The 57671-nt window shown below is 70.0% G+C and carries 47 protein-coding genes, 1 tRNA gene, 1 pseudogene and 1 riboswitch (1 of these 50 running past the window's edge); of the genes and pseudogenes, 28 read left to right on the forward strand and 21 right to left on the reverse strand.

The window, feature by feature from the left end; all coding sequences use genetic code 11:
* Positions 1-138 precede the first annotated feature (138 nt).
* From ACWIHT_RS05120 to ACWIHT_RS05130, 3 genes are all read right to left on the reverse strand, one after another.
* Entirely contained in the window at positions 139-1848 is a 1710-nt protein-coding gene (locus ACWIHT_RS05120; RefSeq protein ID WP_456164598.1) for a PHP domain-containing protein, read from the reverse strand.
* 221 nt (positions 1849-2069) lie between these two features.
* Positions 2070-3686 carry a sodium/solute symporter gene (locus ACWIHT_RS05125; RefSeq protein WP_456164600.1) on the reverse strand — a complete coding sequence of 539 codons (1617 nt, stop codon included), beginning with the start codon at positions 3684-3686 and terminating at the stop codon, positions 2070-2072.
* Positions 3683-4150, reverse strand: coding sequence for a DUF485 domain-containing protein (locus ACWIHT_RS05130; RefSeq protein WP_456165948.1), 468 nt, complete (start codon positions 4148-4150; stop codon positions 3683-3685). The genes ACWIHT_RS05125 and ACWIHT_RS05130 overlap by 4 nt, the downstream gene beginning before the upstream one ends.
* A gap of 358 nt (positions 4151-4508) precedes the next feature.
* Between ACWIHT_RS05130 and ACWIHT_RS05135 the strand changes: the two genes are divergently transcribed.
* Complete coding sequence (locus ACWIHT_RS05135; protein ID WP_456164602.1) at positions 4509-4937, forward strand: DUF3592 domain-containing protein; 429 nt, start codon at positions 4509-4511, stop codon at positions 4935-4937.
* On the opposite strand, the gene ACWIHT_RS05140 is transcribed toward ACWIHT_RS05135, so the two are convergent.
* Positions 4924-6441, reverse strand: coding sequence for an MFS transporter (locus ACWIHT_RS05140; RefSeq protein ID WP_456164604.1), 1518 nt, complete (start codon positions 6439-6441; stop codon positions 4924-4926). The genes ACWIHT_RS05135 and ACWIHT_RS05140 overlap by 14 nt on opposite strands.
* Before the next feature lie 380 nt (positions 6442-6821).
* On the opposite strand from ACWIHT_RS05140, the gene ACWIHT_RS05145 reads away from it, so the two are divergent.
* From ACWIHT_RS05145 to mfd, 3 genes are all read left to right on the forward strand, one after another.
* Positions 6822-7610: an ABC transporter ATP-binding protein gene (locus ACWIHT_RS05145; RefSeq protein WP_200716925.1), complete on the forward strand. Its 789-nt coding sequence runs from the start codon at positions 6822-6824 to the stop codon at positions 7608-7610.
* Complete coding sequence (locus ACWIHT_RS05150) at positions 7607-10180, forward strand: ABC transporter permease (protein WP_456164606.1); 2574 nt, start codon at positions 7607-7609, stop codon at positions 10178-10180. Before ACWIHT_RS05145 ends, ACWIHT_RS05150 begins: the two co-directional genes overlap by 4 nt.
* Positions 10181-10450: 270 nt before the next feature.
* Positions 10451-13981 (forward strand): transcription-repair coupling factor, encoded by a 3531-nt coding sequence (gene mfd / locus ACWIHT_RS05155; protein WP_456164608.1) that lies wholly within the window; start codon positions 10451-10453, stop codon positions 13979-13981.
* Between the two features lie 211 nt (positions 13982-14192).
* Here mfd and ACWIHT_RS05160 read toward each other — a convergent pair whose 3' ends face one another.
* On the reverse strand, positions 14193-14777 hold the full coding sequence (locus ACWIHT_RS05160; protein ID WP_456164610.1) for a TetR/AcrR family transcriptional regulator: 585 nt from the start codon (positions 14775-14777) through the stop codon (positions 14193-14195).
* Positions 14778-14883: 106 nt separating this feature from the next.
* Here ACWIHT_RS05160 and ACWIHT_RS05165 point away from each other — a divergent pair, with 106 nt between their 5' ends.
* A complete protein-coding gene (locus ACWIHT_RS05165; RefSeq protein WP_456164612.1) occupies positions 14884-15792 on the forward strand; it encodes an SCO6745 family protein in 909 nt (302 codons plus the stop codon).
* 194 nt (positions 15793-15986) lie between these two features.
* The gene (locus ACWIHT_RS05170) at positions 15987-16742 is read left to right on the forward strand and encodes an HNH endonuclease family protein (protein WP_456164614.1); all 756 of its coding nucleotides are present in this window, start codon (positions 15987-15989) and stop codon (positions 16740-16742) included.
* A 67-nt stretch (positions 16743-16809) separates the two neighbouring features.
* On the opposite strand, the gene ACWIHT_RS05175 is transcribed toward ACWIHT_RS05170, so the two are convergent.
* Complete coding sequence (locus tag ACWIHT_RS05175) at positions 16810-17559, reverse strand: hypothetical protein (protein ID WP_456164616.1); 750 nt, start codon at positions 17557-17559, stop codon at positions 16810-16812.
* Between the two features lie 541 nt (positions 17560-18100).
* On the reverse strand, positions 18101-18544 hold the full coding sequence (locus tag ACWIHT_RS05180; protein WP_456164618.1) for a hypothetical protein: 444 nt from the start codon (positions 18542-18544) through the stop codon (positions 18101-18103).
* Between the two features lie 189 nt (positions 18545-18733).
* Here ACWIHT_RS05180 and ACWIHT_RS05185 point away from each other — a divergent pair, with 189 nt between their 5' ends.
* Both ACWIHT_RS05185 and ACWIHT_RS05190 read left to right on the forward strand, forming a co-directional pair.
* Positions 18734-19699, forward strand: a complete 966-nt coding sequence (locus ACWIHT_RS05185) for a hypothetical protein (RefSeq protein WP_456164620.1) — start codon at positions 18734-18736, stop codon at positions 19697-19699.
* On the forward strand, positions 19696-21459 hold the full coding sequence (locus ACWIHT_RS05190; RefSeq protein WP_456164622.1) for an insulinase family protein: 1764 nt from the start codon (positions 19696-19698) through the stop codon (positions 21457-21459). The genes ACWIHT_RS05185 and ACWIHT_RS05190 overlap by 4 nt, the downstream gene beginning before the upstream one ends.
* Before the next feature lies 1 nt (position 21460).
* Here the strand turns inward: ACWIHT_RS05190 and ACWIHT_RS05195 are convergent, their stop codons facing one another.
* Positions 21461-21817, reverse strand: coding sequence for a hypothetical protein (locus ACWIHT_RS05195; RefSeq protein ID WP_456164624.1), 357 nt, complete (start codon positions 21815-21817; stop codon positions 21461-21463).
* A 411-nt stretch (positions 21818-22228) separates the two neighbouring features.
* Between ACWIHT_RS05195 and ACWIHT_RS05200 the strand changes: the two genes are divergently transcribed.
* The 14 genes and pseudogenes from ACWIHT_RS05200 (at position 22229) to ACWIHT_RS05265 (ending at position 38633) form a co-directional block, all read left to right on the forward strand.
* Complete coding sequence (locus ACWIHT_RS05200; protein ID WP_456164626.1) at positions 22229-23053, forward strand: glycoside hydrolase domain-containing protein; 825 nt, start codon at positions 22229-22231, stop codon at positions 23051-23053.
* 11 nt (positions 23054-23064) lie between these two features.
* Entirely contained in the window at positions 23065-23643 is a 579-nt protein-coding gene (locus ACWIHT_RS05205; protein ID WP_456164628.1) for a hypothetical protein, read from the forward strand.
* Between the two features lie 145 nt (positions 23644-23788).
* On the forward strand, positions 23789-24436 hold the full coding sequence (locus ACWIHT_RS05210) for a SurA N-terminal domain-containing protein (protein ID WP_456164630.1): 648 nt from the start codon (positions 23789-23791) through the stop codon (positions 24434-24436).
* Between the two features lie 106 nt (positions 24437-24542).
* Complete coding sequence (locus ACWIHT_RS05215) at positions 24543-25532, forward strand: nucleoside triphosphate pyrophosphohydrolase (protein ID WP_456164632.1); 990 nt, start codon at positions 24543-24545, stop codon at positions 25530-25532.
* A gap of 94 nt (positions 25533-25626) precedes the next feature.
* A complete protein-coding gene (locus ACWIHT_RS05220; protein ID WP_456164634.1) occupies positions 25627-27918 on the forward strand; it encodes a tetratricopeptide repeat protein in 2292 nt (763 codons plus the stop codon).
* Complete coding sequence (locus ACWIHT_RS05225; RefSeq protein ID WP_456164636.1) at positions 27915-29207, forward strand: cytochrome P450 family protein; 1293 nt, start codon at positions 27915-27917, stop codon at positions 29205-29207. The genes ACWIHT_RS05220 and ACWIHT_RS05225 overlap by 4 nt, the downstream gene beginning before the upstream one ends.
* Positions 29208-29396: 189 nt before the next feature.
* Positions 29397-30392 (forward strand): transglycosylase family protein, encoded by a 996-nt coding sequence (locus ACWIHT_RS05230; protein ID WP_456164638.1) that lies wholly within the window; start codon positions 29397-29399, stop codon positions 30390-30392.
* Positions 30393-30585: 193 nt separating this feature from the next.
* Positions 30586-30758, forward strand: a riboswitch (cyclic di-AMP (ydaO/yuaA leader).
* Positions 30759-30767: 9 nt separating this feature from the next.
* Complete coding sequence (locus ACWIHT_RS05235) at positions 30768-31469, forward strand: transglycosylase family protein (protein ID WP_456164640.1); 702 nt, start codon at positions 30768-30770, stop codon at positions 31467-31469.
* A gap of 293 nt (positions 31470-31762) precedes the next feature.
* A complete protein-coding gene (eno, locus tag ACWIHT_RS05240) occupies positions 31763-33049 on the forward strand; it encodes a phosphopyruvate hydratase (protein ID WP_456165950.1) in 1287 nt (428 codons plus the stop codon).
* A gap of 99 nt (positions 33050-33148) precedes the next feature.
* Positions 33149-33625, forward strand: a complete 477-nt coding sequence (locus ACWIHT_RS05245) for an FtsB family cell division protein (RefSeq protein ID WP_456164642.1) — start codon at positions 33149-33151, stop codon at positions 33623-33625.
* A 35-nt stretch (positions 33626-33660) separates the two neighbouring features.
* Positions 33661-34065, forward strand: a pseudogene (locus tag ACWIHT_RS05250) (DUF501 domain-containing protein); the annotation flags it as partial.
* 213 nt (positions 34066-34278) lie between these two features.
* Positions 34279-35262 carry a Ppx/GppA phosphatase family protein gene (locus ACWIHT_RS05255; RefSeq protein WP_456165952.1) on the forward strand — a complete coding sequence of 328 codons (984 nt, stop codon included), beginning with the start codon at positions 34279-34281 and terminating at the stop codon, positions 35260-35262.
* Positions 35263-35733: 471 nt separating this feature from the next.
* The gene (locus ACWIHT_RS05260; RefSeq protein ID WP_456164644.1) at positions 35734-37119 is read left to right on the forward strand and encodes an NAD(P)/FAD-dependent oxidoreductase; all 1386 of its coding nucleotides are present in this window, start codon (positions 35734-35736) and stop codon (positions 37117-37119) included.
* A 221-nt stretch (positions 37120-37340) separates the two neighbouring features.
* A complete protein-coding gene (locus ACWIHT_RS05265) occupies positions 37341-38633 on the forward strand; it encodes a class I SAM-dependent methyltransferase (protein WP_456164646.1) in 1293 nt (430 codons plus the stop codon).
* Between the two features lie 55 nt (positions 38634-38688).
* On the opposite strand, the gene ACWIHT_RS05270 is transcribed toward ACWIHT_RS05265, so the two are convergent.
* Together ACWIHT_RS05270 and ACWIHT_RS05275 are read right to left on the reverse strand one after the other, a co-directional pair.
* Complete coding sequence (locus ACWIHT_RS05270; protein ID WP_456164648.1) at positions 38689-41217, reverse strand: ABC transporter permease; 2529 nt, start codon at positions 41215-41217, stop codon at positions 38689-38691.
* Between the two features lie 147 nt (positions 41218-41364).
* Positions 41365-42135 (reverse strand): ABC transporter ATP-binding protein, encoded by a 771-nt coding sequence (locus ACWIHT_RS05275; RefSeq protein WP_019066687.1) that lies wholly within the window; start codon positions 42133-42135, stop codon positions 41365-41367.
* 439 nt (positions 42136-42574) lie between these two features.
* Here ACWIHT_RS05275 and ACWIHT_RS05280 point away from each other — a divergent pair.
* The 4 genes from ACWIHT_RS05280 to ACWIHT_RS05295 all read left to right on the forward strand — a co-directional run bounded on the left by ACWIHT_RS05280 (position 42575) and on the right by ACWIHT_RS05295 (position 45519).
* Positions 42575-42658, forward strand: a tRNA-Leu gene (locus ACWIHT_RS05280).
* Between the two features lie 144 nt (positions 42659-42802).
* Positions 42803-43093, forward strand: coding sequence for a class I SAM-dependent methyltransferase (locus tag ACWIHT_RS05285; RefSeq protein WP_456165954.1), 291 nt, complete (start codon positions 42803-42805; stop codon positions 43091-43093).
* A 164-nt stretch (positions 43094-43257) separates the two neighbouring features.
* Positions 43258-44460 carry a 4-hydroxybenzoate 3-monooxygenase gene (locus tag ACWIHT_RS05290; RefSeq protein WP_456164651.1) on the forward strand — a complete coding sequence of 401 codons (1203 nt, stop codon included), beginning with the start codon at positions 43258-43260 and terminating at the stop codon, positions 44458-44460.
* 171 nt (positions 44461-44631) lie between these two features.
* Complete coding sequence (locus tag ACWIHT_RS05295; RefSeq protein WP_427920535.1) at positions 44632-45519, forward strand: Bax inhibitor-1/YccA family protein; 888 nt, start codon at positions 44632-44634, stop codon at positions 45517-45519.
* 88 nt (positions 45520-45607) lie between these two features.
* Here the strand turns inward: ACWIHT_RS05295 and ACWIHT_RS05300 are convergent, their stop codons facing one another.
* The gene (locus ACWIHT_RS05300) at positions 45608-45838 is read right to left on the reverse strand and encodes a DUF4287 domain-containing protein (RefSeq protein ID WP_026151524.1); all 231 of its coding nucleotides are present in this window, start codon (positions 45836-45838) and stop codon (positions 45608-45610) included.
* 102 nt (positions 45839-45940) lie between these two features.
* On the opposite strand from ACWIHT_RS05300, the gene ACWIHT_RS05305 reads away from it, so the two are divergent.
* Positions 45941-46252 (forward strand): hypothetical protein, encoded by a 312-nt coding sequence (locus ACWIHT_RS05305; RefSeq protein ID WP_456164654.1) that lies wholly within the window; start codon positions 45941-45943, stop codon positions 46250-46252.
* Positions 46253-46416: 164 nt separating this feature from the next.
* Here the strand turns inward: ACWIHT_RS05305 and ACWIHT_RS05310 are convergent, their stop codons facing one another.
* From ACWIHT_RS05310 to ACWIHT_RS05320, 3 genes are all read right to left on the reverse strand, one after another.
* Positions 46417-47205, reverse strand: coding sequence for a hypothetical protein (locus tag ACWIHT_RS05310; RefSeq protein WP_456164656.1), 789 nt, complete (start codon positions 47203-47205; stop codon positions 46417-46419).
* A 298-nt stretch (positions 47206-47503) separates the two neighbouring features.
* Entirely contained in the window at positions 47504-48724 is a 1221-nt protein-coding gene (locus ACWIHT_RS05315; protein ID WP_456164658.1) for an acetyl-CoA C-acetyltransferase, read from the reverse strand.
* Positions 48725-48868: 144 nt separating this feature from the next.
* On the reverse strand, positions 48869-49921 hold the full coding sequence (locus ACWIHT_RS05320; protein WP_456164660.1) for an SGNH/GDSL hydrolase family protein: 1053 nt from the start codon (positions 49919-49921) through the stop codon (positions 48869-48871).
* A gap of 148 nt (positions 49922-50069) precedes the next feature.
* Between ACWIHT_RS05320 and ACWIHT_RS05325 the strand changes: the two genes are divergently transcribed.
* Complete coding sequence (locus ACWIHT_RS05325; protein WP_456164662.1) at positions 50070-51461, forward strand: cystathionine beta-synthase; 1392 nt, start codon at positions 50070-50072, stop codon at positions 51459-51461.
* A 364-nt stretch (positions 51462-51825) separates the two neighbouring features.
* Here ACWIHT_RS05325 and ACWIHT_RS05330 read toward each other — a convergent pair whose 3' ends face one another.
* From ACWIHT_RS05330 to ACWIHT_RS05360, 7 genes are all read right to left on the reverse strand, one after another.
* Positions 51826-52254: a hypothetical protein gene (locus ACWIHT_RS05330; RefSeq protein WP_456165956.1), complete on the reverse strand. Its 429-nt coding sequence runs from the start codon at positions 52252-52254 to the stop codon at positions 51826-51828.
* 19 nt (positions 52255-52273) lie between these two features.
* On the reverse strand, positions 52274-53863 hold the full coding sequence (locus tag ACWIHT_RS05335) for a SulP family inorganic anion transporter (protein WP_456164664.1): 1590 nt from the start codon (positions 53861-53863) through the stop codon (positions 52274-52276).
* A 34-nt stretch (positions 53864-53897) separates the two neighbouring features.
* Positions 53898-54566, reverse strand: coding sequence for a carbonic anhydrase (locus tag ACWIHT_RS05340; protein WP_456164666.1), 669 nt, complete (start codon positions 54564-54566; stop codon positions 53898-53900).
* Positions 54567-54702: 136 nt separating this feature from the next.
* The gene (locus tag ACWIHT_RS05345; protein WP_456164668.1) at positions 54703-55638 is read right to left on the reverse strand and encodes an ABC transporter substrate-binding protein; all 936 of its coding nucleotides are present in this window, start codon (positions 55636-55638) and stop codon (positions 54703-54705) included.
* Between the two features lie 19 nt (positions 55639-55657).
* A complete protein-coding gene (locus ACWIHT_RS05350) occupies positions 55658-56320 on the reverse strand; it encodes an ABC transporter permease (protein ID WP_456165958.1) in 663 nt (220 codons plus the stop codon).
* On the reverse strand, positions 56320-56961 hold the full coding sequence (locus tag ACWIHT_RS05355; protein WP_456164670.1) for an ABC transporter permease: 642 nt from the start codon (positions 56959-56961) through the stop codon (positions 56320-56322). The genes ACWIHT_RS05350 and ACWIHT_RS05355 overlap by 1 nt, the downstream gene beginning before the upstream one ends.
* A protein-coding gene (locus tag ACWIHT_RS05360; protein WP_456164672.1) for an ABC transporter ATP-binding protein crosses the window boundary here: on the reverse strand, positions 56958-57671 show its 3' portion. Its footprint extends 321 nt past the window's final position; only the last 714 of its 1035 coding nucleotides appear in the window; the start codon falls outside the window, past its right edge; it ends in the stop codon at positions 56958-56960. Before ACWIHT_RS05360 ends, ACWIHT_RS05355 begins: the two co-directional genes overlap by 4 nt.

The raw sequence follows: 57671 nt of genomic DNA on the forward strand, positions 1-57671 counted from the left end.
GGCGGGCCCCGGGGCCCGGGGGGGGCGGGGGGGGGGCGGGGCGGGGGCGGGGCCGGGGGGGGGGGGCGGCGGGGGGGGGGGGGGGGGGGCCCCCCCCCCGGGGGGGGGGGCCCCCCCCGGACGGGTCGTAGGACGTGCTCATGCGGGCAGGACCCACATCGGGTTGGAGTAGAACCAGAGGTCCTTCCACGGGTCGGCGTCACCGAGGACGTCCATCGCGGGGCCTACGGGGTCTACGGCCGCGCCGCCCGCGCCCACGGCGGAGCGGTTGCCGTCGGTGCCGCGGAGGCGGACGTAGACCGGCTTGTCGAGGCGGCCGAGGGAGTACGTGAGGCGGACGGTGCCGGTGGACTTGTCCACCTCGAAGGACTTGACGACCTTCGTCGCCGGGGTGGCGAACACGTCCTTGTCCTTGACCGGTCCTGTCACATCGCCCTGGATGACGTCGACGCGGGCCAACGAGGGCTGGAACTGGGCCCAGTTGGGGCCGTTGGACAGGCTGATGCGGACGACCAGGTCGACCTGGGCGCCGCGGCGGACGTGCAGCGCGCTGCCGAGGGTGACCTCGCGGCCACCGGAGACCAGGCGGGCGTCGAGGCCGCTGATCAGACCGCCGTGGTCGACCCAGACGCGGCCCGCGCGGATGCCGTCCATAACCGCCTTGTACGAGAAGGAGGCCGCGCCGACGTGCGTGCGGGAGTACTGGCCGGGCCAGAAGTCGGTGTCCGTGAGGCTGATGCCGGTGCCGTAGACGGGGTCCTCGTAGCGGCCGTTGGCGTTGAAGTCGCCGCCCGGGCCGCGCACGGCGGTGTCCGCGTAGACGTTGTGGGAGTCGGAGTTGGCGGTGATCCACCAGGGCTTGCCCTCGGCGAGGAGGCTGTCCCACAGGCCGCCGACCGTGGCCGTCATCCAGTCGAAGCCGCCCCAGGTGCGGTAGCTCTCCAGCGGGTAACCGGCGAAGGAGTCGGCGCTGGGGCTGTTGTCGTAGATGCCGCGTCCGCTGCCCGGACCGTTCGGCTTGGGGATGCCGCCCGCCTGGTGGCCGGGGGCGCCCTCCATGCCGACCGCGATCGTGGGCTGCGCGTCGCGCCAGCCGCGGATCTCGTGCGGGGAGTCGATGCCCTTGCGCGCCGGGTGGTTTGCGAGGAACAGCGCGTCCTTGACCTTGCGGCGGCGGACCTGGTCGGCGAGGAAGTTGACGCCCGCGATGGCGAGGGCCTCGTTGGCGGGCGAGTTGCCGCTCGCGTTCTTCACGCTGCCGTCGAAGGAGTTCTCGAACTCCTTGAGTACGGCTACCTCGTTGGCGCCGGGGTGGACGAAGACCGTGCCGTGCTCGGCGCCCGGGATGTTCCACTCCAGGCCCTGGAAGACGAGGGTGTCGTCGGTCTTGTCACGGGCGTCGACGATGTCCGGATTGACCTTCTCCACACCGATCTTGGCGTGCGCGACACTGCCGTGGTCGGTGATGACCATCCAGTCCAGGCCGTGCGCGTTCGCCTGGCGTACGTGGTCGATGACGCGGTACTTGGCGTCGCTGCTGTACTGGGTGTGGATGTGATGGTCACCGGCCAGCCACAGGTAACCGCCGTCGCCCTTCGACGACTTGGCCGGGCTCTGCTGCACCGACGCGGCTGCCTCCCCCGCGCCGGCGAGCACGCTGCCCGCCGCGAGTCCCGCGCCCAGCAGGCCGGTTCGGCGCAGCATGCCTCTTCGCGACAGCTGACTGGGCGTCAACTCGGCGTCCGGGATGGATGTGTCGAGGGCGGGCGGCAGCGAGCCGGCGTCCCCGTCTCCGTGGTGGTGATGGTGGTGGTGACCGTGGTCGCCGTGACTGTGGCCGTGGCTCATGTTCAACTCCCGCTGAAATGCAGGGACCTTCACGCTCGGACGTGCAGAGTCTGGAAAGGAGCGGTGAACAGCGGGAGTCGAGGTGGTGGTGCGGCAAAGAACGAGTCATGCACGGCTATAACACCGGTCATGCGAGGCTTTTTCGTCGGTCATGCTTCGCCCGCGCGTGCTGGTTGTCCTCCGCTCTTGCGTGCTGGTCGTCCGTCGCCCCTGCTCGCTGGTCATCCATCGCCCCTGCGTACCGCGCCCGCCAGGATCCAGCCCTCCATCGCCTCGTACCGCCTGCGCTGTTCCTCCTCCTTGCGTCGCCCGGAGGCGAGCGTGCCGAGCCAGCCGCAGGCGAAGCCGAGCGGGATCGTGACGAGCCCGGTGGTGGTGAACGGGAACCAGTTGAAGTCGGCGCCGGGGAAGGCCGCGGTCGGCGAGCCGGAGACCAGATTGGTGCCCGGCATCAGCAGCAGTACGCCGAGCGTGCCCCCAATGAGCGTACTGAGCAGGCCGGTTCGCGTGTATCGGCGCCAGAAGAGGCTGTAGACGAGAGCGGGCGCTATGGCCGAGGCGCCCAGACAGAAGGACAGGGTCACCAGGGGTTGCAGGCCCCGGTGCTGGACCAGCGTCGCCAGCACGATCGCCGGAACACCCACCGCCAGCGCCGAGTAGCGGGCCAGCGTCATCTCGCGGCGGACCGGCATCTCCTCGACGCGGGCCGCGAAGACGTCGTGGGCGAGGGAGTTGGCGCAGGCGAGGATCATCCCGGCGACCGAGGCGAGCAGGGTCAGGAACACGGCCGTGGTGACGGCGGTGAACAGCAGGGTCTCCGCCGTCGACACGTCCGCCCCGAACACCGCCCGCGAGCCCAGCAGATACGCCGTGTTGCCCTGCGGATCGGCCCGCGCGACCGCCGCCCGCCCGAGCAGCGCCGTGGCACCGAACCCGACGACCGTCACGATCACCACGAACAGCGCCACGCTCGACACCGCCCACGACATCGACCGCCGCACCTGCCGGGCGCTCGACGCGGTGTACATGCGCATCGTGATGTGCGGGAGGCAGGCGCCGCCGAGGACTACGGTCAGCTGCGAACTGATCATGTCCAGCCGGGGACTCGGTCCTCCGGCGAACTCAAGTCCCGAGTGCAGAAAGGCCGTTCCGGCCCCGCTCCGCCGCGCCGCCGTGTCGAAGAAGGCGCCCAGGTCCCAGTGGAAGCGGTTCAGTATCAGTACGGCGATCACGGCCCCCGAACCGAGCAGCATCACGATCTTCAGGACCTGGATGAGGGCGGTGCCCTTCATGCCGCCGATCGCCGCGTAGCTGATCATCAGCACGCCAAGACCGATGATGCAGCCGGTCTGGAGCGAGTCGCCGGAGAACCCGAGGATGAACGCCAACAGCTGGCCCGCGCCCGCGAGTTGGACCAGCATCAGCGGCAGCAACGCCGTGATGGTGACGATGCACGCGACGATCCGCACGGCCCGCCCCGGCATCCGGCGGGCGAACGCGTCGCCCATCGTGAACCGGCCCGCGTTGCGCAGCGGTTCGGCCAGCAGGAACATCAGCAGCATCAACGACAGCGCCGTGCTCAGCGCGAGCACCACCCCGTCGTAGCCGTACAGGGCGATCACCCCGCCCGTGCCCAGCACACTCGCCGCGGAGATGTAATCACCCGCTATGGCAAGGCCGTTGCGCAACGGTGAGAGCGACCCGTACCCCGTGTAGAACTCGTCGAGGTCGTCGCGGTCGGGCCCCGTCATCACGCAGAGCAGGAGTGTGAGGGTGGCGACGGTGGTGAAGGCGACGAGCGACATGGTCTGCGGCGCGGAGTCGTGGAAGCCGGTCATCGTGCCGCCTCCCGTCTGGCGTCCAGTTCGGCCTGCTTGCGGATGCGGTCCGCGAGGGGGTCCACGCGTCGCGCGGCCGTGTGTTCGTAGAGCGCTATCGCCAGCCAGGTGACGGGCAGTTGGACCAGCGCGAGCAGCAGCCCGGTGGGCACACCGGCGACGACGGTGCTCGACATCAGCGAGGGCGCGAACGCGGACAGGGCCAGGAACAGACAGAAGTATCCGAGCGCGGTGAGCGACGCCACGCGCCGCTGCCGCCGGTACGCGCCGCGCAGGACACGCAGATCACGGTGGTTGCCGAGGGCGGGCCGGCGGGGCGGACGACGGCGTTCGGGTGGGGGCGGGGGTGGCTGCCAGGGGTAGGTGAGGCGGGGTGGGGTCGGGGTGTGCGGGGTGTGCGGGGTGCGCCGGTCGTACGGGGCGTACGGGTCATGCCGGTCGTACGGGGCGTACGGGGGCGGGATGTGCGAACCGTGCGGCGGGTCGGGGTCGTACGGGTACGGGGTGTGCGAACCATGCGCGGGGTCAGGGTTGTACGGGTACGGGCCGTGCAAGTCGTGTGGGTCGTAAGGGTTGTACGGGTCGTACGGGGCGGATGAATCATGCGGAGGGTACGGGTCGTAGGACATCCCGTGCTCCTTGCGTGGCTCGGGTCCGTGGCGGCGGACCGCAGGGAGTTGGGCGGAGCGGGTCACGCATGTTACTCGCCGGTTGGGTGGTGTGGGTGCTTTTCGCCGAACTGGGCGGTTGGTATGCGCTTGCCTGGTCAACGGCTGCTGACCTCCGGTGTTACCCGAGTTGACGGTGTGTAGGCTCCGGCGCATGTGGTGGGAGTGGGGGCTCTGCGGTGTCGTCGTGCTTGTCCTGGTGGCGATCGGCGTCGAGGAGGGGCAGGCCGCGTGGCGGAAGTTCCGGCTGAGCAGGCGGGGGGAGTGGATCGAGGCTGACGTGGTCCGGGTGCGGGAGGACGACGACGGGGAGGGCGGGGCGCGCTTCTATCCGGTCGTGGCCTTCACCCCGCCCGACGGCGACAGGGTCGTCGCCGAGTCACCTCACTACAAGACGTATCCGCCGGGGCTGGGGGCCCTTCCCGACGACAAGGTCAGGGTGCTCTACGACCCCCTCAAGCCCGAGCGGATCGAACTCCACGGGTACCGGGGCGACAGCCTGGCCAAGACATGCGTCACCGTGATCCTGCTGTTCGGCTGCGCTGTGTTCCTTCTCGTCGCGCAGGTCTTCAATGCTCCTTGAGCACCGGAAACCGTCGCGGCGCGAGAAACAGCAGCACCAGGAAGGCCACCCCTGCGGCGCATCCCGCGCCGATGTACACCGCGTGCACCGCGTCCGCGATCGCCCGCCGGGTGGCCCCCGGCACCGCGCCCCCGTCCAACCCCCGTGTCACCGAGTCCAGATCGCTCGCGCCACCCAGCCGCGACGCCAACACCCCGTTGGCGACCGCCCCGAAGACGGACGCGCCGATCGTCTGGCCGGTCTGGCGGCAGAAGAGGACGGACGCGGTCGTCACGCCCCGTTCCTCCCACCCGACAGTGGACTGCACGCCTACGATCAGCGGGAGTTGGAAGAGGCCGAGGGCCGCGCCGAGGAGCAGCATCAGGAGCATCGGCTGCCAGGCCGCGCCCGGATACGGCAGGAACGGGAACGCGAACAGGATCAGCGTCGCCGTCCCGATCCCGAGCATCGCCGTGTTGCGGAAACCGATCCGCCGGTACACGTGCTGGCTGAGCGCCGCCGACACCGGCCAGCTCAACGTCCATACGGAGAGCACGAATCCGGCCGCCACCGGGGCCAGTCCGAGCACCGACTGCGCGTACGTCGGCAGGAACACGCTCGGCGCCACCATCAGCAACCCCAGTGCGCCCAGGGCCAAGTTGACGGCCGCGATCGTACGGCGGCGCCACACCCACCCGGGGATGATCGGTTCGGCCGCCCGGCGTTCGATCGCGACGACGACTCCGGCCAGCGCAAGTCCCGTACCGAACAAGGCGATTGAGGGCGGCGAGAGCCAGGGCCAGGCCACTCCGCCCTGTACGAGGGCCGTGATCAGGACGCCTCCGCAGGCGAACACGGCCAGTGCGCCCGCCCAGTCGACGCGCGGGCGGGAGTCGCGGGTGCGGCGCGGTTCGTGGAGGTGGCGGACGATCAGCCACAACGCCACTGCTCCGACGGGGAGGTTGACGAGGAAGATCCAGCGCCAGCCGGCGTAGGTCGCGAGCAGTCCGCCCACCCCCGGGCCCGCGACCGCCGACACCGCCCACACCGTGGACAACTTCGACTGGATCTTGGGGCGTTCGCTGAGTGGGTACAGGTCGGCGGCCAGGGTCTGGACCGTGCCCTGCAACGCCCCGCCGCCCAGGCCCTGTACGACGCGGAACGCGATCAGCGCGCCCATGCTCCAGGCCACCGAGCACAGCAGCGAACCGGCGAGGAAGACCGCCGCGCCCGTGATCAGCACCGGCTTGCGGCCGAAGGTGTCGGAGAGCTTGCCGTAGACGGGGAGGGTGACCGTCACCGCGAGCAGGTAGCCGGAGAAGAGCCAGGAGAAGACGGAGAAGCCGCCGAGGTCGCCGACGATCTGCGGTACGGCCGTGGAGACGATGGTGGAGTCGAGGGCGGCCAGCGCCATCGCGAGCATCAGGGCCGCGACGACGGCGCCCCGCTTCTCCGGCGAGCTTCCCTGAGTGGCCTCACGTATCGCGGCTTCCGTGTTGCCCACGCGGATTCCTTCCCCCTGCATCTATCTGCCGGACGCCACTCTCCCACTTGACCCTCACGTCGCGTCAGGGGGAAACCTGGACGGGCCGGTGGGTGGACCGAACCCCGAGATCGACTCCACCCGACGGTGGAGAGCCCCTAGGGGAGCCTCCCCACTACGGCCCGGGGACGGTTCGTACCGGCGGAGGAGGAGAAGGGTCCGGGGTCGTCCTTAACCTGGCTTTATGCCGCTGGGGGGCGGGGGACCGAACCGCCGGGGGTGGGGTTTTCCCCCGGGAAAGACTGCGCTGAGCACCAGCGCGCCGGACCCCCTCCCGCCGCCAGACTCGTCGTCGTAACCAGTTGAAACGCATCGACCGGACACCGGCACGCTCATTTGCCGACCGACTTAGGAGACATACCGTGACATCGGCTGTGACCATTCCCAGGCACGGGGGCACTGGAGGGCGTACGGCCGTTGCCGCGCGAGCGCGGCAGGTCGTCAAGGCCTACGGGGCCGGGGAGACCCGCGTCGTCGCCCTCGACCATGTCGACGTGGACATCGCCCGCGGCCAGTTCACCGCGATCATGGGCCCCTCGGGGTCCGGCAAGTCCACGCTCATGCACTGCCTCGCCGGGCTCGACACCGTGACCTCCGGGCAGATCTACCTCGACGAGACCGAGATCACCGGACTCAAGGACAAGAAGCTCACCCAACTGCGCCGGGACCGCATCGGGTTCATCTTCCAGGCGTACAACCTGCTGCCGACACTGAACGCGCTGGAGAACATCACCCTCCCCATGGACATCGCCGGCCGCAAGCCCGACAAGGGGTGGCTGGCGCAGGTCGTGGAGACGGTCGGGCTGGCCGGCCGGCTCAAGCACCGGCCCAACCAGCTTTCTGGTGGTCAGCAGCAACGCGTCGCCGTGGCACGGGCGTTGGCGGCCCGGCCCGAGATCATCTTCGGTGACGAGCCGACCGGAAACCTCGACTCCCGTGCGGGAGCGGAGGTGTTGGGCTTCCTGCGCCGGTCCGTCGACGACCTTGGCCAGACCATCGTGATCGTCACCCACGACCCGGTGGCCGCGTCGTACTCGGACCGCGTCCTGTATCTCGCGGACGGCCGGATCGTCGACGAGATGTTCAAGCCGACCGCCGACGCCGTCCTCGACCGTATGAAGGACTTCGACGCGCGGGGGCGTACGTCATGACCGTCCTCAAGACCTCGATGCGCAACTTCTTCGCGCACAAAGGGCGGATGGCGCTCTCGGCGATAGCCGTGCTGCTGTCGGTGGCGTTCGTGTGCGGCACGCTGGTGTTCACCGACACAATGAACACGACCTTCGACAAACTCTTCGCGGCCACCGCCTCCGACGTGACGGTCCTGCCGAAGGCGGCCAAGGCCGACGGCGGCACCCCGCAGAACGGACTGCCCGAGTCGCTGCCGGCCTCCACGGTCGCGCGGGTGGCGACGGCCCAGGGCGTCAAGTCCGTTGAAGGCGCCGTCAGTTCGATGAACGTGACCGTCGTGAACAGCGCCAACAAGAACATGGGATCGTCGACCGGTGCGCCCACCATCGCGGGCAACTGGACGAAGAACGACCTGCGTTCGATGGAGATCACCTCCGGACACGCCCCGCGCGGCCCGACCGAGACCATGGTCGACGCCGACACCGCCGACAAGCACCACCTGAAGCTGGGCGACTCGCTGCGCACCATCTCGCAGACCGGTGACTTCACCGCGAAGATCGTCGGCATCGCCACCTTCAAGGTGACCAACCCCGGTGCGGCCGTCGTCTACTTCGACACCGCCACCGCACAGCGCGAACTCCTCGGCGCCACCGGCCGGTTCACCCAGATCGGCGTGACGGCCGCCAGCGGTGTGACGGACAGTCAGCTCAAGCGGAACGTCGCCCAGACCCTCGCGTCGACGGGGACGTACAAGATCCAGACGGCCAAGGAGAACGCCGACGAGAACCGTCAGGGCGTCGGCCAGTTCATGAACGTCATCAAGTACGCCATGCTCGGCTTCGCCGGGATCGCGTTCCTGGTCGGCATCTTCCTGATCATCAACACCTTCTCGATGCTGGTCGCCCAACGGACCCGCGAGATCGGCCTGATGAGGGCGGTCGGATCGTCCCGTGGGCAGGTCAACCGCTCGGTGCTGGTCGAGGCGACCCTGCTCGGGATCGTCGGCTCGATCCTCGGTGTCGGCGCCGGAGTCGGCATCGCCGTCGGCCTGATGAAGCTGATGAGCGCGGCGGGCATGGACCTGTCGACCCGGGACCTGACCGTGAAGTGGACCACCCCGGTGCTCGGCCTGTTCCTCGGCGTGATCGTCACCATCCTCGCCGCCTACCTCCCGGCCCGCCGGGCGGGCAAGGTCTCCCCGATGGCCGCGCTGCGCGACGCCGGTACACCGGCCGACGGCAAGGCCGGCTGGGTGCGGGCACTGATCGGCCTGGTGCTGACGGGAGCGGGCGGTGCCGCCCTGTTCGCGGCGGCCACCGCGAAGAAGGCGACGGACGGTTCGCTGGTCCTCGGCGCGGGTGTCGTGCTCTCGCTGATCGGCTTCGTGATCATCGGCCCGCTGCTGGCCAACGGGGTCGTACGGGTCATCAGTGTCGTACTCCTACGGGCCTTCGGTCCGGTGGGGCGCCTGGCGGAACGCAACGCGCTCCGCAACCCCAGGCGTACGGGGGCTACGGGTGCGGCCCTGATGATCGGCCTCGCGCTGGTCGCCTGCCTGTCGGTGGTCGGCTCCTCGATGGTCGCCTCGGCGACGAGCGAGCTGGACAAGTCCGTCGGCGCCGACTTCATCGTCCAGGGCAACCAGCGGATCGTCCCGCAGGCCGAGAAGGCGATGGAACAGGCACCCGACCTCGTCCACGTCACCCGCTACAAGGACCTCGACGCCACGCTGACCTCACCGGACGGCCAGAAGGACACCGACGGCATCACCGCCGCCGACCCGTCCTACGCCCAGGACCTGCGCCGCGCCACCACGGCCGGCGAACTGTCCGCCGCCTACGGCACCAACGCGATGTCCGTCGGCTCCAAGTACGCCAAGAAGCACGGCGTCCACGTCGGCGACACGATCAGCGTCGCCTTCAAGGGCGGCTCGACGGCGAAGCTCAAGGTCGCGGCCATCACGGACGACGACGTGGCCATCGACCAGGGGGCGCGGTACACCAGCATCGCCACGATGCAGAAGTACCTCCCCGCGAACAAGATCCCGCCGAACGAGATCATGTTCGCCAAGGCCAAGGACGGCCAGGAGAAGCAGGCGTACGCGGCCCTGAAGAAGGCCATGGAGCCGTACCCGCAGTACCAGGTGCGCGACCAGACCGACTACAAGCAGGAACTCAAGGACCAGATCGGCCAGCTCCTGAACATGGTCTACGGTCTGCTGGCTCTGGCGATCATCGTGGCGGTGCTGGGTGTGGTGAACACGCTGGCCCTGTCGGTCGTCGAGCGGACCCGCGAGATCGGTCTGATGCGGGCGATCGGGATGTCCCGCAGGCAGCTCCGCCGGATGATCCGCATGGAGTCGGTCGTGATCGCCCTCTTCGGAGCGCTGCTCGGCCTCGGCCTGGGGATGGGCTGGGGCGCGACCGCCCAGCAGCTCCTCGCGCTGGAGGGGCTGAAGGTTCTGGAGATTCCCTGGGGGACGATCTCCGCGGTCTTCGTGGGGTCGGCGTTCGTGGGACTGTTCGCGGCCCTTGTCCCGGCGTTCCGGGCGGGGCGGATGAATGTGCTGAACGCGATCGCCACGGATTAGCCACTGTCCACGGGGGAACCCGGCGCCGAGAAGTCACGGGGCTTCTCGGCGCCGGGTTTGTTTGCTGTCTTTGAAGGTTTGCCCTTTTGACCGACCGAGTCGGGTGGTGGGTGGGCACAGGCTTTTCGGGGGTCCAGGGGGCGTAGCCCCCTGGTACGCCGGCATCAACCCCGGGTGAGCCACCGCCGACGTACGCTGGAAGCCCCCGGCCCCATACCGCGCGCGTCGGGCCCTTCGTGTTGCCCACCCCCCGGACGGAAGCGCCCCGCAATGAGTCTGCACGGTCTGCTCGACGCCGTAGTCAAGGACCCCGCCCTCGCGGAAGCGACCCGCGCGGCGGCCGACGGCCACCGCATGCACGTCGACCTGGTCGGCCCCCCGGCGACCCGCCCCTTCGCCGTCGCGGCGCTCGCGCGTGAGGCCGGCCGTACTGTCCTCGCGGTGACCGCGACCGGGCGTGAGGCGGAGGACCTGGCCGCCGCGCTGCGCTCGCTGCTCCCGCCGGACGGCGTCGTGGAGTACCCCTCCTGGGAGACGCTCCCGCACGAGCGGCTGAGCCCGCGCAGCGACACCGTGGGCCGTCGCCTCGCCGTGCTGCGCCGCTTGGCCCACCCGAGGGACGACGACCCGGAGACGGGCCCGGTCTCCGTCGTCGTAGCGCCGGTGCGGTCCGTGTTGCAGCCGCAGGTCAAGGGGCTGGGAGACCTGGAGCCGGTCGCCCTGAGGTCCGGCCAGACCGCCGACCTGAACGCGGTCGTGGACGCGCTCGGCGCCGCCGCCTACGCGCGCGTGGAGCTCGTCGAGCGGCGCGGTGAGTTCGCCGTACGCGGCGGCATCCTGGACGTGTTCCCGCCCACCGAGGAACACCCGTTGCGCGTCGAGTTCTGGGGCGACGACGTCGAGGAGATCCGCTACTTCAAGGTGGCCGACCAGCGCTCCCTGGAGGTCGCCGAACACGGCCTGTGGGCACCCCCCTGCCGTGAACTTCTGTTGACGGAAGACGTCCGCACGCGCGCGCGTGCCCTCGCCGAGGCCCACCCCGAACTCGGCGAGCTGCTCGGCAAGATCGCCGAGGGCATCGCCGTAGAGGGCATGGAGTCGCTGGCCCCGGTGCTCGTCGACGACATGGAGCTGCTGCTCGACGTGCTGCCCAAGGGTGCGATGGCCGTCGTATGCGATCCGGAGCGGGTACGCACGCGTGCGTCCGATCTCGTGGCCACCTCGCAGGAGTTCTTGCAGGCCTCCTGGGCGGCCACCGCGGGCGGCGGCGAGGCGCCCATCGACGTCGACGCGGCCTCCCTGTGGTCCATCGCGGACGTACGGGACCGGGCGCGCGAGCTGGACATGATGTGGTGGTCGGTGTCGCCGTTCGCCGCGGACGAAGAACTCGACGCGGACACCCTGAAGCTCGGGATGCACGCCCCGGAGACCTACCGCGGCGACACCGCCAAGGCCCTCGCCGACACCAAGGGCTGGCTCGCCGACGGCTGGCGCACGGTCTTCGTCACCGAGGCCCACGGCCCCGCCGCCCGCACGGTCGAGGTCCTCGGCAGCGAGGGCGTAGCGGCCCGCCTGGAGACGGAACTCGGCGAAATCGCCCCCTCCGTAGTGCACGTGGCGACCGGATCGATCGACTACGGGTTCGTCGATACGGCGCTCAAGCTCGCCGTCCTCACCGAGACCGACCTCTCGGGGCAGAAGGCCGCCGGCAAGGACGGCACCCGCATGCCGGCCCGCCGCCGCAAGACCATCGACCCGCTCACCCTGGAGACGGGCGACTACATCGTCCACGAACAGCACGGTGTGGGCCGTTACATCGAGATGGTGCAGCGCACGGTGCAGGGCGCCACCCGCGAGTACCTGGTCGTCGAGTACGCCCCCGCCAAGCGCGGCCAGCCCGGCGACCGCCTCTACATCCCCACCGACCAGCTGGAGCAGATCACCAAGTACGTCGGCGGCGAGGCCCCCACCCTGCACCGGCTGGGCGGCGCCGACTGGACGAAGACCAAGGCGCGTGCCAAGAAGGCCGTCAAGGAGATCGCGGCCGACCTCATCAAGCTGTACTCGGCCAGGATGGCCGCCCCGGGGCACGCGTTCGGCGCGGACACGCCCTGGCAGCGCGAGCTGGAGGACGCCTTTCCGTACGCGGAGACCCCCGACCAGCTGACCACGATCGCCGAGGTCAAGGACGACATGGAGAAGTCGGTCCCGATGGACCGGCTGGTGTGCGGCGACGTCGGCTACGGCAAGACGGAGATCGCGGTCCGGGCCGCCTTCAAGGCCGTCCAGGACGGCAAGCAGGTCGCCGTCCTCGTCCCGACGACCCTCCTGGTGCAGCAGCACTTCGGGACGTTCACCGAGCGGTACTCGCAGTTCCCGGTCAACGTGCGGGCGTTGAGCCGCTTCCAGACCGACACGGAGGCGAAGGCGACCCTGGAGGGCCTGCGGGAGGGCTCCGTGGACCTCGTCATCGGCACCCACCGCCTGTTCTCCTCCGAGACCAAGTTCAAGGACCTCGGCCTGGTCATCGTCGACGAGGAGCAGCGCTTCGGCGTCGAGCACAAGGAGCAGCTGAAGAAGCTGCGTGCCAACGTCGACGTGCTGACGATGTCCGCCACCCCGATCCCCAGAACCCTGGAGATGGCGGTCACCGGCATCCGAGAGATGTCGACGATCACGACGCCCCCGGAGGAGCGTCACCCGGTGTTGACGTTCGTCGGTCCCTACGAGGAGAAGCAGATCGGCGCCGCGATCCGCCGTGAACTCCTGCGCGAGGGCCAGGTCTTCTACATCCACAACCGGGTGGAATCGATCGACCGCGCGGCGGCACGTTTGCGCGAGATCGTCCCGGAGGCGCGCATCGCCACCGCCCACGGCCAGATGTCGGAACAGGCCCTGGAGCAGGTGGTCGTCGACTTCTGGGAGAATAAGTTCGATGTCCTGGTGTCGACGACGATCGTCGAGTCCGGCATCGACATCTCCAACGCGAACACGCTGATCGTTGAACGAGGCGACAACTTCGGTCTGTCGCAGCTCCACCAGTTGCGCGGCCGGGTCGGCCGTGGCCGCGAACGCGGTTACGCCTACTTCCTGTACCCCCCGGAGAAGCCGCTCACGGAGACGGCCCACGAGCGCCTCGCCACCATCGCCCAGCACACGGAGATGGGCGCCGGCATGTACGTCGCCATGAAGGACCTCGAAATCCGGGGCGCGGGCAACCTGTTGGGCGGCGAGCAGTCCGGCCACATCGCGGGCGTCGGCTTCGACCTGTACGTCCGCATGGTCGGCGAGGCGGTCGCGGACTACCGCGCCTCCCTGGAGGGCGGTGTCGAGGAGGAGCCGCCCCTGGAGGTCAAGATCGAGCTCCCGGTCGACGCGCACGTCCCGCACGACTACGCCCCCGGCGAGCGCCTGCGGCTGGCGGCCTACCGGTCCATCGCCTCCGCCAACACGGAGGAGGACATCAAGGCCGTACGCGAGGAACTCGTCGACCGCTACGGCAAGTTGCCCGAGCCGGTGGAGAACCTGCTGCTGGTGGCCGGTCTGCGCATGCTCGCGCGCGCGTGCGGGGTCGGAGACATCGTCCTTCAGGGCACCAACATCCGCTTCGCGCCGGTGGAGTTGCGCGAGTCCCAGGAACTGCGCCTCAAGCGCCTCTACCCCGGCACCGTCATCAAGCCGGCCGCCCACCAGGTGCTGGTACCGCGCCCGAAGACGGCCAGGGTGGGCGGAAAGCCGTTGGTGGGGCGCGAGTTGCTGGGCTGGGTGGGGGAGTTCCTGGCGACGATCCTGGGGTCGTAGCGGCGAGGGGGCGGGGGTACCCCGGGAAAGTGTGACGCCCCTTCGGGGAAGCGTCACACTTTTTCAGCTGAAGCGGCCGCCCGGCCCCCGCTGCCGGGATGGGCCGACAGCGGGCCGTCCCCGCCCGCACGCTTGACAGCACCCAACGGCCCTTCGCGTACGGCGAGTCGAGCGGCGACAGCGAGCCCGCCCGGGGCAACCGCGCACGCCGTCAGCCATCAGCCCCGCGGAACAGCATCCCCGCCAGCACCCGGAACACCTCCTCCGGCTCCCGCTCACCCACCGCCCCGTCCAGATTGTGGCCGAGCAGCAGCGTCGCGAAGCCGTGCGCCAAGGACCACGCGGCGACCCCGGCGAGGCGGGCGTCGGGGCCGCGGCCCTCGGGAGGCACGGCGGAGACGGCTCCGCTCAGCGCGTCGGCCGCGAGCGCGCGGGCCGTGGCGAGTTCGAGGTCGCCGTCGCGCAGCAGCTCGGGCGCGAACATCACCTGGAAGTGCGCCGGGTGCTCGCGCGCGAAGCGCACGTACCGCACTCCCGCGTCCTTGAGATCGGCCGCCTCCCCGATCGCGGTGGCCAGCAGCCCGAACCCCTCCGCCGCGATGGCCGTCAACAGCCCTGTGCGGTCCTTGAAGTGATGGGCCGGCGCCGCGTGCGAGACACCGGCACGGCGGGCGAGATCCCGCAGGCTCAGCCCGGACGGGCCGTCGGCCGCGATGACGTCGAGCGCGGCGGTGAGAATGGCGCGGCGCAGATCGCCGTGGTGGTACGGACTCTTGGTGGACCTGGTCGTACTCATGCTCAGCAGCCTACGCCGAATCTAGGCATTGACAAGTTCGGGTGGTTGGGGCAATCTTGTCAGTGTCAAGTTGTGGAACGACCGGGACGCGACGAGGAGTTGTGCCATGTCCGAAGACGTACGTGGAGTGGAGACCCCGAACTACCCCGCCACCGTGGAGCCGGGCCGGGTGCGCCAGCTCTGGCACCTGCTCGAACCCCTGCATGCCGTGCTGTACTACGCGCCGGAGGTCCTCGACGAGGCCGCCGCGCTCGGCTACGACACCGAGGAGCGCTGGCCGAGCTACTTCCCGCTGCGCGCCGCCCCGTTGGGCCCGGCCGGTGCCGAGCGGGTGAGCTCCGCCTTCTACAGCTTCAGCCCCCGCATGGTCGCCGAGCACGCCGACCCCGCGTGGCGCGTCGCGAGCCCGGACGCCGTACTGAAGGCGAGGCTGCGCGGAATGGACCGGGCCTACCGCGCGATATTCGGCGACCGTGTCGACAGCCCCGAACTCGCGGAGGCCGCCGCCCTGGCCCGCCGCGCCGCCGAGGCGGTCACCACGGCCGGCCGCCCGCTCGCCGCGGCCAACGCCGAGTTGCCCTGGCCCGAGGACCCCCACCTCCAGCTGTGGCAGGCGGCGACGATCCTGCGCGAACACCGCGGTGACGGCCACCTCGCCGCACTCCTCGTCGCCGGCCTGGACCCGGTCGAGTCCCTGGTCTCCTTCGCCGCGATAGGAGCCGCCTCCGTCGAACGCTTCGAGAGCCGGGGCTGGAGCCCGCGGGAATGGGCGGCGGCCCGCGAACGCCTGGTCGCCCGGGGCCTGTTGGACGACCGCGGTACGGCGACGAGGGCGGGCCGCGAGCTGCGCCAGGAGGTGGAGCGCCGCACCGACCGACTGGCCGCGGAGCCCTGGCAGTTCCTCGGCAGGGCGGACACCGACCGACTCGCCGATCTGCTGGGGGAGTTCTGGGTGGCGGTGCTCGGGTCCGGGCTGCTGCCCTCGGAGTCGACGCTGGGCATCGGCAAGGTCTGAGGGGGAGTGTGCGGAGGGAGTGCGAGGTGGGGGCGCCCGCGACCGCCAAGTCGTGACGATTACACCCGAGTTGCACGTCATGCGCCCCCGGGCCCCATATGTTCGCGACATCTCCGCGGCTAACGTGGGCACCAGGTCAATATCCGCCCCCTCAGGGGCGGGGGCCGGGTGAACTAGGGGAGGGGCGCACTGTGATGCGTCTGAGGGGTGGGGCGGCCGTCGCCGTCCTGATCATGTTGTCCGTCGCCGGATGCAAGGACACCACAGGGGCCTCCGGGCCCGAAGCGACGACCGGTGGGGACTCCGGCGGGAACTCGGGTGGGAACTCCGGTGGAGGCTCCGGCGGGGGCGCGGCTCTCACCGCCGCCGAGTCCCTGACCGTGAAGGGGCGGGCGCCGAAGACCGGTTACTCACGCGAGCGCTTCGGCACCGCCTGGGCCGACACGGACTCCAACAGCTGTGACACCAGGGACGACATTCTCAAACGGGACCTCAAGCAGGTGAAGTTCACCGGCGGCACCTGCAAGGTGTCCTACGGCGTCCTCGAATCCGACCCGTACTCGGGCAAGGAGGTGACCTACCGTCGCGGGGCCAGCCTCGTAGACATAGACCACCTCGTCGCCCTCTCCGACGCCTGGCAGAAGGGCGCCAAGTACTGGGACGCCAGCAAGCGCATAGCCCTCGCCAACGACCCCCTCAACCTCCTGACCGTCGGCGCGAGCGCCAACCGCAGCAAGGGCGACGGCGACACGGCGACCTGGGTGCCGACCTACAAGGCGTACCGCTGCACGTATGTCGCCGCGCAGGTCGCCGTGAAGAAGAAGTACGACCTGTGGGTCACCGCCGCGGAGAAAGCCGCCATGAAGAAGGTCCTCTCCACCTGTCCGGACCAGAAGCTCCCGTCCGGCGGCAACCCGACGAGCGCGCCGTCGAGGTTCCACGCGAAGTGAGCTGCCGGACCGTCGGAGCAAACCCCTTCCCGCGCGGAGGGCGGTGCGGCCCGGGTCGGGTTTTGCGTCAGGTTCGGGAGAGGGCCTTGGTGCCCGAGAGGAGGGGGATGAGGGCGAAGTTGCCGTCGCCGGTGCCGCAGGTCGGGGTGGTGTCGGCGGAGTTGGAGACCTTGGTTCCGGTGGTGAAACGGCCGTCGCGGGTCGTGGGGACCACCGTGGTGAAGTGGTCGTTGAACGGGCTCTGGCCGTAGTAGTAGACGCACTGCTGGAGGTTGACGTAGCGCCCGGCGGTGAGGTCGAGGGCCTTGACGTCGGACAGCAGGGGGACGAGGCGGTACTGGCCTTGTCCCGGGCCGCAGTTGGGAGTGGTGTCGGGGGTGTTGGAGACGTTCGAGTGCGCGGCGAACTCGGGGGCGCCGACGTTCGCGACCGTTGTGATGTGGTCGTGCTGGGCGTCGGAGTAGTAGACGCACTGGTGGAGGTTCAGATAACGGCCGGCGCTGAGGTCGAGCGACTGGACGCCTGCCCACGGGGACGACGGTTTGAAGTTTCCGTCACCGGCGCCGCAGGAACGGCTCGTGTCGGCGGTGTTGGAGGTGTTCGTCCCGGTCGTGAAGCGGCCGTCACGGCTCGGCACCACGGTGGTGAAGTAGTCGACGACCGCGGAGGGCACGTACACGCACTGGTGCAGGTTCAGATAGCGGCCGGCCTGCGGGGCCCGGGCCTCGGCGCCGGCCGTCGAGGTCGGTGACACGAACAGCGCGGTGGCGGTGGCTGCGGCGGCGAGCCATGTCCTGGCCCGTCCCTTGTGGCGCACAGGTGTCCCCTTTCTGGGGTTCGAGCTGGGGATCGCGCGATCTTGCGCGGGGCTCAGCTCAGCACGGGTGCACGGGAGTCGACCGCGTGTCCTCTCTCCAATCCACCTGAAGGTGTGGGCCGCCCTCTCGTGCCTTTGACGGCTGGACCTGCTGTTTTGACCGACGCCGGGGCCGGGAGGTCGGGCGACCGATGTTCGGTGGGGGTCGGCGGGGATGATCTGTTCAGAAGGTGGTCGCAGGCGGAACCCGGTAGCCACGGTTCGCCGATCGGCATGCTGTGCCGCAGGTCGAGTGGATGCCCACCGCAGTGGTAGTAGGCGATCATCGCCATGAGTTCGATGAACCGTTGGTCGCGGACGTGCGCGGTCATGACGAACTCAAGTCCGTGACCGTGTTTCGCCGCCGAGGTCCAGCAACCGGCCGAGGTGGAGAAGTGTGACACTCGACGGTGGAGTGTCACGCTTTTGCGGAGTGGGTGTCCTCCGGGGCGTCGGGCCCTTGCTCGGTGCGATACGGCATGTCTGGGTTCCGTGCGGATGCTCACCGCGTGACCGGCAACGCCCCCACGAACCGAGGTCCGTCGCCCCGGTGTTGCACCGGAAACGTCACCTTCAGCCCCTGCTCCTGCCCCGCCACCGACAGCCTCGTCGTGAACTGCAACCCCAGGAACGCCTTCTTCGAGCCGCCCGCCGAGACGTACGGACGCGGCAGGTTCAGCATCAACTTGCCTGGTTTCCCGCCCCTGTTGCCGTCGAAGAACAGGATTCTCTGGTCGGTCAGGACTATGTAGAACGGGCGTGGCGTGACCGTGGCCATCACCGTGCCCGCGCTCAACACCCCCACCACGGCCGCCGTCAGGGCCTGCCTGCGGACGGACACCGAGCCGATCGCGGCCAGGGAAGTGAACTCGACGCGTTCGCCCTGGAGGAGCAACGGGGCTGCCGCTTCGAGGAGTTGGCGGTTGCGGCGGGCGTTCAGGGACATGGCGGGACTCCTGGAAGAGATGAGTAGAGAGAGATGAGTGCAGAAAGGTGCGGACGCTATGAGCCTTCGGTGAACGGGAGTTGGACGGACGGTCCGCCCGAGGTCAAGTCAAACCCACGCTCTTCCCATCTCTGACCTGCAGTTTCCCCGACAACCGCGTTGTCACGGGCCTCGCCTAGGATCCGCCGCATGTCATCCGCCCCCGGAGCCGATCCCGGCCCCGACTTCGAACTCGCCTCCGCCTTTCCGGAGGTCACCTGGTTGCGTCAGGCCGCCGCCGCGGCCGACTGGGCCGCCGTCCGGCAGTACCACGACAGCCTGCCGCCCGGTACCGACCGGGCCTTCGTCGTGGGCGTGTTGGCCGAGGCCGACGGTGTCGAGCACACACTGCGGCGGCACCTGGCCGCCGTACCGTACGACGTTCTCGCGCTCACCGTGCTCGGGCTCCGGCTCATCGAGGCCGGGTGGGAGATACGGACCGACGCGCGGGCCAAGGACGTCAGCCGCGAGCAGTTCAAGGCGTTCCACGAACACCTGGGGGAGGCGGAGCAACTCCTCATCCGGGCAACGGCGTTCGACCCCTCCTACGACGCCGCCTGGGCCGCCCGCCTCACCACCGCCCTCGGCCTGTCGCTCGGGCAGAACGAGAGCCGGCGCCGCTACGACCGGCTGGCCCGCCACCACCCGCACCACTTCACCGGACAGGCCCGGCTCCTCCAGAAGCTGTACCCCAAGTGGGGCGGCACCTGGGAGGCGGCCCACGGGTTCGCGCGCGAGTGTCTACTGGCCGCCCCCGCAGGGGCGTTGAACGGCGGGCTCGTCGCCGAAGCGCACTTCGAGCACTGGCTCGACCTCGGCGCCGACGACAAGCGCACCGAATACCTGCGGCAGCCCCACGTGCACGCCGAACTCGTCGAGGCCGCCGGGCGGTCCGTGTTCCACCCGCAGTTCGCGCGGCCGTACGGCTGGGTCACCGTCCAGGGGAGTTTCGCCGCGCTGTTCTCCCTGATCGGCGACTCCGCGCAGGCCGCCGCGCACTTCCGGGCCCTCGGCAACCTCGCCTCCGACTTCCCGTGGAGTTACCTCGGCGAGCCCGCCGAGGCGTACGTCCAGCACCGCGACTCCGCCAACTCCGCCCTGAGAGGCCGAAGATGAACCCCCAGGACCACCAGGCCTCCCACGACAGTCGGTCCGCCGCCACCCCCAACGCCATCCACCTCACCGAAGTCGACGGCATACCCACCCTCTTCGCGTACGCCCCCGGCCCCCCGCGCGCCGGACTCGTCTTCCGCGTCGGCACCGCCGACGAGACCCTCGCCCGGGCCGGAGTCACGCACCTCGTCGAACACCTCGCCCTGTACCGCCAGGGCCTCGCCGACTACCACTACAACGGCGCGACCAAGGCCGCCTTCACCCACTTCCACGTGGAGGGCGCCGAACACGAGATCGTCGACTATCTGCACGGCGTCTGCGGCTCCCTCGCGGACCTTCCCATGGAGCGCCTGGAGACCGAGAAGGAGATCCTGCGGACGGAGGAGTCCCGCCGCGAAACCGGCCAACTCCCGTTGTGGCGCTACGGCGCCCAGGGCTACGGCCTGGTCAGCTACCCGGAGTGGGGGGTCAGGAACCTGCGCCCGGAGGACGTACGCCACTGGACGGGGACCTGGTTCACTGGCGGCAACGCCGTGCTGTGGATCGCCGGCGAGCGCTTCCCCGCCGGACTCGCGCTCAAGCTGCCCCCGGGCCCCCGCCACCCGCTCCCCGCCGTCACCTCCGCGCTCCCCACCACACCCGCCCACTTCTCCGACGGCCAGGGCGGCGTCCTGCTCGACGCCGTCGTCACCGACACCACCGCCGCCCGCCTCTACGCCGGCGTCCTGGAACGCGAACTCTCCCGCGCCCTGCGCCAGGAGGACGGCAACTCCTACACCGCCGCCACCGACTACACCTCCCGCCGCGACGGCCACGCCCTCCTCACCGCCTTCGCGGACTCCCTGCCCGCCAAGCAGGACGCGGTGCTCGGCGGCTTCGTCGACGTCCTCGCCGCGCTCCAGGCCGGCCGTATCGCGCAGGCCGACCTGGACGCCGTACGCACGCGTGCCGACGCGGGACTGACGGCGGCCGACGCGGCCGTACGACGGCTGCCCGGGGCGGCGGAGGACCTGCTCGCCGGACGGCCGCCGCGCGGCCTCGACGAACTACGCAACGAGCTGTGGTCGGTGACGCCCGGTCAGCTGCACGCGGTGGCCCTGGAGGCCGCCGGGACCGCCCTGTTGCAGGTGCCCTCGGGACACGGCGCGAGCTGGGCGGGGTACGCGGAGGCGCCGACGCGTTCGACGTACGCCGTCACCGGACGGCGCTTCGACGCGGTCGCCAAAGACGGCTCCGCGCTGGTGGTCGGGGACGACGGGGTCAGCGTGACCGTGCGCGGGCGCGACGGCGCCGACCTCGCGGTGACAGTGCCGTACCGTTCCTGCGCCGCCGTGCTCAGCTGGCCCGACGGCGGCCGACGGCTCATCGGCACCGACGGTCTCGCCGTCGCCGTAGAACCGGGGCTCTACGGTGTCGACGCGCACACCATGGCGATGCTCGACGCGGCCGTACCGCCGCACGCGCGCGTGCAGTTGCCGCCGCGGCAGAGCACCCCGCGCGCGGAGGCGCCCGCACCGGCACCGGCCGCCGGGAGCGGTGGAGTCGCGCCCGTCCGGCGCACCGGCGGACAGACCGCCGCGCTCGTCGTGCTCTTCCTGCTGGGCGGGCTGTTCGCCTTCGTCGCGCTCGCGACGACGGTCTTCGGCCACGACCCCGACAGCGGCACCGGCGAATGGCTCGGCCTCTCGGGCTTCCTGTGGGCCGTCACCGGGCTGATCGTCTGGCCCGCGGTACGGATCCTGCGGCGCACCCGCGGAGTGTGAGCTACCGGAGGTACGGATTCCCCTGCTGCGGGGGCACCGGCATCCCGACGTACAACTGCTGCTTCGGGGGCGGAGTGTCGAACATCCCGAACAGCAGCAGTCCGGCGGCCATCAGCATGGTCACCACGACCGCGAGACCGAGGAACCCGTCCCCGCTCGAACTGCCGCCGGACGCCGCCCACGGCAGGGTCACGCCCTCGTAGAGCGCGAAGGACGCGAACGCGCCCCAGTCCGAACCCCGTCCGCGGCGGATCGCCGCGTACAGGAAGGGCACCCATATCAGGAGGCCGCACGACCCCCAGGCGAGGAACACCCAGGCGATCCGTTGTCCCCAGCCGGCTTCCAGCCGTTTTGCCATGTCAACCCCCCAAGGTCGGCCCAAGGTTATGGCACGGGCAGCCGCCCGGGGGGCGAACGGCCATGTGAACCGTCCCGCGACCCGGCGGACGCCCGCCACGCCCGCGCACTGGTACGGCGTTTGTCCGGTCCGCGTTCCCCGGTACGGGAGTTTTTGCCGTGTCGTGAGGGAATCTTGTGGCGATCGAGAGAATCCGTTTTCCGGACCGAAGGGCAGCGTCGATTATCGTGCGATTCGCTGGGGTCCCAAGTCCCGCGCGCGCACGGACAGTTCCGTTCCAGGGCCGTACGACCGTAGTCCTACGGCGTCGCCGCGCCGGACCCGCGCAGTTTCCGGGGCCCTCAGGGGGCCGACAGTTTTCCGGCGGACGTCGCACACGTCCGTCTGTCTTCAACAGGGGTGGGGTTTTTCGTGTCCGAGCATCGGCAGTCGAAGAAGCGCAGATACATCGCGTGGGGCGTCGCGGGTGCCGCGGTCGTCGCCGGAGGCGGTATCGCCGCGCAGACCTCGATGGCCGCCACCACCTGGCCCGCGCAGAAGACCTACACGGGCCGCGCCTTCGACACCTGCGCCGCCCCTTCCCTCGCCGCGATGAAGGCCTGGCACGGCGGCCTCTACGGCGCCGCCGCCGTCTACGTCGGCGGCAAGAACCGCGGGTGCGGCCAGCCCAACCTCACCGCCTCCTGGGTCAAGTCCCTCACCACGGTCGGCTGGAAGTTCATCCCGCTCTACGTCGGCTCCCAGCCGTCCTGCGGCTCCGGCGGCTCCGTGAAGATCAGCGCCACCACCGCGGCGGCCGTCGGCAAGTCCGAGGCGGACGACGCGGTCGCCAAGTCCGCGGCCCTCGGCTTCAAGGCCGGCAGCCCGATCTACCTGGACATGGAGTCGTACGACACGACGAACACGTCCTGCAACAACGCCGTGCTGACCTATGTGCGCGCCTTCGACAAGGAACTGCACGCCAAGATCTACCGCAGCGGCCTCTACGGCTTCAGCAGCTCCAGCGCCAAGGCGATCGCCACCGCGACCAGCAAGACGGACCTGCCGGGCAACCTCTGGTACGCCCTGTGGGACCAGGTCAACACCACGACCTCCGACTGGCCCTGGGGCTCCACCCAGTTCACCGGCCACAGCCGCGCGCACCAGTACCTGGTCAACAGCAAGGAGACCCGCGGCGGTTACACGATCACCGTAGACCGCGACGCGTGGGACGCGCCGGTGGCCATCACCGGCTGAGGACGACAAGGATGCTGAAGGCGTTCGCGCGCGCGGGGCACGCCATGGCTGCCGGACTGCGTGCGCTCGGCGCTCGCACCATCGCCATGATCGCGACAGCGCTCGCCGTCGTCCTCACGATGATCGTGACCGGAATCGTCCTCTCCAGGCACGACAGCCGCCCGCCGGTCCCCGCCACCGGGGCCCGACACTCCACCGACATCGAGGCCTGCCTGCTCACCGACCAGCGGGGCATCGACGGGAGCCCCGCCGCCACGGTCTGGCGTGGCATGCAGGACGCGTCGCTCAGGACGCACACGCGCGTGAGCCACTCCTCGGTGACCGGCGACCAGAGCACCGCGAACGCGCGCCCCTTCCTCGACGCCATGCTCCGGCGCTCCTGCGAGGTCGTCCTCGCGGTGGGCGGCGCCGAGGTGAAGGCGGCGCAGGAGACGACGGGGCGCCACGCGAAGGTCGGCTTCGTGCTCGTGGGCAGCGGCGACGACAGCGCGGACAAGACCGACACGAACGTGTCCTGGGTGTCCATCGACGACGGTCTCCGCGCGGCGGTCACCGCGGCCGTGGAACGAGCGGTGGACGTCCAGCGGTAGCGCACGCGTGCGTGCCGGTGCGTGCCGGTGCCCGAAGTCCTGGTGAATCGTTGGTCGAATGGGTTGGCCACAGGCGACCCACTGCCTAACATCGATCACCGCAAGACTTTGTGCACCGTCGCACAATCTCCAACGGGAGGTTCCCTTGCACCGCCGCCGTCGCACCGCGCTCGTCCTCACCGCCGTGATCGCCGCCGCGGCCCCCGCCCTGACCGCCTGCGGAAGCGAGGCGCATCCCGGCGCGGCGGCCGTCGTGGGCGGGCAGCGCATCACCGTCGCGCAGTTGCAGAGCCGGGTCAACGAGGTGCGCGTGGCACAGCGGGCGGCCGTCCAGGACCAGACCCAGTACACGCGGGCCATCGCCACCACCGGCGGCCTCACCCGCGAGACGCTCTACGGCATGGTCTTCGACCAGGTCGTGCACCGCGCCGCACAGGACGCCGACGTCACCGTCACCCGCAAGGACATCCAGGACATGCGGGCCGCCCTCGCCCAGCAGGCGGGCGGCTCCAAGGCCCTGGAAGCGACCTGGCTCGCACAGTACGGCGTCCCCCCGCAGCGCCTCGACGAGAACCTCCGCCTCCAGGTGGAGGGCCGCAAACTCGCCGCGAAGCTCGGCACCGACACCAGCCAGCCCGCCTTCTGGAAGGCCCTGTCGACCGCCTCCAAGGAACTCCACGTCGACCTCAACCCGCGCTACGGCACCTGGGACGTGGAGAAGAGCAGCCGCGTCGACGCCAAGACACCGTGGGTACGCGAGGTCACGGCGGCGCAGACACAGCAGTCGGCGTAACGGTACGGCGGGCAAGGCGTCCGCGGCGGCCACGGCGTCCGCGAGGCTGCCCGTCGGCCTGTGGATAACTCACAGGGCTGTCGGCGGCGTGGGTTACGTTCGGTGTGTGAACGCAACCAGCCCCGGTACCGAGAGCCCGCCCGCCCCCGCTCCCGGCCGTATCGTCCTGCTCACCACCAGCCACAGAGTCGCCCCCGGCCTGCTGTCCTGGCCCGCCTGGGAGGCGCTGCGCACCGCCGACCGGGTGCTGTGCGCGGACGGTACGCATCCGCAGCTGCCGTATCTGAGCGAGGCCGGCATAACCGTCACCGAGGCGTCCCCGACCGCCGAGGAACTGGTCGCCGCCTGCGAGGGCGGCCACACGGTGGTGATCGTGGCCACGGGCGAGGGCGAACCGGCGCTGACCGACGGCCTGGCCCGCCTCGCCGGCTCCGGCCGCGTACAGATGCCCGAGCTGGAACTCCTCCCCGCCTCCTACGACCTCCCGGGCGCCCGCCTCCTCGACCTCGTCCAGGTCATGGACCGAATCCGCGTCGAGTGCCCGTGGTCCTCCCAGCAGACCCACAAGGGCCTGGCGAAGTACGGCATCGAGGAGGCGTACGAGCTCGTCGAGGCGATCGAGGACGGCGACCGCGACGAACTCCGCGAGGAGCTGGGAGACGTCCTCCTCCAGGTCGTCTTCCACGCCCGCATCGCGGAGGAGGACCCCGACACCCCCTTCTCCATCGACGACGTGGCCGGCGGCATCGTCACCAAACTGATCCACCGCCACCCGCACGTCTTCGGCGACGAGACGGCGTCGACTCCCGAGGAGGTCAAGGCACATTGGCTGCGCACGAAGGCGGAGGAGAAGCGCCGCACCTCCATCACTGAGGGCATCCCGATGGGCCAGCCCGGCCTCGCCCTCGCGGCGAAACTCGCATCACGCGTGCGGACGGCGGGACTTGAGGTACCGCTGCCGAAGGCGGACAACGACCTCGGCTACGAACTGCTCGCGCTGGCGGTGCGTGCCGAGGCGGACGGCGTGGATCCCGAGGCGGCCCTGCGGGCGGCGGGGCGGGCCTATCGGGATGCGATCAGGGGGGTGGAGGGGTAGCCCGGCAGTGGGATCGACGCCGAAGCCTGAGTCAACGCCCCCGTGAATCAGTACCTTTGACGGCGAGCGGCTGAGGAACGCGCGGGGGGCGAGCGTGACAAAGGAACATGAGCAGCTGGCGATCACGGGCGCCCGCGTGCTCATCAAGGGGGCGGCCTCGACCGACCTGTGGCAGCCGATCCATGACGGCTTCGCGACGTGGTTCTGGCGCCACGAGTCGACCGAGATGGACCTCCATCTCGGTCGGCTCGAAAGGCTCGGCCGACGATTCCGGGTGCTGAGTTCTCCGAACGCCGTCGAGGAAAGGAAACGGTGGCGCGCATGGCTGCTCGACGTTCTCCTCCAGGCGTCCAACCCGATGGCGGCCGCCGCGGAACTCGCCTCCCTCATCGAGAAGTTCGAACCCGCCCTCGCCGCACGCCGACGCGAAGAAGCGCTCCCGTCCCGAGACCACCTCGACTTCCGCGGGAGCACCTTCAACGGGACGGTGGCCGCCGTCCAGCACCTTCACCACAGTCCGGTTCCCACGCCGGTGGCCTGGCGTCCCGTCGATGACGTCGGGCCCGTGGAGTTCGGAGTACGTCCGACGCAGCATGTCCTCGGTCTGCCCGACGTCCCGCCGTATGTGCGGCGGGACTGCGACGACGACCTTCGCACGCGCCTCGCCGACAGCGGCCTGGTGCTGATCCTCGGAGAACCGTACGCGGGCAAGTCGTACACGGCGTGGCACGGAGTGCGGTCGCTGAAGGGGCACCGGCTCTACGCCCCGGACCCGGGCGACGACCTGCGTGCCGTGCTGGGCGCGCTGGACGGGCACGCCGGTGACTACGTCATCTGGCTGGACGAGTTGACCGACCACCTGGGCGGCGGTGGTCTCGATCTGAAGCTCCTGGGACGGTTCACCTCCCTCGGAGCCGTCATGCTCGGCACGATCAGCCCCGACGAGTACTACCGGCGCCGTTGCGGGACGACCCCGGGCGAGCGAGTCGTCGCCGCGGCCCGCACGGTGCCGCTGGCATGCGAATGGAGCGACGCCGAACTGGAGCGGCTGGCGCGGCTCGACGATCCGCGCGCGTACCCGGCGTACATGTGGAGCGGTCGGGAGGGCGCGGCCTCGTACTTCGCGATCGGGCATCTGCTGTTCGACGAATGGCGGCGTGCGGGGACCCAGGTCAAGCACCCGCGTGGGCGGTTACTGGTCCGCGCCGCGGTCGACCTCGCCCGGTGCGGGGTCACGGGAGCGGTGCCGCTGGAATTGCTGAGAACGGTCCAAGAGCAGTACGGAACAGAGGAACGCGAGTCGTTCGAGGACGCCTTCGTCTGGGCGACGACTCCCCTTTTCGGTACGTCGGGGCTCCTGGTACCGGGGGACGAGGCGCGGACCTGGCGGGCGTACGGGGCGCTCGTCGCGGAAGCCACGAGATCGGACGACGACCTGGAACCGGTGCCCGACGGGGTGTGGTGGACGCTGCTGGACGAGTCCGCGGCAGGCCTCGCCATTGATCGCGGTGCCGTCCTCGACGCGGCCCGTATCGCGTTGCACCCCCGGCTCAAGGGGGAGGACACGGCGCTGATGGTCGCCTTCGCCGGTCGCGTCGGATCCGACGAGCGCCAGGAGCTGCTCCGCCGGGCGGCGGACGCGGGCGACTGGCGGGGGGCCGAGGCACTGGCCGCGTTTTTCCTGAGTCGCGGCGACACCACGTCGGCCATGCCGTATCTGGAGCGGGCAGCCGAGGCCGGCAGCTCGTGGGCCGCGACGACACTGGGCACCTTCCTCCGAGACCGGGCCGAAGCCTGGCTGCGCAGAGCCGCCGAAGCCGGCGACCCCGCGGCCGCCCACGAACTCGGCGACATGCTGGTCGGAACCGGCCGTGAGGACGAGGCCCTCCGCTGGTACCGCAAGGCCGCCGCCGCGGGCCGTCGCGAGGTCGCCGTAAGCCTGGGCGCCCTGCTCAGCAGATGGCGGGACCCCGAGGCGGACGTCTGGCTGCGTTACGCGGCCGCTTGGGGCGACGCTCGCGCGGCGGGCGAACTCGGTGTCCATCTCTCGTGGGGGCCGGCGGCCGACGAGACCAAGGTGGTCCCCCTCTACCAGCGGGCCGCTCACGCCGGAGACGCGAACGCGGCGCACAACCTCGGCCTGTGGATGGTCGGGCAGGGCCGGTTCGACGAGGCGATGGAGCTGTACCGCCAGGCCCTCGACGGCGGCGTCACCGATGCGGAGCGGTCCATCGGGCGACTGCTGGAGCTGCGCGGCAGAGCCGCCGAGGCCGAGGCCTGGTACGACAAGGCCGCCACCGCGAACCCCATCGGTCTCCCCGCGGCCCTGCCCCCACCACCACCCGAGGGCGAACGCACCCCCACCCCGGATACCGTCAAGAAGTGACCGACCAGCCGCACCCGCACTCCACCGCCCCCGAACTCTTCACCTGGGAGTTCGCCACCGACCCCTACCCCGCCTACGCCTGGCTCCGTGAGCACGCCCCCGTGCACAGGACACGCCTCCCCAGCGGAGTGGAGGCCTGGTTGGTCACCCGGTACGCCGACGCCAAGCAGGCGCTCGCCGACCCGCGGCTGTCCAAGAACCCCGCGCATCACGACGAACCGGCGCACGCCAAGGGCAAGACCGGTATCCCGGGTGAGCGCAAGGCCGAGTTGATGACGCACCTCCTCAACATCGACCCGCCGGACCACACCCGGCTGCGACGGCTGGTCAGCAAGGCGTTCACACCCCGCCGGGTCGCCGAATTCGCGCCCCGGGTGCAGGAGTTGACGGACCATCTCATCGACCAGTTCGCGGGGAGCGGCTCCGCCGACCTCATCCACGACTTCGCCTTCCCGCTCCCCATCTACGCCATCTGCGATCTGCTCGGCGTCCCCCGCGAGGACCAGGACGACTTCCGGGACTGGGCGGGCATGATGATCCGGCACGGGGGCGGGCCGAGGGGTGGAGTCGCGCGGTCCGTGAAGAAGATGCGCGGCTATCTCGCCGACCTCATCCACCGCAAGCGCGCGGCCCTCCCCGACAGCCCGGACCCGCTGCCCGGCGAAGACCTCATCTCCGCCCTCATCCGCGCCTCCGACCAGGGCGAGCACCTCACCGAGAACGAGGCCGCGGCGATGGCCTTCATCCTGCTGTTCGCCGGTTTCGAGACGACCGTCAACCTCATCGGCAACGGCACGTACGCGCTCCTGACCCACCCCGAGCAGCGCGCCCGCCTGGAGAAGTCCCTCGCCGCGGGCGAACACGGCCTCCTCGAAACCGGCGTCGAGGAACTCCTGCGCTACGACGGCCCGGTGGAGCTGGCGACCTGGCGGTTCGCCACCCGCTCCGTCACCCTCGGCGGGCAGGACATCGCGGCCGGCGATCCCGTACTGGTCGTCCTGGCCGCGGCGGACCGCGATCCGGAACGGTTCGCCGATCCCGACGTCCTCGACCTCGGTCGGCGTGACAATCAACACCTCGGCTACGGCCACGGCATCCACTACTGCCTCGGCGCCCCGCTCGCCCGCCTGGAGGGACAGACCGCGCTCGCCACCCTCCTCACCCGCCTGCCCGACCTCCAACTCGCGGCGGATCCGGCCGACTTGCGCTGGCGCGGCGGCCTCATCATGCGCGGACTGCGCACCCTGCCAGTGGAGTTCACCCCCGGAGCGACCACACCAAACCCGTAAACCCGGACCGAACGGGCCATCTCGCCGCGTAAACCCGAAGATGACAGTTCCTCAACTCTGTGATCTTCACGTGATCTACGTGGCATTAACTTGTGACAAGTGATCGACTGCGGCTACGTTCACGTACCAGCGCGGCGCCCCGCAGCACCCGTCGCGCGGTCCCCCCGCCGTCACGCGAAAGGCCTCCGCATGCTCTCCGGGAACGGTCGTCACCGTCGCCCCCGCCAGGCTCCGGCAATGCTCGTCGCGGCCGGCGTGACCGGCTCCGCCATCGCCATCCCCCTCCTCGGCGCCGCCGCCGCGAACGCCGCCGACGGCACCACCTGGGACAAGGTGGCCCAGTGCGAGACCGGCGGCTCCTGGAGCGAGAACAGCGGCAACGGCCACTACGGCGGGCTCCAGCTGACCCAGGACGACTGGAACAAGTACGGCGGCCAGGACTACGCACCGACCGCCGACCTCGCCAGTCGCTCCCAGCAGATAGCCGTCGCCGAGAAGATCCTCGACGCCAAGGGCACCTCCGAGTGGGTCACCTGCGCGCTGGTCGCCGGCCTCACCACGACCTCGGGCTCGGCGGACGTCGACACCGGAGTCGCGAGCGACTCGCCGTCGACCGGTGCGACCGGCTCGTCGGGCTCCTCGGGCTCCTCGGGTTCTTCGGCTTCCTCCGACTCCTCCGATTCCTCGGACTCTTCCGGTGCCTCCGGATCGTTCGGGTTGTCCAACTCCGGCAACACGGAGCCGACCCCCTCCGATGCGTCCGACTCGCAGAGCCCGACCCCCTCCGCGACGGACAACCCCGCCAAGTCCGACAAGTCCACCACTCCTTCGACGGACGACGGCTCGGCCACCGCCTCCCCGAAACTCGACGAATCGGACAACTCGGAGCAGGCGGTGGGCAAGTGGAGCCTCGTCGACACCGGCGCGCTCGACGACTCCACCGATGACGGCGTCGAGCAGCAGAGCACCGGCAAGCACCGCGGCGCGAGCGCCGAGGAGAGCGTGACGCCCAAGACGTACACCGTCCGCGCCGGCGACTCTCTCGCGTCCATCGCCGACTCCCTTGACTTCGACGGCGGATGGCGCGCGCTGTACGCCGAGAACAAAAAGGTGATAGGCGCCGATCCGTCCGCTGTCGTCGCCGGTCAGACCCTGGACGTCAGTGCTGAAACGGGCGGAAAGTAGCAGCAAAACAGCGGGAGTTCACGTCACGCTTCGCGCCGAATGTCCGCTTTGGTGAAAGTGTGGGATGAGTCTCAGAAGCCCTGATCGTCTTTGAAATCCCGTGCCTTCCCTGTCTACGGTCAAGGCCGCTCGTCACCACGAGCCCCGGCTGCCGCACACGCCGAGTCCTGCCAGCGGCCTCCGGGAACAGTCGTCGCGTCAAGCGCCGTAGGCAGGAGCGGGGGACCCAAGGTAAGTGCCGGGCCCGGGAGTTGAGAGACACCGGAACCGGCTTGGGGTTAAGTCGCGCACCGAGAGGTGCGCGGCCGGGCAACTCACACGGCCCGAACCCGACAGCTCACCTCGTAGGCGTCGGTGAGGGGATTGGGATCTTCCATGCTGTTTTCCAGCAAGGGCAAGCACCGCCGTCCGACAGTTCTTCAGCGGTCTACCCGCGTCGCCACGCTCGCCGGCGTGACCGGTGTCGCCATCGCCGCCCCGCTCATGGCGGCCGGCAACGCCTCCGCCGCCACCGCCTCCGAGTGGGACACGGTCGCCAGCTGCGAGTCCGGCGGCAACTGGTCCATCAACACCGGAAACGGCTACTACGGCGGTCTCCAGTTCTCCGCCTCGACGTGGGCCGCGTACGGCGGCACCGCCTACGCCTCCACCGCGAACCAGGCCTCCAAGTCCCAGCAGATAGCCGTGGCCGAGAAGGTTCTCGCCGCCCAGGGCAAGGGTGCCTGGCCCACCTGCGGCACCGGCCTCTCCAGCGCCACCTACTCCGGCGGCAGCTCCTCCAGCTCCTCGAACAGCAGCGGCTCGTCGAGCAAGAGCACCACCGAGCGCTCCACGACCGACACCACCGCCTCCCGCTCCGCCGAGCGCCCGGCCGTGAAGAAGACCGTCACCACCCCGACCGGCAAGAAGGTCAAGAAGGGTGACGGCGAGTACAAGGTCGTCAAGGGCGACACCCTCAGCTCCATCGCCGAGAAGCACAAGGTCAAGGGCGGCTGGCAGCAGCTGTTCAAGCTGAACAAGAGCATCATCGACGACGCCGACTTCATCTACCCGGGTCAGCAGCTGCACCTTAAGTAGCACTCAGCTGAACCACAGCGCCCTCACATCCGTGGACTGCACTATGGAGACCTCGTGAGGGTCACCCCCGTCCCCCACGGGCTCCCCGCTCCGGTGCGTGTTCCCCCGTACGCACCGGGGCGGGGCTTTTTTGTTTCCGCTTCAGGGAACCTTTTTGTTCCGTTCGGAAACAATTTACTCTCGGTTCTGTCCATCAGGCGGCCGACCGGATGGCCAATCGCCCCGAGCCGGTTAGGCTCGTCTCGCAGAGCCGCTGCGGTGTTGCCGTAGCCGCGTCAGACCCCAAGAAGGAGATGCTCGTGCCGTCCATCGACGTCGTCGTAGCCCGGGAAATCCTGGACTCCCGAGGCAACCCCACGGTCGAGGTCGAGGTCGGCCTCGACGACGGCAGCACGGGTCGTGCCGCCGTTCCGTCCGGCGCCTCCACGGGTGCCTTCGAAGCCGTCGAACTGCGTGACGGCGACCCCAACCGCTACGGCGGCAAGGGTGTCGAGAAGGCCGTACTCGCCGTCATCGAGCAGATCGGCCCGGAGCTGGTCGGCTACGACGCCACCGAGCAGCGCCTGATCGACCAGGCGATGTTCGACCTGGACGCCACCGACAACAAGGGCTCGCTCGGCGCCAACGCCATCCTCGGCGTCTCCCTCGCCGTCGCGCACGCCGCCTCCGAGGCGTCCGACCTTCCGCTGTTCCGCTACCTCGGTGGCCCGAACGCGCACCTGCTGCCCGTTCCGATGATGAACATCCTGAACGGCGGCTCGCACGCCGACTCGAACGTGGACATCCAGGAGTTCATGATCGCCCCGATCGGCGCGGAGTCCTTCTCCGAGGCGCTGCGCTGGGGCGCCGAGGTCTACCACACCCTCAAGAAGGTGCTGAAGACCAAGGGCCTGTCCACCGGCCTCGGCGACGAGGGCGGCTTCGCCCCGAACCTGGAGTCCAACCGCGCCGCCCTCGACCTCATCCTTGAGGCCATCAAGCAGGCCGGTTACATCCCCGGCGAGCAGATCGCGCTCGCGCTCGACGTCGCCGCGTCCGAGTTCTACAAGGACGGCAAGTACGAGTTCGAGGGCAAGTCCCGCTCGGCCGCCGAGATGACCGAGTACTACGAGGAGCTCGTGGCGGCCTACCCGCTCGTCTCCATCGAGGACCCGCTGTACGAGGACGACTGGGCCGGCTGGAAGGTCATCACCGACCGCATCGGCGAGAAGGTCCAGATCGTCGGCGACGACCTCTTCGTCACCAACCCCGAGCGCCTCGCCCGCGGCATCGAGGAGGGCACCGCCAACGCCCTGCTCGTCAAGGTGAACCAGATCGGCTCGCTGACCGAGACCCTGGACGCCGTCGAGATGGCCCAGCGCAACGGCTTCAAGTGCATGATGTCCCACCGCTCCGGCGAGACCGAGGACGTCACCATCGCCGACCTCGCCGTCGCGGTGAACTGCGGCCAGATCAAGACCGGCGCCCCGGCCCGCTCGGACCGCGTCGCCAAGTACAACCAGCTCCTGCGCATCGAGGAGATCCTCGACGACGCGGCCGAGTACGCGGGCCGCAGCGCGTTCCCCCGCTTCAAGGGCTGAGCCGTACAGGGCTAAGCCTTAGCCAGTCGTACGTACGTCCCCGCACCCGGTCCCGTACCGTGTGCGGGGACGTACGCACGTGTGAAGGGGAGGCGGGACATGGCCGTGAAGGACCGGGACCGGTTCTCCACCGCGACCAGGCTGAAGCTGCTCGGCGAGCAGACGGCGGCCCGTGTCTACCGCTCCCAGACCAAACGGCAGGCCCGCCGCTCCCGGCTCACCGGCCGCGCCGCCCTCCTCGCTCTCGTACTGTGCTCGCTGATCGTGGCGCTGGCGTACCCGATAAGGCAGTACGTCTCCCAGCGCGCCGAGATCTCCGACCTGGAGCGGCAGCAGGCGCAGGCCGAGCAGCGCGTCGAGCAGCTCCGCGACCTCAAGGCGCGCTGGCAGGACGACTCGTACGCGGAGCAGCAGATCCGGCAGCGGCTGCACTATGTGATGCCCGGGGAGACGGGCTACATCGTGATCGACCCGGACGCGGCCAAGCAGTCGCGCGCCGAGCTGGGGGCGGCCGACCGCCCCTGGTACTCGAACGTCTGGGACGGCGTCGACAAGTCCGACGCCTCCGACCAGTGAACTGACAGACACTTCAGAGAGACTCTCGTACAGGCATGCAAACGCCCCCGCCGTCCACTCCGCGCACCGAGCCCACCGACGCGGATGCCGAGGCCTTCAAGCAGCAGCTCGGGCGTCCGCCGCGCGGCCTGCGCGCGATCGCGCACCGCTGCCCGTGCGGACAGCCCGACGTGGTGGAGACGGCCCCCCGCCTCCCCGACGGCACGCCCTTCCCGACGACGTACTACCTGACGTGTCCGAAGGCCGCGTCGGCGATCGGCACCCTTGAGGCGAACGGCGTCATGAAGGAGATGACGGCCCGGCTGGCGACGGACCCCGAACTGGCCGCCGCGTACCGCGCCGCGCACGAGGACTACATCGCGCGCCGCGACGCCATCGAGGTCCTGGAGGGCTTCCCGAGCGCGGGCGGCATGCCGGACCGCGTGAAGTGCCTGCACGTCCTCGTGGGCCACTCCCTGGCCGCGGGCCCGGGCGTCAACCCGCTCGGCGACGAGGCGCTCGCGATGCTGCCGGAGTGGTGGGCGAAGGGCGCGTGCGTACAGCCGCTCGCGGCACCGGACCCGGCCGACGAACTGCCCGCCGAGGCCGTCGAGGCCGCCGAGACCTCCGACCCCGCCGCGATCCGCAGCACGTACTTCTCCTACGTCCCGCTGCTGGAGGACGGCTTCAGCCGCGTCGCCGCGGTCGACTGCGGTACGAACTCCATCCGGCTGCTCGTCGCGGACGTGAACCCCGCCACGGGTGAACTGCGGGAGCTGGACCGGCGGATGACGATCGTGCGGCTCGGCCAGGGCGTGGACAGGACCGGCGAGCTGGCCCCCGAGGCGCTGGAGCGGACGTTCGCGGCCTGCCGTGAGTACGCGGAGGTGATCCGGGAGAAGGGCGCCGACAAGGTCCGTTTCGTGGCCACGTCGGCCTCCCGCGACGCCTCGAACCGCGAGGACTTCGTCCGGGGCGTCCTGGACATCCTGGGCGTCGAGCCGGAGGTGATCACCGGCGACGAGGAGGCGGCACTCTCCTTCACCGGCGCGACCAGGGAACTGACGGGCCGGGACGACCTGGCCAAGCCGTATCTCGTCGTCGACATCGGCGGCGGCTCGACGGAGTTCGTGGTGGGCGACGACCAGGTCCATGCCGCCCGCTCCGTGAACATCGGCTGCGTCCGCATGACCGAGCGCCATCTCGTCGTCGACGGCAAGGTCACGGACCCGCCGACCCCGGACCAGGTGGCGGCGATGCGCGCCGACATCGAGGAGGCCCTCGACCTCGCCGCGAAGACCGTCCCGTTGCACGAGGCCCGCACCCTGGTCGGCCTGGCCGGCTCGGTCACCACGGTCTCCGCGATCGCCCAGGACCTCCCCGAGTACGACACGGAGGCCATCCACCACTCCCGCGTCTCGTACGACCGGGTCCGGGAGATCACGGAATCCCTGCTCCGCGCCACCCACGCCGAACGCGCCGCGATCCCCTCCATGGACCCGGGCCGCGTCGACGTCATCGGCGCGGGCGCCCTCGTACTCCTCTCGATCATGGAGCGGACGGGCGCTACGGAGGTCGTGGTGAGCGAGCACGACATCCTGGACGGGATCGCGTTCGGGATCGCCGCCAGTGCGGCGGAAGAGCCTGCCGAGGCCTGAGCGGGCCTGGGCGGGCCTGAGTGGACACCCCGAATTATTACTGGCCGGTAGTAAACTCCTGAGCAGCCCATATAACGTATGAGCGGTTGCAGGGGGCGCTCGCCACCCCCTCCGGAACGTGTCCGTAAGAAAGTTCGTGAAGTTCTTCACAAGGAATTCTGTCCAGTTGGACGACTGGACGGCCCCGGTTGGCCCGTCCGGGGCCGCGGGGGGCTCGGGAGCGTGCCCGGGGGGCCGGTACGGGAGTGATTCGGGGGAGTTTCGGGAGGGTGTCGCGGAGGTGTGGTCCAGGGGGTCCCGCGGGACAGAGGAGCAGCTCACGCGGCCTTGACAACGGGGCGAACCACACCGCGGTTCACCCCGCGCGAGGTGACCTGGATCATGCGAGTCGCGGAGGATAACACAGCCCCTGTGGAAGCTTGTGAAGGGGCGCACGAGCGACCCCCCAGGGGCAGGTGGATACTCGATGGCATGAGCACCACGGAGCGTCCCAGGATCCTCGTAGTAGGCGGTGGGTACGTAGGCCTGTACGCAGCTCGGCGCATTCTCAAGAAGATGCGCTACGGCGAGGCGACCGTCACGGTCGTCGACCCCCGGTCGTACATGACCTACCAGCCCTTCCTCCCCGAAGCCGCCGCCGGCAGCATCTCCCCTCGGCACGTCGTCGTCCCGCTGCGACGCGTACTGCCGAAGGCGGAGGTCCTCACCGGCCGGGTCACCACCATCGACCAGGACCGCAAGGTCGCCACGATCGCCCCCCTCGTGGGTGAGGCGTACGAGCTGCCCTTCGACTACCTCGTCATCGCGATGGGCGCGGTCTCCCGCACCTTCCCGATCCCCGGCCTCGCCGAACAGGGCATCGGAATGAAGGGCATCGAGGAGTCCATCGGCCTGCGCAACCACGTCCTTGAGCAGCTCGACAAGGCCGACTCCACCACCGACGAGGAGATCCGCCGCAAGGCGCTCACCTTCGTCTTCGTCGGCGGCGGTTTCGCCGGCGCGGAGACCATCGGCGAGGTCGAGGACATGGCCCGGGACGCGGCCAAGTACTACAACAACGTCTCCCGCGAGGACATGCGCTTCGTCCTCGTCGACGCCGCCGACAAGATCCTCCCGGAGGTCGGCCCCAAGCTCGGCCTCTACGGCAAGGAGCACCTGGAGAGCCGCGGGATCGAGATCTACCTCTCGACCTCGATGGACTCCTGCGTCGGCGGTCACGTCGTGCTGAAGAACGGCCTTGAGGTCGACTCCAACACGATCGTGTGGACGGCCGGCGTCAAGCCGAACCCCGTTCTCTCCCGCTTCGGCCTCCCGCTCGGCCCGCGCGGTCACGTCGACGCCCAGCCGACCCTCCAGGTCACCGGCACCGACTATGTCTGGGCCGCCGGCGACAACGCCCAGGTGCCCGACATCGCCGCCCGCAAGGCCGGCGTCGAGAACGCCTGGTGCCCGCCGAACGCCCAGCACGCGCTGCGCCAGGCGAAGGTCCTCGGCGACAACGTGATCTCCGGTATGCGGGGCTTCCCGCAGAAGGAGTACTCGCACGCCAACAAGGGTGCGGTCGCCGGTCTCGGCCTCCACAAGGGCGTCGCGATGATCGTCATGGGCAAGGTGAAGATCAAGGTCAAGGGCCGTCTCGCCTGGTACATGCACCGTGGCTACCACGGTCTGGCGATGCCGACCTGGAACCGCAAGATCCGCGTCTTCGCCGACTGGACGCTCGCGATGTTCCTCAAGCGCGAGGTCGTCTCGCTCGGCGCCATGGAGAACCCCCGCGAGGAGTTCTACGAGGCCGCCAAGCCGGCGCCGGCTCCGGCCGCCGCCGCGAAGACGGAGGAAAAGGCCAAGGCCTCCTGACCTCCGGTCACGCCTGACCCGTAGTACCCGTAGTACGCCCGAAGGGGCCGTCCGCCATCCGTGGTGCGGACGGCCCCTTCGGCGTTCCCGGCACCCCGCTTCTACGTGCCCTCTACACCTTTTTGCCTACTCGTAATGCTCAAGCAGGACTGCGAGCGGGCCTGGCCGGTGTTTACGTAGTGATGGACAATTCCGGGATCCGCGTCACGGAGGTGTGCGCCATGGCTGATGCCGCGCTGCGGCTCAAATCCCTCTTCGAACAGCTACTGGGAACCCCCGTCCCGGTGCGCATCCGCGCCTGGGACGGTTCCGAGGCCGGGCCGCCCGAAGCGCCGGCCCTGGTCGTACGCAATCGCCGCGCCCTGCGCCGACTCCTGTGGAAGCCCGGCGAACTGGGCATGGCGCGTGCCTGGGTCGCCGGAGACCTGGACATCGAGGGCGACCTGTACGCGGGCCTCGACGCGATGTCCTCGCTGGTGTGGGAGCGCGGCGACGACGCCCGCACCCTCACCCAGGCCCTGCGCGACCCCGAGGTGCGGTCCGCCGTCCGCGGACTGGTGAAGCTCGCCGGACTCCCGCTGCCGCCCGCCCCGCCCCCGGAGGAGGTCCGCCGCAGCCGCGCCCACCTCCACACCAAGCGCACCGACAAACGCGCCATCAGCCACCACTACGACGTCGGCAACGACTTCTACGAGATCGTCCTCGGCCCCTCGATGGTCTACTCGTGCGCCTACTGGGAGTCCCCGGACGGCACGTTGGAGGACGCACAGCGCGACAAGCTCGAACTCATCTGCCGCAAGCTGGAGTTGACGCCCGGTCAGCGACTGCTGGACGTCGGCTGCGGCTGGGGCTCGATGGCGATCCACGCGGCCCGCGAGTACGGCGTGAGCGTGGTCGGCGTGACCCTCTCGCAGGAACAGGCCGCCTACGCCCGCAAGCGCGTCGCCGAGGAGGGGCTCACCGACAAGGTCGAGATCCGCGTCCAGGACTACCGCGACGTCACCGACGGGCCCTACGACGCGATCTCCTCCGTGGGCATGGCCGAACACGTGGGCTCCGCACGGTACTTGGAGTACGCGAGGGTCCTCTACGCACTGCTCGGACCGGGCGGACGGCTGCTCAACCACCAGATCGCCCGCCGCCCGTGGCAGGACGAATCGGCGTACGACATCGACGAGTTCATCGACGCGTACGTCTTCCCCGACGGCGAACTCGCCCCGATCGGCACCACCGTGACCCAGCTGGAGAGCGCCGGGTTCGAGGTGCGGGACGTCGAGGCGATCCGCGAGCACTACGCGCTCACCCTGCGCCGCTGGGTCGCCAACCTGGAGGCCGAGTGGCGGCGCGCGGTCGGTCTCGTCGGCGCCGGCCGGGCCCGGGTCTGGCGGCTCTACATGGCAGCCTCCGTGCTGGGCTTCGAGCGCAACCGCATAGGAGTGAACCAGGTGTTGGCCGTCCGGACCCCCGAACCGGGCGGCTCCGGAATGCCGTTGCGCGCCCGCACCTGGAACTGAGCCAACGGCAAGGGGCCCTGTTCCGCATCGGAACAGGGCCCCAACTCATGTACGGCTACTCGGACTTGATGGCCGACAGCATGTTCAGCTTCGCCGCCCGCCGGGCCGGCCACAGGGCCGCGAGGACGCCGACCGTGCCCGCCAGGAGCAGGAAGAGCGCCATCCGGGCCCAGGGGATGACCAGTTCGTACGTCGACATCTTCGCGCCGATCAACTCCCCGGCCGCCCAGCCGAAGAAGACGCCCAGGCCGATGCCGAGCACCCCGCCGAAGAGCGAGATGACCAGGGACTCCAGCCGGACCATCCGCTTGATGCCCTTGCGGTCCAGGCCGATCGCGCGCAGCATCCCGATCTCCTGCGAGCGCTCGAAGACCGACATGGCAAGGGTGTTGATGACTCCGAGGACCGCGACGATCACCGCCATGGCGAGCAGGCCGTAGACCATGTTGAGGATCAGGGTGAAGATCTGCGCGATGCTGTTGGAGAGGTCCTTCTTGTCCTGGACCTTGACGGCCGGGTTGGAGCCGAGGGCCTTCTCCAGCTTGTCCTTGGTCGAACTCGACGCGCCGTCCGCGGTCTTGACCAGGATCTGCATGTCGGCCGGGTCGGTCTGGTGCGGGGAGAGCGTCGCGTTGTCGAGCATGATGCCGCTGATCAGCGCGTTGCCCTTGTAGACCGCGGAGACGGTCAGCTGCTGCGCCTTGCCGTCCTCGTAGTGCGTGGTGAAGGTCGAACCGGCCTTCCAGCCATGGGACTTGGCCGTGTCGTCGTCCACGACGACCTGCGTGCCGCCGACCTTGAAGGTGCCGCTGTCGACCTTGAGGTCGGTGAGCTTGCCGATCGCGGAGCCGTTGACCCCGGTGAGGAACTCGGTCGTGCCGTCGATGCGCGAAGGGGCGTTGCGCAGCGGGCTGCTGGCGGTGATGCCGGAGGTGGTGGTGAGGGTCTTGTCGACGTCCGGGGAGAGCGAGTTGCCGTTCGCCATCGAGACGATGTAGTCGGCGCTGATCGCGGACGAGGCCATCCTGTCGATCGCCTGCTGGAGGCTGCCCGCCATCACCGTCATACCGGTGATGAGGGTGAGGCCGATCATCAGCGCGGAGGCGGTGGCGGCCGTACGGCGCGGGTTGCGCACCGAGTTCTGGCGGGCCAGCTTGCCGGAGATCCCGAAGATCCGCAGGGCCGGGGCCGCCGCCGCGATCAACGGGCGGGAGAGCAGCGGGGTCAGGATGAACACGCCGATGATGAGGAGTACGGCGCCGATCCCCATGGGGGCCTGGCCGTCCGAGCCGTTCATCGACGTGGCCGCGATGACGACAGCGACGCCCGCGCCGGAGAACAGCGCGCCGAGCGTGTTGCGCAGCACCAGCGACTTGGTGGTGGCCTGCGCGTGCAGACTGCTCATCGCGGCGACCGGCGGGATCTTCGCGGCCCGGCGGCCGGGCAGCCAGGCGGCGAGCATGGTGATGAGGATGCCGACCGCGAGGGCGCTGAGCACCGTGTTCGAGGTGATGACCAGCGGGCCGTCCGGAACGGTCGCGCCGATCGTGCCCATCAGCGCGCGCAGCCCGGCGCCGATCCCGATACCGGCGACGAGACCGGCGACGGCGGCGACCGCGCCGACCACGAACGCCTCAAGCAGCACCGACCGCGTGACCTGCCGGCGTGAGGCACCGACGGCCCGCAGCAGCGCCAGTTCCTTGGTGCGCTGGGCGACCAGCATGGTGAAGGTGTTGGCGATGATGAACGTACCGACGAAGAGCGCGATGCCCGCGAAGACCAGCAGCCCCGACTTCAGGCCGCTCATCGAGGAGGCGATCGTCTTGGCCTGGTCGTCGGCGAGCTTCTGGGCGGTGGTGGTCTCCGTCTGCCCCTTGGGGAGGGCCTGGTCCAGCGCGGACTTCAGCGCCGCCTGACTCGTCCCGGCCGCCGCCTTCACGTCGATCTCGTCGTACGTGCCCGCCTTGCCGAACAGCTTCTGCGCGGTGGCCGTGTCGAAGAGGGCGAGGCTGCCGCCTGCGGCGACATTGCCGTCGTCGGTGGTGAAGATGCCGGTGATCTTGGGCGTCAGCACCGGCCCGTCGACGGAGAGCCGTACGGTGTCGCCGACCTTGTACCCGGCGCGCTTCGCGGTCTCGGAGTCGATCGCGACCTCGCCCGAACCGTGCGGTGCCGTACCGGACTTGAGGGGATAGCGGGCGTCCTTGTCCCCCCAGTAGTTGCCGCCCTCGGACTGGAAGCCGCCGCCGATCAGCTTGCCCTTCTTGTCGGCTATGGCGGTGAAGCCGTTGACGACCCCGGTCGCGGACGCGGCCCCCGGCACCTTGGCGCTGGTGTCCAGCATGGCCTGGGTCAACTCGGGCGTCTTGCCGACCGTGTCGCCCTTGTCGTCCTGGGACTTGGGCTGGACGGCGACGTCGACCTGGTCGAAGCCCTTGGCCGAGCTGTTCTGGAAGGCGTTCGAGATGGTGTTGGTGAAGACCAGGGTCCCCGACACGAACGCGACGCCGAGCATCACGGCGAGCACGGTCATGAGGAGCCGGGCCTTGTGCGCGAGTACGTTGCGCAAGGCGGTTCGGAACATGGGTCTACTCAGTCCAGGTCTACGAGAGGTGAGCCGGGGCGGCGAAGTCCGGTGCCGGCGTGACGAGTTGATGGACCGTCACGCGGCGGCCAGGGCCGGGGTGACGAGGTGGTGGATCGTCAGAAGGCTTACGGGTCGTCAGAAGGCTCAGCTGGTACGGCCCTTGGCGTCGAACCGCTTCATGCGGTCGAGCACCGAGTCCGCCGTCGGCTCGAAGACCTCGTCGACGATGCGGCCGTCGGCGAGGAACACCACCCGGTCCGCGTAGGCCGCGGCCACCGGGTCGTGGGTCACCATGACCACCGTCTGCCCCAGCTCCCGTACGGAGTTGCGCAGGAAGCCCAGCACCTCGGCACCGGAGCGCGAGTCGAGGTTTCCGGTCGGCTCGTCGCCGAAGATGATGTCGGGGCGGGAGGCCAACGCCCTTGCCACGGCGACGCGTTGCTGCTGGCCGCCGGAGAGCTGGGAGGGCCGGTGCTTGAGCCGGTCGGAGAGACCGATCATCCGGATCACCGAGTCCAGCCACTCCTTGTCGGGCTTGCGGCCCGCGATGTCCATGGGGAGCGTGATGTTCTCCAGGGCCGTCAGCGTCGGCAGCAGGTTGAACGCCTGGAAGATGAAACCGATCTTGTCCCGGCGCAACTTCGTGAGCTGCTTGTCCTTCAGGGAGCCCAGCTCGGTGTCACCGATCCGGACGGAACCGGACGAGAACGTGTCGAGGCCGGCCACGCAGTGCATGAGGGTGGACTTGCCGGACCCCGAGGGGCCCATGATCGCCGTGAACTCGGCCTGCCGGAAGGAGATCGAGACCTGGTCGAGGGCGACCACCTGGGTCTCGCCCTGTCCGTAGATCTTGGAGAGATCCGTGGCGCGCGCGGCCACTGAGGTGGTCCGGTCGGCGATGGGGGTGGTGGTCACGGGAGGCACTCCTGTCGGGACGACGGTGTTGCTGGGGACGTGTCCCATCCTTCCGGCCGTATCCCGCCGTGGAGTCACCCGCTGTTCCGGTTCCGGGGACAGCCTCCAGTCGGACTGCACCTCGCGCTGTCATACCTGGGGATGAGAGCCACCCCCGAGACGAGCCCCGCGACGAGCCCCGGGACAAACACCGCCACGACCCCTGAGTCAGGCCCAGGTCAAGAACCGGTGGAGCACCCTCGTTCGGGCGGTGAAATTCCGTCATTCCGCATACAGGCCCCCACATCGCACGCAAGGCTATTGGCAAGTGCTGATGGCGCTTTCCACGGTCTGATGAACCCTCAGACATCAATAAAATAAGACAACATCGGTACGCCCGCCCGCTGTTGGGGAGACGCGCCCCGATAGGCTCGGGACCTGGATGTGGGGCCCACGGCCTGCCCGGATGGTGGAATGCAGACACGGCGAGCTTAAACCTCGCTGCCCCTTTGAGGGCGTGCCGGTTCAAGTCCGGCTCCGGGCACTATCGCGGTTACTGACTGTCACTTAGGGGAACGGTGTGTGGCCGTGACCTGTCTGAGTCCCCTGGGGTCACGGCGGAGCCGGGCACGATCGACGCGGCCGAGGTCCACCGGCACTGGGCGCCGCACCGCCCACCCGCGTGAACATGCTCGCCCGCGCCCGCGAGCGCTTACCGGACGTCGACTTCCACGAGGCCGATCTGCACCGGCTCCCGCTTCCTGACGACGCGGTCGACACCGTCGTGTGCGCGCTCGCCCTGACCCACGTCCCCGAACTGGCCCCGGCCTTAGGGGAGTTCGCGCGCGTCCTGCGCCCGGCGGACACCTCGTCGTCTCGGACGCCCACCTGTCGGCGTCCTACCTCCGGCCGACCCTGCCCCGCCGCCCCCGCAGCTCCCTCGCCCCCGGCGCCAAAGGGCCCGCCCTCCAGCCGTTGACAGTCCGGCCCGCCCGGTCGGAGACTGAGACGGAGGGCATAGGTGAAGAGAATTTCACCTCACGAACGCACCTCACGAACGCACCTCACGAACGCACCTCACGAACACATCGCGCAATGAACGTAATGAATGTACTGAACGGCCCGCACTCGAAGGGACCCCCGATGCGTACCACCGTCGGCATCATCGGAGCCGGCCCCGCCGGACTCCTCCTCGCCCGGCTGCTGCACAACGCCGGAATCGACTCGGTCGTCCTGGAGAGCCGCGACCGGGAGTACGTCGAGCACCGGCAGCGGGCCGGGATCCTGGAGCAGGGGACCGTCGACGTGCTGCGGGCGGCCGGGGCCGGGGAGCGGATGGACCGGGAGGGACTGCGGCACGACGGGATCGAGCTGCGGTTCGACCGGCGGCGGCACCGGGTGGACTTCCCGGCCCTCACCGGCGGCCGTAGCGTGACGGTCTACGCGCAGACCGAGGTGTGCAAGGACCTGATCGCCCTTCAACTCGCGGGCGGCGGGCCCCTGTTGTTCGAGGCGGAGGCGCTCGCGGTGGAGGGCGCGGACACCGACAGCCCGCGCGTCCGGTTCCGGTACCAGGGCCGCGAGGACGTCCTCGACTGCGACTACGTCGTCGGCTGCGACGGCTTCTGGGGCATCGCCCGCACCGCCGTCCCCGCCGAACTCACCCGCGTATTCGAACGGTCGTACCCCTACGCCTGGCTCGGCATCCTCGCCGATGTCGCGCCCTCGCACGACGAACTGGTCTACGCCCGCCACGACCGCGGCTTCGCCCTCCTCTCCATGCGCTCCCCCTCCGTCTCCCGTCTCTACCTCCAGGTGGAGGAGGACACGGATGCCGAGAGCTGGAGCGACGACGCGATCTGGGACGAACTGGAGCGCCGGTTCGAGACCGAGGACGGCTGGCGGCTCGACCGTGGGCCCATCACCCAGAAGTCGGTCACCCCGATGCGCTCCTACGTCCACGAGCCCATGCGGTACGGCCGGCTCTTCCTCGCGGGCGACGCCGCGCACATCGTGCCGCCCACCGGAGCCAAGGGCCTCAACCTCGCCGTCGGCGACGTCGTCACCTTCGCGCGGGCACTGACGTACAAGAAGAAGACGGGCAGCGAGGAGCGGCTCGACGCGTACTCAGCGACCTGTCTGCGGCGGGTGTGGCAGGCCGAGCGGTTCTCCTACGACATGACGAGTCTCCTGCACAGGGCGCCCGGCGCGACGCCCTTCGAGGGGCGGCTCCAGCTGGCCCGGCTGGAGCGCGTCGCGTCCTCGCGGGCGGCCGAGACGGATCTCGCGGAGGCGTACACCGGGTTCCCGCTGCATGAACCGGATGAACCGGCTGAACTGGGATAAGGGCCTTCTAAGGCGGGCGTCACGGGTTGGTACCAGTGTTCACAGGGGGTGCGGTCCACCGCGTACCTTGGCAGGACGAGGGGAAGATCCTCCCCAAGAGGTAGGGTCAAACTTTTGCCTACCTATTACTCTTGAGGCCAAGGCCGCGCGAGGCGGCCATGGAGGAGTGAAATGAGGAGCAGAAACCCGGTCTTCTCGCGACGGGGGTTCAGCCGCGACAACGGCTACGCGGGCTTCAACACCGCGCCGCAGGCCGGGGGCCCCGCCGTAGGAACGCAGGGCAACCCCTACGCGGCGGGCAACCCGTACGCGCAGAACCCTTACGCCCAGCAGGACCTTCAGCAGGGCGCACCGCCCCAGGCCCCGGCCACCACCGGCCGGATGACCATGGACGACGTCGTCCAGCGCACCGGCACCACCCTCGGCACGCTGATCGTCACGGCCGCGCTCGCCTGGGTGCTGCTCCCGGTCGACGACGCCAACATCGGCCGTTCCTACGGCATCGGGATCGGCGCCGCGCTGATCGCGATGGTGCTGGCGTTCGTCCAGTCCTTCAAGCGCAAGCCGGTCCCCGCGCTGATCCTGTCGTACGCCGCGCTGGAAGGCGTCTTCCTCGGCGTCGTCTCCAGCGTCGTCGACAACCGCATCGCGAGCGGCGCGGCCATGCAGGCCGTGATCGGCACGATGGCGGTCTTCGCCGGCGTGCTCATCGCGTACCGCGCGGGCTGGATCCGCGTCAACCGCCGCTTCTACGGCTTCGTGATGGCCGCCGCGCTCGGCTTCGTGCTGCTGATGGCGGTCAACCTGCTGTTCGCGGTGTTCGGCGGCGGTGACGGCCTCGGCTTCCGCAGCGGCCCGCTCGGCATCTTCTTCGGTGTCATCGGCATCATCCTCGGTGCCTGCTTCCTGGCCCTGGACTTCAAGCAGGTCGAGGACGGCATCGCGTACGGCGCCCCGAAGGAAGAGGCGTGGCTGGCGGCCTTCGGGCTCACGCTGACGCTGGTGTGGATCTACATGGAGTTCCTGCGGATCATCGCGATCCTCAACAGCAACGACTAGTAGCTCCGCCGACGTACGCGAAAGGGCCCCGGGTTCGCTCCCGGGGCCCTTCGTCATCTCCAGTGCCAAGTGGGTTCGTGGTGCGCGCCTAGAGCAGTTTGCGCGCGGCCCTCCTCAGGTCGTACTCGTGAATGATCGCCTTGGCGTGGCCGTACGCGAGGTCGTGCTCGGCGCGGAGCCAGCTGACCTTCTCCTCGAAGCGGAAGAGGGCGGGGCCTTCGTCGACGGTGCGCAGCCAGTCGGACACTTCACGACCGGTGCAATGGGGGATGCGGGCGAGCATGTTGCGGTGGGTCTCCTGGGAGAACACTTGGGACATCGGCGCCTCCGGACGCATGGGGTGTAAGCCGGTCCTTCAGGTCACCGTGCCTGAGCGTTCGCCCGTTGGCAACAGTCCCGGTGCGGCGCGTAGTCTCGCGGCGTGGTGGATACGACGCGGTTGACTCAAGCGGTGGATCACTTCGCGGACCGGCTGCGGGCTGCTCCGCAGAGCCGGTTGCAACGGGGCGCTGCGGCTGAGGCTTTGGGGCTGGCCAGGGAGTTTGCCCTGTGGGCGCAGCGGGTCGAGGATCCTTCGGGAGTGCCTCGGGAGATGCCGGACGCGGGGATGTTCGCGGCGGCCGATCAAATCACCGTGGCTGTGCATGACTTGGCGATTGTGCTTGAGAACGACGCCGAGGTTGAGCAGGCGCTCGGGTTGGTTGCGGAGGCGCAGAAGAGAGCGGGGGTCTGAGGGTGCGTCGGCGGGTGCGGGTCCGTTGTGGCTGGTCGCGCAGTTCCCCGCGCCCCTAAAGACAAGACTCACGGCACCCTGCGTTCTTTGGGGGCGCGGGGAACTGCGCGACCAGCCCCCACCGGGCCGCACTCGACAACGAACCGGCGCACCCCAGGCAAAAATCAAAGGGACGCTATGACCCGGTCCGCCAGGATGTACACGTTCTCCTCGCCGCACGCGAACGTGAGTGTGTACGCGCCGGAGACTCCCGAGCCGCCCAGCAGGAACGGGGTCTCACCGGCGCGGAGCGCTGCCGCGAGGCGTTCGGCGGTTTCGCGGTGGCCCGGGGTCATGCAGAGGGTCGTACCGTCGACGAAGACGTAGACGTCGAGCGTGCCGAGTGGGCCGGGACGGACGTCCGCGAGTTCCACGGCGGACTCGGCCAGTTCCTCCAGCGTGGCGACCGTGCGTTCGTGGTCGTTCGCGACCGGTGACTGGGCCGGGACGAAGTCCGGGTGGGACGGGTGGCGGCGGCGGGCCGCGGCCAGTTCGGGGGAGTCGCCGGCGAATTCCTCGGGCTCCGTGAACGGCTCGGTCACCGGCTCCAGCGGTTCCAGGCCCACGAAGTCGCTCTGGCGGGGCATGAACAGCTCGCTGTCGGGCAGACCCAGCAGGGTCGGCACCTCGGTGTCGCGGGCTTCCTGGGCGGCCCAGAAGGCGCGCGCCTCGGCGAGTTCCCGCTCCCGCTCCTCGGCCAGTGCCTCGGCCACGGCGGCGCGTATCTCATCCGCGTCGGCGTGACCGCGGGCCGCGGGGACAAGGGCGCGCACGGCGGCGGCCCGGCCCTCCGCGAGCTCGATGTGCAGGGCCGCAACCTGGCGACGGAGCTGCAAGAGGGTGCGCAGGACGGCGACGCCCACGGCGCCTGTGGCGGCCGTGGTGAGCAGCAAAGCGATCGGCATGGCGCTCACTGACGTACTCCCGGTTCAAAGTCGACCCCCGACTTCCTACATCAGCTTGAAGGGCGGACTATCCAGCTGTCAGTGCGTAACGTCACGAATCGGGCAGGACTTTGGGCCCGATGTTTGGTGGTGAAACGGTCCTGACCTGGGGAAATCACTCCCCGAAGGGAGATAGGTCACATCCTGGGGGAGATTGGATCACAAATCGGCCCAGAACCCAGGTGGTTACTGGGTTCCGGGCCTGAGGGTGACGCAAAGTTCCCATACGGCTACGGGGAGTTGGTCATCTCGTTGGTCATCTTGTTGGTCAGCTGAGGCGCTCGATGACCATCGCCATGCCCTGGCCGCCGCCGACGCACATCGTCTCCAGACCGAACTGCTTGTCGTGGAACTGGAGGGAGTTGATCAGCGTGCCGGTGATGCGGGCGCCGGTCATGCCGAAGGGGTGGCCGACGGCGATCGCGCCGCCGTTCACGTTCAGCTTCTCCAGCGGGATGTTCAGGTCGCGGTAGGACGGGATCACCTGGGCGGCGAACGCCTCGTTGATCTCGAACAGGTCGATGTCGTCGACGGTGAGACCGGCGCGGCCGAGGGCCTGCTTGCTCGCCTCCACCGGGCCGAGGCCCATGATCTCGGGGGAGAGGCCGGAGACGCCGGTCGACACGATCCTGGCCAGCGGGGTCAGGCCCAGCTCGCGGGCCTTGGTGTCGCTCATGATGACGACCGCGGCGGCGCCGTCGTTCAGCGGGCAGCAGTTGCCCGCGGTGACGAGCCCGTCCGGGCGGAAGACCGGCTTCAGGCCGGAGACGCCCTCCAGGGTGACGCCGGCGCGCGGGCCGTCGTCCTTGCTGACGACCGTGCCGTCGGGCAGCGTGACCGGGGTGATCTCGCGCTCCCAGAAGCCGTTCTTGATGGCTTCCTCGGCGAGGTTCTGCGAGCGGACGCCGAACTCGTCCATGTCCTGGCGGGTGACGCCCTTGATCCGGGCGAGGTTCTCCGCGGTCTGGCCCATCGCAATGTACGGGTCGGGGAGCAGGCCGTCCTCGCGCGGGTCGTGCCAGGTGGAGCCCTCGGACGCGGCGGTGGCGGCGGTGCGGGCCTGCGCCTCTTCGAAGACCGGGTTCGTGGTGCCCGGGAGACCGTCCGAGCTGCCCTTGGCGTAACGGGAGACCATCTCGACACCGGCCGAGATGAAGACGTCGCCCTCGCCGGCCTTGATGGCGTGCAGGGCCATGCGGCTGGTCTGGAGGGACGAGGAACAGTAACGGGTGATCGTGCAGCCCGGCAGGTGGTCCATGCCCATCTGTACGGCGACGATCCGGCCGAGGTTGTAACCCTGCTCGCCGCCGGGGAGGCCGCAGCCGAGCATCAGGTCCTCGATGAGCGCGGGGTCCAGCTCGGGGATCTTCGCGAGGGCGGCCTGGATGATCGTGGCGGTGAGGTCGTCGGGGCGCAGGTCCTTGAGGGAGCCCTTGACGGCGCGGCCGATGGGGGAGCGGGCGGTCGAGACGATGACGGCTTCGGGCATCACGGCTCCATTGGCGTTCGTACGGCGGGGGACTGGCACGGCTCCTTCGGAAGTTACCCGTACGTATGGCACAGGTCACGGGGATCGCTGTGTGACCCTGACCGCAGTTTTCTAAGCGCTTGCTTGGCTCGCGCCGCCGGTCGGTTACTCGATGGGTCGAGAAGTCGCCGAAATGGGTGAGGGCACCGGCGAAGCCTCCGGTACCCGCCTCCTCTTCCGCCGCTTCAGCAACGCCCACGGCCCCCTCGGCCCCGTCGGCATCGCCGCCGTGACCTCCGTGCCCGGCTCGGACGCCGCCTCTGCGGCCGCTCGTGCCACCGGCAGGAAGCCCTCGCGGCGGGACGCGTCCGGGCGGTCCTCCTCGGCCGGCCAGAGGCCCAGCGTGGCGCAGACGGTCGGCAGGATCGCCATCGCGGCGGTCGCGTACCCCTCCGCCGAGGGGTGGAAGTTGTCCGGGCCGAACAGCTCGCGCGGGTTCGCCGCGAACTCGGGGCCCAGCAGGTCGCCCAGCGACACCGTGCGCCCACCCTGCTCGACCGTGCCGATCGTCTGGGCCGCCGCCAACTGCCGGGAGGCCCGGCGGGCCAGCCAGCGCAACGGCTGCTGGACCTGCTCCACCGTCCCCAGGTCGGGACAGGTCCCGACGACCACTTCGGCACCGGCCGTGCGCAGCCGCCGTACCGTCGCCGAGAGGTGCCGGACCGATCTCGTCGGGTGCATGCGGTGGGTGACGTCGTTCGCGCCGATCATGATCACGCAGACGTCCGGCACCCGGGAGGTGTCCGCGAGGGCCAGCGCGACCTGGCGGTCCAGGTCGTCGGACTGGGCGCCCGGGAGCGCCACGTTCCGCAGCTCGACCGGGCGTTCCGCGACCGCGGCCAGGCCCGAGGCCAGCAGCGCGCCCGGAGTCTGGGCCGCCCGGTGCACGCCCTGCCCGGCGGCCGTGGAGTCGCCGAGCATGGTCAGCCGCAGCGGGGGTTCACCCGGAGTGTCGTAGACATGGCCGTAGCGGCCGTCGGCGCTCGGCACATGGTTGCTGCCCGGCGCATGGCCGTTGCCCACATGGCGTTTCACGAAGCGCACCTCGGCGAGCACCAGCCCGATGGCCGCCGCGCCCACCAGTCCGACCCCGCCACCGCCGTACGCCGCACCGGCCGCGATCCGCCGGGCCACCCGCGCCCTCGACATCCTCGTCATAGGTCGCCGCCACCTCCTCTAAGCCGTCATCCACTCCTTGCCCCGAACAGCACGTGGCCCAATCTCAACAGGCGGTGAACGGCATTTATGGGCCTTAGGCTGGCAGGACCAATCACCACCACTTCTTTTGCAGCAACCGGAGACAACGGTGCAATTCCACGACTCGATGATCAGCCTCGTCGGCAACACCCCGCTGCTGAGGCTCAACAGCGTGACCGCGGGCATCCAGGCGACCGTTCTCGCCAAGGTGGAGTACTTCAACCCTGGCGGCAGCGTGAAGGACCGCATCGCGCTGCGCATGATCGAGGCGGCGGAGAAGAGCGGGGAACTCCAGCCCGGCGGCACCATCGTCGAGCCGACCAGCGGCAACACCGGCGTCGGCCTGGCCATCGTGGCCCAGCAGAAGGGGTACCACTGCATCTTCGTGTGCCCCGACAAGGTGTCCACCGACAAGATCAACGTGCTGCGCGCGTACGGCGCCGAAGTGGTCGTCTGCCCGACCGCCGTGGACCCCGAGCACCCGGACTCGTACTACAACGTCTCCGACCGCCTGGTCCGCGAGACGCCGGGCGCCTGGAAGCCCGACCAGTACTCGAACCCGAACAACCCGCTCTCCCACTACCACTCGACCGGCCCCGAACTGTGGGAGCAGACGGAGGGGAAGATCACCCACTTCGTCGCGGGCGTCGGTACCGGCGGCACCATCTCCGGCACCGGGCGCTACCTCAAGGACGCCAGCGAGGGCCGCGTCCAGGTCGTCGGCGCCGACCCCGAGGGCTCGGTCTACTCCGGCGGCTCCGGGCGGCCGTATCTCGTCGAGGGCGTCGGTGAGGACTTCTGGCCGACTGCCTACGACCGGACCGTCGCGGACGAGATCGTCCCCGTGTCCGACAAGGACTCCTTCCAGATGACCCGCCGGCTGGCCAAGGAGGAGGGGCTGCTCGTCGGCGGCTCCTGCGGGATGGCCGTCGTCGCGGCGCTGCGGGTCGCGGAGCGGCTCGGCCCGGACGACGTGGTCGTGGTCCTGCTGCCCGACAGCGGTCGCGGGTACCTCAGCAAAATCTTCAACGATGAATGGATGGCCGACTACGGCTTCCTGGAGGACGAGGGCCCCAGCGCCCGCGTCGCCGACGTCCTGAACGACAAGGTGCACGGCGCCATCCCGTCCCTCGTGCACATGCACCCGGACGAGACCGTCGGCGAGGCCATCGAGGTGCTGCGCGAGTACGGCGTCTCGCAGATGCCGATCGTGAAGCCGGGCGCCGGTCACCCGGACGTCATGGCGGCGGAGGTCGTCGGCTCGGTCGTCGAACGCGAGCTGCTGGACGCCCTGTTCACCCAGCGCGCCTCCCTGACCGACCCGCTGGAGAAGCACATGTCGGCGCCGCTGCCGCAGGTCGGTTCCGGTGAGCCGGTGGGCGACCTGATGACCGTGCTCGGCGCGGCCGACGCGGCGATCGTCCTGGTCGAGGGCAAGCCGACCGGTGTCATCAGCCGGCAGGACCTGCTGTCCTTCCTCGCCAAGGGCGGAAAGCAGTAGCGAACGTCCGGTGAACGGGCCGTGCCGACGGCGACTTTGCGGTTGCCTACCGAATCGGTGGACTTCGCGGAAGTGGTACGAGCGCGTCACGTCCACGCAGCACCCGCTTAACACGGGTACGGCAGATTAGTGGGTGTCGGCAGGGCGGGAGCGGCTCCCCGCCTCGCCGACACAAAAACGGCGTCACGGACCTCCGGAGCGGCTCCCGGACCTCCACCGACGCCCAGGACGCGCCAGCCTGGCCCTGACCCGGCCCGCGTCCCTCGCGGGGACCGCCGTCGTCCCGCCCTCCCGGAAACGGGGGGTGCGGCGGTCCCCGCGCATAGCTTTTTCTACGGCCCCCCGCGTATGGCGACCGAGACGGTCAGTCCTCCCACTCGCTGTCCTGCGAGGACCTGTGGCGTCGGCCGCCGAACAGTCCCGGGTTGGTGCGGGCCGCCTGCACCGCGTTCACGCCGACGATGCCGGCCCAGGCCACCAGCAGGCCGGGGAGGTGGGCGATGCCGCCGCCGATCGCGGACAGCGGGATCGCCAGCACCATCGAGACGATGCCGAAGCCGAAGCGTTCGCCCCAGGAGTCCGTGGGCTTCGGGCTCCGCGAGCCGCGGGCGACCACCATCTGCTGCTCGGCCATCTGCCGGCGCACCCGGCGCTCCACCGCGCCGTCGATGCGCTGGTCGACCTTCTCCAGGAACGAGTCGACCAGCGCCGACTCGTACTCGTCGCCCAGTTCCCTGCGCGCCTGCAAGGTGGCGTTGAGTTCCTTCTTGAGTTCGGCGTCGTGCGAGTCCATTCCCGTCATGCGACTCAGATTAGGGAGCGGTCACGCCCGCTGCACTGGGGATAGCCCCCCTGTTGGAATTCGGGTTCACCGGGAGCACCCCCAGCGACTCCAGCACCCGGCGGTGGGCCTGCTCGACGCCCGTGATCCGGACCTCGATACCCCGGCCGCGCAGCTCGCCCACCGCGTCCTTCAGCGCCAGCGCGCCCGTCGCGTCGACCGCCGTCAGCCCCGACAGCCGTAGGTCTACGGCCGTCACGTCCCGCACATCCGCCAGGCTGCGGCGGAAGCGGTGGGCGGCGGCGAACAGGAGCGGGCCGTCGAAGCGGTACGTCACCGCGCCTACCGCATCCGGGAGTTCGGCCGGGGTCAGGCGCGTGCCGCGCGTCGCCGCGCGCAGGGCCAGCAGGACCGAGACGCCCAGGCCGATCAGGACCGCGCGCACCAGGTCGAGGGCGAGGGTGCCGGCCGCGGTGAGGACGAGAACCAGGGCGTCGCCGTGCGTCGAGCGGGCCATCGCGCGGACCGCGTCCGTCTCCACCATGCGGATCGCCGTCGCAAGGAGCACTCCGGCCAGGGCGGCCAAAGGGATACGGCCCACCAGCGGGGCCGCGACCGCCACGATCCCGGCGAGGATCACCGCGTGCGCGAGCGCGGCCAGGCGGGAGGCGGCGCCGGTGCGGACGTTGACCGCCGTGCGCGCGATCGCGCCCGTCGCCGGGACGCCGCCGAAGAGCGGGGCCGCGAGGTTGGCGATGCCCTGGCCGAAGAGTTCCTTGCCGGGGTCGTGGCGTTCGCCGGGGCGCATCGCGTCCGCGACCGAGGCGGACAACAACGACTCCAGGGCGGCCAGCGCCGCCACCGCCGCCGCCGGGAGGAGCAGGGTCGGGACCCGGGTCACGTCCAGGAAGGCGAGGGAGGGCGCGGGGAGCGAGGACGGGAGGCTGCCCAGGCGGGTGACGTGCAGGTGCAGGGCCTCGGCCACGACCGTCGCCACCCCGACTGCCGCCAGGGAGAAGGGAACCGTCGGTTTCCAGCGCGCCCCGGCCAGCATCAGCGCGGCCGAGCCGAGGGCGAGGAGGAGGGCCGCCCAGTGCGGGGTCGCGTCGAACTCCTCCGCCGCGCGCGCTGCCACCACGGCCACCTGGTCACCGGCCGGAGTGGGCACGCCCAGCGCCGACGGCACCTGCTGGAGGCCGATCACACACGCGATGCCGATCGTGAAACCGGCGATGACCGGGGCGGGGACGTACGCCATCGCCGTTCCCGCGCGGGCGAAGGCGAGCACGAGGAGCATCACGCCGGAGATCAGCCCGACCGTGAGGACGCCGTTCGCGCCGTACTCGTGGACGATCGGGACGAGGACGACCGTCATCGCGCCGGTCGGGCCGCTGACCTGGCGCGCGGAGCCGCCGAACAGCGCGGCGAGCGAGCCCGCGACGATCGCGGTGATCAGGCCGGAGGCGGCGCCGAGACCGGACGTCACCCCGAAACCGAGGGCGAGCGGGAGCGCCACGACGGCGACCGTGAGGCCGCACAGCAGGTCGCGGCGCGGGGCGCGGGTCATCGTACGGAAGTCGGCGGGGGAGGGCAGGACGGAGAGCACGCCGTTCATGGGCATGGGGATGCGCTTCTTCGCGTGGGGGGAAAGGGAGTTACGGCAGCAGGGTCACGAGGCCCGTGTCCAGGTCGAAGCGGGCCGCGACGACATGCGCGGAGGTGAACGCGGGGTCGGCGCGGATCGCGTCCCTGACCCAGGCCGTGTGGGCGGTCATCGTGTGCTCGGCCCAGTCGCCGGGCAGGGCACGGGTGCGACGGGCGGCCGGGGCGATCTCGTCGACCAGGAGCGCGAGATGGCCGGGGACGGGAGTGCCGGTCTCCAGGTGGGCGAGGGTCGCGGCCACCGCCCCGCAGCGTTCGTGGCCGAGCACCAGCACGAGTGGGATGCGCAGTTCTTCCACGCCGTACTGGATGGACGCGAGTACCGCCTCGTCCAGGACCTCGCCCGCCGTCCTTATGCACAGCAGGTCGCCGAGGCCCTGGTCGAAGACCAGCTCGGGCGGCACCCGGGAGTCGATACAGCCGACGATCACCGCGAACGGGTGCTGGGCGGTGGCCAGTTGGCGGCGCAGCGCACGGCTCTCGTCCGGGTGGCGGGGGTGGTCGGTCGCGTAACGGCGGTTGCCGTCGAGGAGTTCGGCGAGGGCGTCGGGGGCGGTGGTCGGGCGGGGCCGTGTGCCGACGGCGGCGGTGGCGGTCGTGGGGGCGGTGGCCAGCGCGCCGACGGCGGTGGCCGTCAGAAAGGCCCTGCGGTTCGAGGCCATGCGGTTCCTCAGGTGGTGAGCGTGAACTCACCCTACGCATGCGATCAGTTACCGAGAGTGCCGATTTAACGACACTTGACTGATCCCTCGTCAGATCATCGACCGGTCATCGACGGGCCATTGCATCGACCGGCGCCTACTTCGTGATGCCGTGCTGCTTCGCGTACGCGTTCGCCACGTCCTCCGGGTCCTTCTTGTCCTTGTCCACCTGGCGGTTCAGCTCGGTGAGTTGGGCCGTGGTGAGCAGATTGCCGAGGCTCGCGAGGGCCTTGCGGACCGTGGGGTCGGCGACCCGGTCGGCGATCAGCGGGACGATGTGCTGACTGGGGATCAGGGTCTTGGGGTCGCTCAGGACGACCCAGTCGTTGGCCTTGATGTCGGTGTCGGTGGTGAACAGGTTCGCCACGTCCACATCCCCCTTCTTCAGCGCGCCCTTCACCAACGGGCCATCGGAATCAAGGGACTTGAACTCCTTGAACTCCACGCCGTACACGTCCTTCAGCCCTACGACGCCCACCTGACGGGTCTTCACCTCGGCCGAGGCGCCCAGGGTCAGCTTGCCGTTGTGCTTCGCGAGGTCGGCCAGCGTGACGAGGCCGTACTTCTTCGCGGTCTCGCGGGTGACGACGAAGCAGTCCGCGTCCTCGGCGATGCCGTAGGGCAGGACCTGGAGGCCGGAGGGGAGGGCGAGGGTGAGGGCGTTCTGCATCTCGCCCGCCTCCGCGACCTTGGACTTGGGCTGGAGGTAGGTGAGCAGGGAGCCCTGGTACTCGGGGAGGAGGTCGATGTCGCCGCTCTTGAGGGCGGGGAAGACGATCTCGCGGGTGCCGAGGTTGGGGCGGACCTTGACCTTCACTCCGGCCGCTTCGAGGGCGGCGGCGTAGAGGTAGCCGAGGACCTGGTTCTCGGTGAAGTTGGCGGTGCCGATGGTGACGCCGTTCTTGCTGGAGGCGCTGCCACCGCCGGCCGAGCCCCCGCCGTCGAGCGAGGTGACACCGCTGGAGCAGGCGGACAGGACGGGGACGGCGACTGCTGTTCCGGCGAGGGCGCCGAGGAGGGTACGACGGTTCATTTCGGAGTTCCCGGTTTCCCTAGGCGGTGCGGTGGCGGAAGAGGAAGCGCTGGAGGCCGGACAGGCCCAGGTCCAGGACGATGGCGACGACGGCGACGAGCACCGCCCCGCCGAGCACCTGCACGAGGTCGCGCTGGGCGAGTCCGTCGAAGACGAAGCGGCCGAGGCCCCCGAAGGAGACGTACGCGGCGACCGTGGCCGTGGAGACGACCTGGATGAGCGCGAGCCGCAGGCCGGTCATGATCAGGGGGAGCGCGAGCGGCAACTCGACCTGGAACAGGACCTGGTGGCCGCGCATGCCCTGCCCGCGTGCCGCGTCCTTCACATCCGGGTCGACGGCGGTCATCCCGGCGTAGGTGTTCGTCACGATCGACGGGACCGCGAGGGCGACCAGCGCGATGTACACCGGCCACATCGACAGACCGCTGACCAGGAAGACCAGGACGACCAGACCCACGGTCGGCAGCGCGCGGCCGAAGGAGGCCAGGTTGATCGCGAGGAACGCGCCCTTGCCGGTGTGCCCGATCAGCAGGCCCAGCGGGAGGCCGATCACGGCCGCGATGAGGGTCGCGAGCAGCGAGTACTGGAGGTGCTCGGCGAGGCGGTGCGCGATGCCGTCCGTACCGGCCCACTGGGAGCCGCTGGTCAGCCACTTGCCGAGGTTCTTGAAGAGTTCGTACATCAGGCTCGCCGCCTCGTCCACGGGGTGAGTACGTACTGGAGGGCGACCAGGGCCGCGTCCGCGACCACCGCGAGCAGCAGGGTGAGGACCACGCCCACGATCACCGGGGTCGGGAAGTCGCGCTGGAAGCCGTCGGTGAAGAGCTGGCCGAGACCGCCGTCGCCGATGTAGGTCGCCACGGAGACGAGGGAGATCGACATGACCGTGGCGATGCGGACGCCCGCCATGATCACCGGGAGCGCGAGGGGAAGTTCGACGGTGAGGAGCGTGCGCAGGGGGCGCGTGCCCATCGCCTTCGCGGCCTCCTTCGTCTTCGCGGGGACGGAGTCCAGACCCTCGACCGTGTTCCGCAGCAGCACGACCAGCGTGTAGACCGTCAGGCCGATCACCGTGGTGGTGCGGGTCAGGCCGCTGATCGGCAGCAGGAGCACGAAGATCGCGATCGACGGGATCGTGAAGAGCACGTTCGAGAGGCCGAGCAGGAAGCCCCGGAGCGGGCGGACCCGGTGGGCGACCACGGCCAGCGGGAGCGAGATCAGCAGGCCGAAGAAGACGGCGGTCATCGCGGCCTGGAGATGCGAGAACGTGAGGCTGGTCAGCTCGTCGGTGTGGTCGCCTATCCACGACCAGTCGACGGTCATGCCGCGACCCGCGCTTCGGCGTGTGCCTGGCCCGCGTGGGTGTGGATGTCGTCGCGGGAGGAGACGCCGGTGAGGACACCGGCCGCGTCGACGCGGGCGATCAGGCCGTTCGGGGAGGCCACGGACTCGTTGAGGGCGGCGAGCAGCGAGTCGCCGTCCTTGAGCGGTCGTACGGGGATCTCGGCGCCCTCGGCCGCCCAGTGGAGGGGCTTGCGCGCCTCGTCGAGGACGAGCGTCCAGGTGGTGCCCTCGGGGGCCGGGCCCTGCGGGACGTCCGCGAGGGTGGTCAGCGAGAGCAGCTTGAGGCCGCGCTCGGCGCCGAGGAAGTCGGCGACGAAGTCGTCGGCGGGGCGGGCGAGGAGTTCGGCGGGGGCCGCGCACTGGACGAGGTGGCCGCCGGTGCGGAAGATCGCGATGCGGTCGCCGAGCCGTACGGCCTCGTCGATGTCGTGCGTGACGAAGACGATGGTCTTGTTCAACTCCTTCTGGAGTCTGACCAGTTCGTCCTGGAGCTGGGTGCGGACCACCGGGTCGACGGCGCCGAAGGGCTCGTCCATCAGCAGGACCGGCGGGTCGGCGGCGAGCGCGCGGGCCACGCCGACGCGCTGCTGCTGACCGCCGGAGAGCTGGTGCGGGTACCGCTTCCCGGCGTCGGCGGCGAGGCCGACGGTCTCCAGGAGTTCGGCGGCGCGGGCGCGCGCCTTCTTCCG

The sequence above is a fragment of the Streptomyces sp. NPDC002276 genome (genome assembly GCF_053891435.1).

Excerpts from the sequence above, each read along its gene's own strand:
- ACWIHT_RS05315 (WP_456164658.1), bottom strand. The coding sequence starts at position 48,724 with ATGCCCGAAGCCGTCATCGTCTCGACCGCCCGCTCCCCCATCGGCCGC.
- ACWIHT_RS05135 (WP_456164602.1), top strand. The coding sequence starts at position 4,509 with ATGTGGTGGGAGTGGGGGCTCTGCGGTGTCGTCGTGCTTGTCCTGGTG.
- ACWIHT_RS05355 (WP_456164670.1), bottom strand. The coding sequence starts at position 56,961 with ATGACCGTCGACTGGTCGTGGATAGGCGACCACACCGACGAGCTGACC.
- ACWIHT_RS05260 (WP_456164644.1), top strand. The coding sequence starts at position 35,734 with ATGAGCACCACGGAGCGTCCCAGGATCCTCGTAGTAGGCGGTGGGTAC.
- ACWIHT_RS05170 (WP_456164614.1), top strand. The coding sequence starts at position 15,987 with ATGCGTCTGAGGGGTGGGGCGGCCGTCGCCGTCCTGATCATGTTGTCC.
- ACWIHT_RS05195 (WP_456164624.1), bottom strand. The coding sequence starts at position 21,817 with ATGGCAAAACGGCTGGAAGCCGGCTGGGGACAACGGATCGCCTGGGTG.
- ACWIHT_RS05320 (WP_456164660.1), bottom strand. The coding sequence starts at position 49,921 with ATGACGAGGATGTCGAGGGCGCGGGTGGCCCGGCGGATCGCGGCCGGT.
- ACWIHT_RS05245 (WP_456164642.1), top strand. The coding sequence starts at position 33,149 with ATGGCCGTGAAGGACCGGGACCGGTTCTCCACCGCGACCAGGCTGAAG.
- ACWIHT_RS05345 (WP_456164668.1), bottom strand. The coding sequence starts at position 55,638 with ATGAACCGTCGTACCCTCCTCGGCGCCCTCGCCGGAACAGCAGTCGCC.
- ACWIHT_RS05230 (WP_456164638.1), top strand. The coding sequence starts at position 29,397 with ATGCTCTCCGGGAACGGTCGTCACCGTCGCCCCCGCCAGGCTCCGGCA.
- ACWIHT_RS05300 (WP_026151524.1), bottom strand. The coding sequence starts at position 45,838 with ATGTCCCAAGTGTTCTCCCAGGAGACCCACCGCAACATGCTCGCCCGC.
- ACWIHT_RS05205 (WP_456164628.1), top strand. The coding sequence starts at position 23,065 with ATGCTGAAGGCGTTCGCGCGCGCGGGGCACGCCATGGCTGCCGGACTG.
- ACWIHT_RS05120 (WP_456164598.1), bottom strand. The coding sequence starts at position 1,848 with ATGAGCCACGGCCACAGTCACGGCGACCACGGTCACCACCACCATCAC.
- ACWIHT_RS05125 (WP_456164600.1), bottom strand. The coding sequence starts at position 3,686 with ATGACCGGCTTCCACGACTCCGCGCCGCAGACCATGTCGCTCGTCGCC.
- mfd (WP_456164608.1), top strand. The coding sequence starts at position 10,451 with ATGAGTCTGCACGGTCTGCTCGACGCCGTAGTCAAGGACCCCGCCCTC.
- ACWIHT_RS05335 (WP_456164664.1), bottom strand. The coding sequence starts at position 53,863 with ATGCCCATGAACGGCGTGCTCTCCGTCCTGCCCTCCCCCGCCGACTTC.
- ACWIHT_RS05295 (WP_427920535.1), top strand. The coding sequence starts at position 44,632 with ATGAGGAGCAGAAACCCGGTCTTCTCGCGACGGGGGTTCAGCCGCGAC.
- ACWIHT_RS05270 (WP_456164648.1), bottom strand. The coding sequence starts at position 41,217 with ATGTTCCGAACCGCCTTGCGCAACGTACTCGCGCACAAGGCCCGGCTC.
- ACWIHT_RS05340 (WP_456164666.1), bottom strand. The coding sequence starts at position 54,566 with ATGGCCTCGAACCGCAGGGCCTTTCTGACGGCCACCGCCGTCGGCGCG.
- ACWIHT_RS05290 (WP_456164651.1), top strand. The coding sequence starts at position 43,258 with ATGCGTACCACCGTCGGCATCATCGGAGCCGGCCCCGCCGGACTCCTC.
- ACWIHT_RS05180 (WP_456164618.1), bottom strand. The coding sequence starts at position 18,544 with ATGTCCCTGAACGCCCGCCGCAACCGCCAACTCCTCGAAGCGGCAGCC.
- ACWIHT_RS05160 (WP_456164610.1), bottom strand. The coding sequence starts at position 14,777 with ATGAGTACGACCAGGTCCACCAAGAGTCCGTACCACCACGGCGATCTG.
- ACWIHT_RS05165 (WP_456164612.1), top strand. The coding sequence starts at position 14,884 with ATGTCCGAAGACGTACGTGGAGTGGAGACCCCGAACTACCCCGCCACC.
- ACWIHT_RS05265 (WP_456164646.1), top strand. The coding sequence starts at position 37,341 with ATGGCTGATGCCGCGCTGCGGCTCAAATCCCTCTTCGAACAGCTACTG.
- eno (WP_456165950.1), top strand. The coding sequence starts at position 31,763 with ATGCTCGTGCCGTCCATCGACGTCGTCGTAGCCCGGGAAATCCTGGAC.
- ACWIHT_RS05150 (WP_456164606.1), top strand. The coding sequence starts at position 7,607 with ATGACCGTCCTCAAGACCTCGATGCGCAACTTCTTCGCGCACAAAGGG.
- ACWIHT_RS05185 (WP_456164620.1), top strand. The coding sequence starts at position 18,734 with ATGTCATCCGCCCCCGGAGCCGATCCCGGCCCCGACTTCGAACTCGCC.
- ACWIHT_RS05285 (WP_456165954.1), top strand. The coding sequence starts at position 42,803 with ATGCTCGCCCGCGCCCGCGAGCGCTTACCGGACGTCGACTTCCACGAG.
- ACWIHT_RS05190 (WP_456164622.1), top strand. The coding sequence starts at position 19,696 with ATGAACCCCCAGGACCACCAGGCCTCCCACGACAGTCGGTCCGCCGCC.
- ACWIHT_RS05235 (WP_456164640.1), top strand. The coding sequence starts at position 30,768 with ATGCTGTTTTCCAGCAAGGGCAAGCACCGCCGTCCGACAGTTCTTCAG.
- ACWIHT_RS05350 (WP_456165958.1), bottom strand. The coding sequence starts at position 56,320 with ATGTACGAACTCTTCAAGAACCTCGGCAAGTGGCTGACCAGCGGCTCC.
- ACWIHT_RS05330 (WP_456165956.1), bottom strand. The coding sequence starts at position 52,254 with ATGGACTCGCACGACGCCGAACTCAAGAAGGAACTCAACGCCACCTTG.
- ACWIHT_RS05140 (WP_456164604.1), bottom strand. The coding sequence starts at position 6,441 with ATGCAGGGGGAAGGAATCCGCGTGGGCAACACGGAAGCCGCGATACGT.